At 42.9% G+C, this 56,994-nt stretch carries 62 protein-coding genes, 1 pseudogene and 2 riboswitches (2 of these 65 running past the window's edge); of the genes and pseudogenes, 19 read left to right on the forward strand and 44 right to left on the reverse strand.

Features of this window, described 5'->3' with window-relative positions:
• The 28 genes from yunB to AABM38_RS20920 form a co-directional block, all read right to left on the reverse strand.
• A protein-coding gene (yunB, locus tag AABM38_RS20785; protein WP_423408077.1) for a sporulation protein YunB crosses the window boundary here: on the reverse strand, positions 1-406 show its 5' portion. 353 nt of this gene lie to the left of the window's left edge; 406 of the gene's 759 nt are visible here — the first part of the coding sequence; it begins with the start codon at positions 404-406; the stop codon falls past the left edge of the window.
• 59 nt (positions 407-465) lie between these two features.
• A complete protein-coding gene (locus tag AABM38_RS20790; protein ID WP_423408078.1) occupies positions 466-1,575 on the reverse strand; it encodes an HD-GYP domain-containing protein in 1,110 nt (369 codons plus the stop codon).
• Positions 1,576-1,806: 231 nt separating this feature from the next.
• Positions 1,807-2,124, reverse strand: coding sequence for a YunC family protein (locus AABM38_RS20795; protein ID WP_423408079.1), 318 nt, complete (start codon positions 2,122-2,124; stop codon positions 1,807-1,809).
• A gap of 557 nt (positions 2,125-2,681) precedes the next feature.
• Entirely contained in the window at positions 2,682-2,906 is a 225-nt protein-coding gene (locus AABM38_RS20800) for a hypothetical protein (RefSeq protein ID WP_423408080.1), read from the reverse strand.
• Between the two features lie 15 nt (positions 2,907-2,921).
• Positions 2,922-4,298, reverse strand: a complete 1,377-nt coding sequence (locus AABM38_RS20805; protein ID WP_423408081.1) for a bifunctional metallophosphatase/5'-nucleotidase — start codon at positions 4,296-4,298, stop codon at positions 2,922-2,924.
• An 88-nt stretch (positions 4,299-4,386) separates the two neighbouring features.
• Entirely contained in the window at positions 4,387-5,235 is an 849-nt protein-coding gene (locus tag AABM38_RS20810) for a DUF72 domain-containing protein (RefSeq protein ID WP_423408082.1), read from the reverse strand.
• 115 nt (positions 5,236-5,350) lie between these two features.
• Positions 5,351-5,578, reverse strand: a complete 228-nt coding sequence (locus tag AABM38_RS20815) for a hypothetical protein (RefSeq protein ID WP_423408083.1) — start codon at positions 5,576-5,578, stop codon at positions 5,351-5,353.
• A 50-nt stretch (positions 5,579-5,628) separates the two neighbouring features.
• Positions 5,629-7,026, reverse strand: a complete 1,398-nt coding sequence (gene sufB / locus AABM38_RS20820; RefSeq protein WP_335374862.1) for a Fe-S cluster assembly protein SufB — start codon at positions 7,024-7,026, stop codon at positions 5,629-5,631.
• A 111-nt stretch (positions 7,027-7,137) separates the two neighbouring features.
• The gene (sufU, locus tag AABM38_RS20825) at positions 7,138-7,584 is read right to left on the reverse strand and encodes a Fe-S cluster assembly sulfur transfer protein SufU (protein WP_423408084.1); all 447 of its coding nucleotides are present in this window, start codon (positions 7,582-7,584) and stop codon (positions 7,138-7,140) included.
• Positions 7,574-8,803 carry a cysteine desulfurase gene (locus AABM38_RS20830; RefSeq protein ID WP_423408085.1) on the reverse strand — a complete coding sequence of 410 codons (1,230 nt, stop codon included), beginning with the start codon at positions 8,801-8,803 and terminating at the stop codon, positions 7,574-7,576. The genes sufU and AABM38_RS20830 overlap by 11 nt, the downstream gene beginning before the upstream one ends.
• The gene (gene sufD / locus AABM38_RS20835; RefSeq protein WP_423408086.1) at positions 8,803-10,110 is read right to left on the reverse strand and encodes a Fe-S cluster assembly protein SufD; all 1,308 of its coding nucleotides are present in this window, start codon (positions 10,108-10,110) and stop codon (positions 8,803-8,805) included. The genes AABM38_RS20830 and sufD overlap by 1 nt, the downstream gene beginning before the upstream one ends.
• An 18-nt stretch (positions 10,111-10,128) precedes the next feature.
• Positions 10,129-10,914, reverse strand: a complete 786-nt coding sequence (sufC, locus tag AABM38_RS20840; RefSeq protein WP_207502076.1) for a Fe-S cluster assembly ATPase SufC — start codon at positions 10,912-10,914, stop codon at positions 10,129-10,131.
• Positions 10,915-11,070: 156 nt separating this feature from the next.
• On the reverse strand, positions 11,071-11,262 hold the full coding sequence (locus tag AABM38_RS20845) for a hypothetical protein (RefSeq protein ID WP_423408087.1): 192 nt from the start codon (positions 11,260-11,262) through the stop codon (positions 11,071-11,073).
• A gap of 242 nt (positions 11,263-11,504) precedes the next feature.
• On the reverse strand, positions 11,505-11,657 hold the full coding sequence (locus tag AABM38_RS20850) for a hypothetical protein (protein WP_423408088.1): 153 nt from the start codon (positions 11,655-11,657) through the stop codon (positions 11,505-11,507).
• A 266-nt stretch (positions 11,658-11,923) separates the two neighbouring features.
• Entirely contained in the window at positions 11,924-12,295 is a 372-nt protein-coding gene (locus AABM38_RS20855) for a carboxymuconolactone decarboxylase family protein (RefSeq protein ID WP_423408089.1), read from the reverse strand.
• A 131-nt stretch (positions 12,296-12,426) separates the two neighbouring features.
• On the reverse strand, positions 12,427-13,260 hold the full coding sequence (locus AABM38_RS20860) for a MetQ/NlpA family ABC transporter substrate-binding protein (RefSeq protein ID WP_423408090.1): 834 nt from the start codon (positions 13,258-13,260) through the stop codon (positions 12,427-12,429).
• A gap of 14 nt (positions 13,261-13,274) precedes the next feature.
• Positions 13,275-13,943 carry a methionine ABC transporter permease gene (locus AABM38_RS20865; RefSeq protein WP_335374855.1) on the reverse strand — a complete coding sequence of 223 codons (669 nt, stop codon included), beginning with the start codon at positions 13,941-13,943 and terminating at the stop codon, positions 13,275-13,277.
• The gene (locus AABM38_RS20870) at positions 13,936-14,961 is read right to left on the reverse strand and encodes a methionine ABC transporter ATP-binding protein (RefSeq protein WP_423408091.1); all 1,026 of its coding nucleotides are present in this window, start codon (positions 14,959-14,961) and stop codon (positions 13,936-13,938) included. Before AABM38_RS20870 ends, AABM38_RS20865 begins: the two co-directional genes overlap by 8 nt.
• Positions 14,962-15,155: 194 nt before the next feature.
• Positions 15,156-15,269, reverse strand: a riboswitch (SAM riboswitch).
• A gap of 117 nt (positions 15,270-15,386) precedes the next feature.
• Positions 15,387-16,703, reverse strand: a complete 1,317-nt coding sequence (locus AABM38_RS20875; RefSeq protein WP_423408092.1) for an O-acetylhomoserine aminocarboxypropyltransferase/cysteine synthase family protein — start codon at positions 16,701-16,703, stop codon at positions 15,387-15,389.
• Positions 16,704-16,784: 81 nt separating this feature from the next.
• Positions 16,785-16,887: riboswitch (SAM riboswitch) on the reverse strand.
• Positions 16,888-16,980: 93 nt separating this feature from the next.
• Positions 16,981-17,334: a hypothetical protein gene (locus AABM38_RS20880; RefSeq protein WP_423408093.1), complete on the reverse strand. Its 354-nt coding sequence runs from the start codon at positions 17,332-17,334 to the stop codon at positions 16,981-16,983.
• Between the two features lie 347 nt (positions 17,335-17,681).
• Positions 17,682-18,008, reverse strand: a complete 327-nt coding sequence (locus AABM38_RS20885; RefSeq protein WP_423408094.1) for a thioredoxin family protein — start codon at positions 18,006-18,008, stop codon at positions 17,682-17,684.
• 6 nt (positions 18,009-18,014) lie between these two features.
• Positions 18,015-18,365, reverse strand: a complete 351-nt coding sequence (locus tag AABM38_RS20890) for a toprim domain-containing protein (protein ID WP_423408095.1) — start codon at positions 18,363-18,365, stop codon at positions 18,015-18,017.
• A 346-nt stretch (positions 18,366-18,711) separates the two neighbouring features.
• Positions 18,712-18,951: a YusG family protein gene (locus AABM38_RS20895; protein WP_335374849.1), complete on the reverse strand. Its 240-nt coding sequence runs from the start codon at positions 18,949-18,951 to the stop codon at positions 18,712-18,714.
• A 148-nt stretch (positions 18,952-19,099) separates the two neighbouring features.
• Positions 19,100-19,480: a glycine cleavage system protein GcvH gene (gene gcvH / locus AABM38_RS20900; RefSeq protein WP_423408096.1), complete on the reverse strand. Its 381-nt coding sequence runs from the start codon at positions 19,478-19,480 to the stop codon at positions 19,100-19,102.
• Between the two features lie 53 nt (positions 19,481-19,533).
• Positions 19,534-19,890, reverse strand: a complete 357-nt coding sequence (locus AABM38_RS20905; protein ID WP_423408097.1) for an arsenate reductase family protein — start codon at positions 19,888-19,890, stop codon at positions 19,534-19,536.
• A 362-nt stretch (positions 19,891-20,252) separates the two neighbouring features.
• Positions 20,253-22,037, reverse strand: coding sequence for an acyl-CoA dehydrogenase family protein (locus tag AABM38_RS20910; RefSeq protein ID WP_423408098.1), 1,785 nt, complete (start codon positions 22,035-22,037; stop codon positions 20,253-20,255).
• A 73-nt stretch (positions 22,038-22,110) separates the two neighbouring features.
• Positions 22,111-23,286, reverse strand: a complete 1,176-nt coding sequence (locus AABM38_RS20915) for an acetyl-CoA C-acetyltransferase (RefSeq protein ID WP_335428862.1) — start codon at positions 23,284-23,286, stop codon at positions 22,111-22,113.
• Between the two features lie 87 nt (positions 23,287-23,373).
• Positions 23,374-25,755, reverse strand: a complete 2,382-nt coding sequence (locus AABM38_RS20920; RefSeq protein WP_423410816.1) for a 3-hydroxyacyl-CoA dehydrogenase NAD-binding domain-containing protein — start codon at positions 25,753-25,755, stop codon at positions 23,374-23,376.
• A 295-nt stretch (positions 25,756-26,050) separates the two neighbouring features.
• Between AABM38_RS20920 and AABM38_RS20925 the strand changes: the two genes are divergently transcribed.
• The gene (locus AABM38_RS20925; protein ID WP_207502060.1) at positions 26,051-26,182 is read left to right on the forward strand and encodes a YuzL family protein; all 132 of its coding nucleotides are present in this window, start codon (positions 26,051-26,053) and stop codon (positions 26,180-26,182) included.
• A gap of 56 nt (positions 26,183-26,238) precedes the next feature.
• Here AABM38_RS20925 and AABM38_RS20930 read toward each other — a convergent pair whose 3' ends face one another.
• Positions 26,239-27,156 carry a proline dehydrogenase family protein gene (locus AABM38_RS20930; protein WP_423408099.1) on the reverse strand — a complete coding sequence of 306 codons (918 nt, stop codon included), beginning with the start codon at positions 27,154-27,156 and terminating at the stop codon, positions 26,239-26,241.
• A gap of 214 nt (positions 27,157-27,370) precedes the next feature.
• Between AABM38_RS20930 and AABM38_RS20935 the strand changes: the two genes are divergently transcribed.
• Positions 27,371-27,646, forward strand: a complete 276-nt coding sequence (locus AABM38_RS20935; protein ID WP_423408100.1) for a hypothetical protein — start codon at positions 27,371-27,373, stop codon at positions 27,644-27,646.
• A gap of 70 nt (positions 27,647-27,716) precedes the next feature.
• Positions 27,717-28,061, forward strand: coding sequence for a spore coat protein (locus tag AABM38_RS20940; RefSeq protein WP_335374842.1), 345 nt, complete (start codon positions 27,717-27,719; stop codon positions 28,059-28,061).
• Between the two features lie 91 nt (positions 28,062-28,152).
• On the opposite strand, the gene AABM38_RS20945 is transcribed toward AABM38_RS20940, so the two are convergent.
• The 5 genes from AABM38_RS20945 to AABM38_RS20965 are packed head-to-tail and all read right to left on the reverse strand — an operon-like array spanning position 28,153 to position 32,078.
• The gene (locus tag AABM38_RS20945) at positions 28,153-28,401 is read right to left on the reverse strand and encodes a YusU family protein (protein ID WP_423408101.1); all 249 of its coding nucleotides are present in this window, start codon (positions 28,399-28,401) and stop codon (positions 28,153-28,155) included.
• 12 nt (positions 28,402-28,413) lie between these two features.
• On the reverse strand, positions 28,414-29,178 hold the full coding sequence (gene fhuF / locus AABM38_RS20950; RefSeq protein WP_423408102.1) for a siderophore-iron reductase FhuF: 765 nt from the start codon (positions 29,176-29,178) through the stop codon (positions 28,414-28,416).
• Positions 29,168-30,001, reverse strand: a complete 834-nt coding sequence (locus AABM38_RS20955; protein ID WP_423408103.1) for an ABC transporter ATP-binding protein — start codon at positions 29,999-30,001, stop codon at positions 29,168-29,170. The genes fhuF and AABM38_RS20955 overlap by 11 nt, the downstream gene beginning before the upstream one ends.
• Before the next feature lie 20 nt (positions 30,002-30,021).
• Positions 30,022-31,077 carry a FecCD family ABC transporter permease gene (locus tag AABM38_RS20960; protein WP_423408104.1) on the reverse strand — a complete coding sequence of 352 codons (1,056 nt, stop codon included), beginning with the start codon at positions 31,075-31,077 and terminating at the stop codon, positions 30,022-30,024.
• Positions 31,074-32,078 carry a FecCD family ABC transporter permease gene (locus AABM38_RS20965; protein WP_423408105.1) on the reverse strand — a complete coding sequence of 335 codons (1,005 nt, stop codon included), beginning with the start codon at positions 32,076-32,078 and terminating at the stop codon, positions 31,074-31,076. Before AABM38_RS20965 ends, AABM38_RS20960 begins: the two co-directional genes overlap by 4 nt.
• Positions 32,079-32,493: 415 nt before the next feature.
• Here AABM38_RS20965 and AABM38_RS20970 point away from each other — a divergent pair, with 415 nt between their 5' ends.
• The 4 genes from AABM38_RS20970 to AABM38_RS20985 all read left to right on the forward strand — a co-directional run bounded on the left by AABM38_RS20970 (position 32,494) and on the right by AABM38_RS20985 (position 37,643).
• The gene (locus AABM38_RS20970; protein WP_423408106.1) at positions 32,494-33,456 is read left to right on the forward strand and encodes an ABC transporter substrate-binding protein; all 963 of its coding nucleotides are present in this window, start codon (positions 32,494-32,496) and stop codon (positions 33,454-33,456) included.
• A 452-nt stretch (positions 33,457-33,908) separates the two neighbouring features.
• Entirely contained in the window at positions 33,909-35,462 is a 1,554-nt protein-coding gene (locus tag AABM38_RS20975) for a spore germination protein (protein WP_423408107.1), read from the forward strand.
• A gap of 20 nt (positions 35,463-35,482) precedes the next feature.
• Positions 35,483-36,586, forward strand: coding sequence for a GerAB/ArcD/ProY family transporter (locus AABM38_RS20980; RefSeq protein WP_423408108.1), 1,104 nt, complete (start codon positions 35,483-35,485; stop codon positions 36,584-36,586).
• Entirely contained in the window at positions 36,576-37,643 is a 1,068-nt protein-coding gene (locus AABM38_RS20985; RefSeq protein WP_423408109.1) for a Ger(x)C family spore germination protein, read from the forward strand. The genes AABM38_RS20980 and AABM38_RS20985 overlap by 11 nt, the downstream gene beginning before the upstream one ends.
• Positions 37,644-37,867: 224 nt before the next feature.
• On the opposite strand, the gene AABM38_RS20990 is transcribed toward AABM38_RS20985, so the two are convergent.
• Together AABM38_RS20990 and AABM38_RS20995 are read right to left on the reverse strand one after the other, a co-directional pair.
• A complete protein-coding gene (locus AABM38_RS20990) occupies positions 37,868-39,043 on the reverse strand; it encodes an FtsW/RodA/SpoVE family cell cycle protein (protein WP_423408110.1) in 1,176 nt (391 codons plus the stop codon).
• Between the two features lie 222 nt (positions 39,044-39,265).
• Positions 39,266-40,051 carry a DUF4931 domain-containing protein gene (locus AABM38_RS20995; protein WP_423408111.1) on the reverse strand — a complete coding sequence of 262 codons (786 nt, stop codon included), beginning with the start codon at positions 40,049-40,051 and terminating at the stop codon, positions 39,266-39,268.
• Positions 40,052-40,443: 392 nt separating this feature from the next.
• On the opposite strand from AABM38_RS20995, the gene AABM38_RS21000 reads away from it, so the two are divergent.
• From AABM38_RS21000 to AABM38_RS21030, 7 genes are all read left to right on the forward strand, one after another.
• On the forward strand, positions 40,444-41,226 hold the full coding sequence (locus AABM38_RS21000) for an undecaprenyl-diphosphate phosphatase (protein ID WP_423408112.1): 783 nt from the start codon (positions 40,444-40,446) through the stop codon (positions 41,224-41,226).
• Between the two features lie 633 nt (positions 41,227-41,859).
• Positions 41,860-42,780 (forward strand): substrate-binding domain-containing protein, encoded by a 921-nt coding sequence (locus tag AABM38_RS21005; protein ID WP_423408113.1) that lies wholly within the window; start codon positions 41,860-41,862, stop codon positions 42,778-42,780.
• Between the two features lie 2 nt (positions 42,781-42,782).
• Positions 42,783-43,652: a substrate-binding domain-containing protein gene (locus tag AABM38_RS21010; RefSeq protein ID WP_423408114.1), complete on the forward strand. Its 870-nt coding sequence runs from the start codon at positions 42,783-42,785 to the stop codon at positions 43,650-43,652.
• Positions 43,653-43,677: 25 nt separating this feature from the next.
• Positions 43,678-44,376 (forward strand): ABC transporter permease, encoded by a 699-nt coding sequence (locus tag AABM38_RS21015; RefSeq protein WP_335374827.1) that lies wholly within the window; start codon positions 43,678-43,680, stop codon positions 44,374-44,376.
• Positions 44,373-45,104, forward strand: coding sequence for an ABC transporter ATP-binding protein (locus AABM38_RS21020; protein WP_423408115.1), 732 nt, complete (start codon positions 44,373-44,375; stop codon positions 45,102-45,104). Before AABM38_RS21015 ends, AABM38_RS21020 begins: the two co-directional genes overlap by 4 nt.
• Before the next feature lie 214 nt (positions 45,105-45,318).
• Positions 45,319-45,789: a hypothetical protein gene (locus AABM38_RS21025; RefSeq protein WP_423408116.1), complete on the forward strand. Its 471-nt coding sequence runs from the start codon at positions 45,319-45,321 to the stop codon at positions 45,787-45,789.
• An 18-nt stretch (positions 45,790-45,807) separates the two neighbouring features.
• Complete coding sequence (locus AABM38_RS21030; protein WP_423408117.1) at positions 45,808-46,560, forward strand: (S)-benzoin forming benzil reductase; 753 nt, start codon at positions 45,808-45,810, stop codon at positions 46,558-46,560.
• A 141-nt stretch (positions 46,561-46,701) separates the two neighbouring features.
• Here the strand turns inward: AABM38_RS21030 and AABM38_RS21035 are convergent, their stop codons facing one another.
• Positions 46,702-47,271 carry an STM3941 family protein gene (locus tag AABM38_RS21035; protein WP_423408118.1) on the reverse strand — a complete coding sequence of 190 codons (570 nt, stop codon included), beginning with the start codon at positions 47,269-47,271 and terminating at the stop codon, positions 46,702-46,704.
• Between the two features lie 270 nt (positions 47,272-47,541).
• Here AABM38_RS21035 and AABM38_RS21040 point away from each other — a divergent pair, with 270 nt between their 5' ends.
• The 3 genes from AABM38_RS21040 (at position 47,542) to AABM38_RS21050 (ending at position 49,620) form a co-directional block, all read left to right on the forward strand.
• Complete coding sequence (locus tag AABM38_RS21040; RefSeq protein WP_423408119.1) at positions 47,542-48,891, forward strand: sensor histidine kinase; 1,350 nt, start codon at positions 47,542-47,544, stop codon at positions 48,889-48,891.
• A gap of 111 nt (positions 48,892-49,002) precedes the next feature.
• Positions 49,003-49,323: a hypothetical protein gene (locus AABM38_RS21045; protein WP_423408120.1), complete on the forward strand. Its 321-nt coding sequence runs from the start codon at positions 49,003-49,005 to the stop codon at positions 49,321-49,323.
• Between the two features lie 141 nt (positions 49,324-49,464).
• Entirely contained in the window at positions 49,465-49,620 is a 156-nt protein-coding gene (locus AABM38_RS21050) for a hypothetical protein (RefSeq protein ID WP_335428764.1), read from the forward strand.
• A gap of 43 nt (positions 49,621-49,663) precedes the next feature.
• On the opposite strand, the gene AABM38_RS21055 is transcribed toward AABM38_RS21050, so the two are convergent.
• From AABM38_RS21055 to AABM38_RS21065, 3 genes are all read right to left on the reverse strand, one after another.
• Positions 49,664-49,855, reverse strand: a complete 192-nt coding sequence (locus AABM38_RS21055; protein WP_423408121.1) for a hypothetical protein — start codon at positions 49,853-49,855, stop codon at positions 49,664-49,666.
• Positions 49,856-49,888: 33 nt separating this feature from the next.
• On the reverse strand, positions 49,889-50,071 hold the full coding sequence (locus AABM38_RS21060; RefSeq protein WP_423408122.1) for a hypothetical protein: 183 nt from the start codon (positions 50,069-50,071) through the stop codon (positions 49,889-49,891).
• An 83-nt stretch (positions 50,072-50,154) separates the two neighbouring features.
• On the reverse strand, positions 50,155-51,072 hold the full coding sequence (locus AABM38_RS21065) for a haloacid dehalogenase-like hydrolase (RefSeq protein WP_423408123.1): 918 nt from the start codon (positions 51,070-51,072) through the stop codon (positions 50,155-50,157).
• Positions 51,073-51,116: 44 nt separating this feature from the next.
• Between AABM38_RS21065 and AABM38_RS21070 the strand changes: the two genes are divergently transcribed.
• Positions 51,117-51,278 carry a hypothetical protein gene (locus AABM38_RS21070; RefSeq protein WP_423408124.1) on the forward strand — a complete coding sequence of 54 codons (162 nt, stop codon included), beginning with the start codon at positions 51,117-51,119 and terminating at the stop codon, positions 51,276-51,278.
• A gap of 51 nt (positions 51,279-51,329) precedes the next feature.
• On the opposite strand, the gene nagE is transcribed toward AABM38_RS21070, so the two are convergent.
• Positions 51,330-52,706 carry an N-acetylglucosamine-specific PTS transporter subunit IIBC gene (gene nagE / locus AABM38_RS21075; protein ID WP_423408125.1) on the reverse strand — a complete coding sequence of 459 codons (1,377 nt, stop codon included), beginning with the start codon at positions 52,704-52,706 and terminating at the stop codon, positions 51,330-51,332.
• A 438-nt stretch (positions 52,707-53,144) separates the two neighbouring features.
• Here nagE and AABM38_RS21080 point away from each other — a divergent pair, with 438 nt between their 5' ends.
• The gene (locus tag AABM38_RS21080; RefSeq protein WP_423408126.1) at positions 53,145-54,164 is read left to right on the forward strand and encodes a YeiH family protein; all 1,020 of its coding nucleotides are present in this window, start codon (positions 53,145-53,147) and stop codon (positions 54,162-54,164) included.
• A gap of 53 nt (positions 54,165-54,217) precedes the next feature.
• Here the strand turns inward: AABM38_RS21080 and AABM38_RS21085 are convergent, their stop codons facing one another.
• From AABM38_RS21085 to AABM38_RS21095, 3 genes and pseudogenes are all read right to left on the reverse strand, one after another.
• Positions 54,218-54,481 carry a hypothetical protein gene (locus AABM38_RS21085; protein WP_423408127.1) on the reverse strand — a complete coding sequence of 88 codons (264 nt, stop codon included), beginning with the start codon at positions 54,479-54,481 and terminating at the stop codon, positions 54,218-54,220.
• Positions 54,482-54,544: 63 nt separating this feature from the next.
• Positions 54,545-56,104, reverse strand: a complete 1,560-nt coding sequence (locus AABM38_RS21090) for an alpha/beta fold hydrolase (protein WP_423408128.1) — start codon at positions 56,102-56,104, stop codon at positions 54,545-54,547.
• Positions 56,105-56,557: 453 nt separating this feature from the next.
• Positions 56,558-56,994 (reverse strand): annotated as a pseudogene (locus AABM38_RS21095) (FAD-binding oxidoreductase); it runs 938 nt beyond the window's last position.

Genomic DNA, 56,994 nt, shown 5'->3' on the forward strand with positions numbered 1-56,994 from the left:
TGACAATTTCAATATCCGAGAGCATTTCAAGCGATGCGAGATTCCCTCGTTCGGCTTCCTTCAAATTCATTTGCACAAGGTTAGTCGTTTCTGCTTTTACACGATTAATGATCTCAGTATTGAATTTCACTACTGTAGAAGACCCTCCATCTACCGGCACAAACTCTATCACCTTATCAATATCCATACCATTGGCGATTTTCTTATTGATCGCCTTATTAATTACAAGCGTGGCGATTTTTCTTGTTTGAGATTCGGCATAGCTCATCAGCGTAGGCTCGATCCCCTTATCTATAATCCACAGTCCCGCTGCTGTTGAAAAGGAAAAAAAGACGAATGTCAGCAGGAACACATACCTGAAAGGCAAAGGTCCTTTCCGAGGCAGCCGCCGGCCGAATTTTGGCAAAACAAATCCCCCCTCTAAAGCTATATGTATGCTTTAAAGGGGGGAACTAGCCTTAAAATCTAATAATTGTTGGCATACTCATACTTTAGGATTGTGTCACAGCTTACAATCATCAACGATAAATTCGTCTTCAAATTGATTTCGTAAGGCGCGACCCGCAAGCCGTTTTCCTCCAGGATCCTGACAACCGGCCGTTCGCTCAGCCCTGGATTCTGGGCAGCGACTACCCCTTTCCGTCCATCACTTAAAAGAACTGTCAAGCCAATAGGATAGATAGCTACAGCTCTGCGGAAAGCATCGACCACCTTCGGGTCAAAAAGGGTGCCTGAACCCGAATAAAGGATTTCCAGACCTTCATGCGGCAGCATAGCGGGCCTGTACACTCGGTTTGACGTGACAGCATCAAAGACATCCGCCACCCCAAGAATCCGTCCAAACAGGTGAATCTCATCGCCTTTTAAGCCGCGAGGATAACCTGAACCATTCATGCGCTCGTGATGCTGGAAGGCACAATGAGCAACAATTAATGGAACAGTTGGGATATTCCGCAGCAGCTGGAATCCATCCTCGGCATGTGCCTTGATAATCTGGAATTCTTCCCCTGTCAGCCGTCCAGGTTTTGTCAGCACTTCTTCAGGCACCTTCATTTTTCCTACATCATGCAAAATAGCTCCAAGTCCAAGCTGCTCCAGTTCCTTTGGAGTTAGTTTCATTTCAATTCCGATTGCCAGGGCATATAGCGTTACATTTAGCGAGTGCGAAAATATATAGTGATCGTGCATGAAAACATCTGAAAGCATATTGAGCAGTTCCCTGCTGCTTTGAAGTTCATCTAGCAAAATACTAATCAATTTTTTGAACTTTTTTGCCGATTTTTCAAGCACAAAGGAATGCGAAATCGTTGTATCATTTTGAATTTGCTTAAACGACTCTCCAATCGATTTGATGGCATTCACACGCAATTCATCAGAAATCGAATTTGAAAGGAGAAGATCGTCAGTATCAGGATCCTTTATATATAGAAAATCAATACCAAATTCCATTAACCGGTTAAGGATTTTCCTCTCAAGCCGCGCTCCCACGTTTAAAAGAATCTGCCCCTGGTCATTATAAATGGCTTTTCCAAGTAAAGCTCCTTCATTCACTGAAGTGGTGGCTACCAGTCTCATGTCAATTCCCACTTTATCGGTTTGTTTTTGGCTTTTTCGAAATAGGTGCTTTGCCACGAGGTTTACGAAAAAGACCTTAGCGTTCAGCAAGAAAATATTACATAATACGACAATTATTTCTTACATTTTAACACATCTATTTATCGATTGGTTATGGTATTATGAATATTTTTACATTGGGAAAATAATCGGAAGAATGGGATCTCCTTCAATTCAAAGCAAAAAGACAGCCTAATCAGGCTGTCTTTCATTCATAAGCAGCAAAGCTTCCTTGCCGACCATGCCCTTTATTGCCCCCGTGTTCTCAGCTTCGAATGTAACTGACTCTAATGGTGCTTCAAGCAACTCTTCAATTGTTTTAACACCAACGGCTCTGCCGGCAATGACTTTCCTGCTCTTAAGCTTTTCATTCAGAAGCGCGACATCAAGAGCGCCGCACATAATATAGCCGTGATCTCCTGTAACTACAAGCAGATTGGTTTTAGGCAATCTGACGGTTATGCATAAAAAAGTTCTGCCTTCTATTTCAATCGGTGACATTTCGATCATGAACACACTCTCCTTCCATCCATCCAATAACACTCTATGAAGGGAAGGGAAAAAGCGTGATATTTTGATTAAAGATTGATGTTCACATAAGGGATTTTCGTAAAATTTGTTGTTATTTATGCGATTCACTTTCTGAAATTACTTGTTAAAGTGCAATGATTCACCATTGGACCAACTGGGAGGGCGAAGTACCGTCATCCAGTAGTTCCAATAAGCCGGTTTGGAACATTGATGTGCGAAAAATCGTCAGCTGGTTGTTCCAATAGGCGACATTAGAACAGTGATGTGCGAAAAACCGTCTTCCCATTGTTCCAATAGGCGGCATTGGAACATTGAAGAGCGAAATATCGTCATCCGGTTGTTCCAATAAGCTGCATTGGAACATTGATGTGCGAAAAACCACTTCCCATTGTTCCAATAGGCGGCATTGGAACACTGAAGAGTGAAAAATCGTCATCTGGTTGTTCCAATAAGTTGCATTGGAACATTGATGTTCGAAAAACCGTCAGCTTGTTGTTCCAATAAGCCGCATTGGAACATTGATGTTCGAAAAATCCTCATCCGGTTGTTCCAATAAGCCGCATTGGAACATTGATGTGTGAAAAACCGTCTTCCCATTGTTCCAATAAGCAGCATTGGAACATTGAAGGGGAAAAAACCGTCAGCTGATTGTTCCAATAAGCCGCATTGGAACATTGATGTGTGAAAAACCGTCTTCCCATTGTTCCAATAGGCGGCATTGGAACATTGTAGAACCCAAAATCCTCATCTGGTTGTTCCAATAAGCCTCCAAAGCGTTATTTATATATAGATGAAAGTTTCCATTCGAGTAAATTCCGCAAGAACTCCGGAAGCCAGTACTTCTTATTTTCGGCTCGATAGATTTCCGAAAAAAACCTCCCAAACGTGAACATATCCGGTATCGCTAAAACATAGTGCTTTTTTGTTTCGAGTGGTACGCCATTTATCAAAATCTGCTGTACGTTACGTTCTTTTCGGAACTCGATACCATCGTACTCCATCACGCCCATAACCGTACCGCGGAAACCAAGCCCTTTTATTTGCATATGCGGCCACTTTTCATCAAGAGTTTGGAGGAGCACCTCCTTAAGCTCCGCTCCTGTTAGCTTGATGGTACATGGATTGATCGGATGCGGGCAAATTTCAAGCAAGTCGAATTGCGAAACTTCTCCTCTTTTTAACCCATGAAGCAGCATTCCCGCATTCATGAATGCACAATCTGCATCACACCATTCACGCAATGCTTGAGTCAGCATTTTTGAAAGTGCTGAGTGTTCCAGCGGGTCTGCCTTTAATTCCTCAGGAAGGAATGCCACGGTTTTAGCCATAAGCTTTTTACCCTCGGCGTAATACCTATCTGCCATCTGCTGCTCATTTTCAGTTTTTTCAGCCTCGTTCATATCATAAAGAATCGCTCTTTTATTAATGATTTGCTTGGAGTGTTCATGCATCTTCACTGTTACATGGCCGGTATAATAGCCATGCTTGCCTGCTCCTGCAAGCAAAGTTAAACCAATTTCTTTTCCCTCGTGTAAAATGTGGTGCGTATGTCCTCCAAGAATCACATCAATTTCCGGAAACATACCGGCAATAAGTTCATCATCATGAATGCCAAGATGGGATAAAAGGATAATCATATCCGTCTTCCCCTTAAGCTCAGCCAAGCATTTCTTAAGTTCATCAATCGGATCAGCCAGCTTCCAGCCCAGCTGCTCGTAAAAGCGCGCAAAGTTAACCGTCACGCCGATAACACCAATCCTTGTACCCTTTTTACTTATGTATACATAATACGGCTTTGCCCATGCAGGCCTGCTTCCATCAGGCTTATAAAGATTTGCCACGAGCAGTTCGAATGATTTTTCAAGATACATGGAATCCAGGTCCTCAAACGGAAGTGTGATTCCTTCATTATTCCCGATCGTAGCAGCGTCGTAGCCCGCTTCATTCAGCAACCGGCAATTCGCCTTCCCCCTGGTGGCGTCCGAGAGTGGATGCCAGCGGTCCATGTGATCGCCGATATCGAAAATCAGCACCTCATCACCGGCCTCTTCATGCCAGCGCCTCCGCTCAGTCAAGAGTTTATGGATACTTGGCCAATGCTCAAGATGGCTATGTAAATCATTCGTATGGTATATGTGAATTATTTCTTCCATCAAACCATCCATCCTCTTTTAAAATGAAGTGCCCCTGCCTATTTCCGGAAGGGGTCTAGTTATATTTTATGGAGTTTTAAAATTCGGTCTAAAATAAATCAAGCTGCCTTGGGTTCAGTCCTGCGTATTCAATATTTAATATGTCGAGCATCTGCTTAGCATTATCAGCAGCATCTCCGCCTGAATTGTTGTTGAATAGAGCATAGACTTGCTTTGTGCCTAAGTCAAGTTGCCTTAAATTTTCGGCCCATTCCTTCAATTCGCTCTCATTATATCGATAAAGATACCTGACTTCACGCCAGTCCTGGCCTTTCCCCTTCTTGTTCCAGCCATGAACATTCCTTCCATGGAACCGTACAAGCACTTTCTCCGTGCTGGTAGACGCCAGAACAGTTGGAATCGAACCAGTTCCTGCCTGGGGTTCGTCGCAAATGCTGTGGATCCAATTATCTTTTTTCATAAAATCCAGTGTCTTCTCCCGCATCTCGCCCTCAAACCACGATTGATTTCGGAACTCAAGCGCACATTCGATGTCACCCATCTGCTCCCTGCACCAACGCAAGTACTCCACATTCTCACGGCGGCAATCAAACCATGGCGGAAACTGAAATAATGTCATACCATGCTTGTCCGCTTCCAAATATGGCTTGAGCGAGTCTTTATAGGCATTGAACATCTCATTTTTATCTTTAAAAGGAATCTCACCGCGCTGATGGCCGGTCATTCCCTGATAAGCTTTTACAATGAATTGAAAATTGTCAGGTGTGTCCTCAACCCATCTCACCGCATTCTTTACAGGCTGCACAGCGTAAAAAGAGGCATCGACCTCGACTGCGGGAAAGTGGCCTGAGTATTCTTTGAGTTTATCGCGCGGAGCTACCTTGCCTTCATATAAACTGTCATGGTCTCCCCAACCTGTTAAGCCAATAATAATCATCTGTGCACCTCCATATACCTTCATGATAGCATATTGTTACCTTATGAATAAAAATTAAGACCTCATCTAACCTTAATTCCCCCTTATATAAAAGAAGAAACACCTTTAAAATCAATCATTTCCTTATTTTTACTATTTGTACCTTCCTTCTCATCGAGTATTGAAGATTTTCATCGTTAATCACTACGATTTTGCAGCTAATCGCTACAGTTTTGATGGTTTTCACTACGAATTTTGAAGGAATCGCTACAGTTTTGATGGTTTTCACTACGAATTTTGAAGGAATCGCTACGAGATTTGGCAAATTCGCTACGGAATACAGGATAATCGCTACTTTTTCCAAAAAAAGAAAAAAATCCACCTGCCGAGGCAGGTGGATTCCCGTAACTATTATTAACCGATTGAACCTTCCATCTCGAACTTGATCAGGCGGTTCATTTCAACTGCATATTCCATTGGCAATTCTTTTGTGAATGGCTCGATGAAGCCCATTACGATCATTTCTGTTGCTTCTTCTTGCGAGATTCCACGGCTCATCAGGTAGAATAGCTGCTCTTCTGATACCTTGGAAACCTTCGCTTCGTGCTCAAGAGAAATGTTGTCGTTCAGGATTTCGTTGTATGGAATTGTGTCTGATGTTGACTTGTTATCCATGATCAACGTATCGCACTCAATGTTAGAGCGGGCGCCGTCGGCTTTGCGTCCGAAGTGGACAATACCGCGGTATGTTACTTTTCCGCCGTGCTTGGAAATTGATTTTGATACGATTGTTGAAGATGTGTTTGGTGCAAGGTGAATCATTTTCGCACCTGCATCCTGGTGCTGGCCTTTACCTGCAATCGCAATTGACAATGTCATACCACGTGCGCCTTCACCCTTAAGGATGACAGCTGGGTACTTCATAGTCAGCTTTGAACCGATGTTGCCATCGATCCATTCCATTGTTGCGTTTGCTTCACAAACTGCACGCTTTGTAACAAGGTTAAAGACGTTGTTTGCCCAGTTCTGGATTGTTGTGTAACGGCAATATGCGTCCTTTTTGATGATGATTTCAACAACAGCACTGTGAAGTGAGTTTGTTGTGTACACAGGAGCTGTACATCCTTCTACATAGTGTACGTGCGCGCCTTCATCAACGATGATCAATGTACGCTCGAACTGACCCATGTTTTCAGAGTTGATACGGAAATACGCTTGTAAAGGCGTGTCAACTTTTACTCCCTTTGGAACATAGATGAAAGATCCACCAGACCAAACTGCAGAGTTCAGTGCTGAGAACTTATTGTCAGTTGGCGGAATCACTTTTCCGAAATGCTCACGGAAGATGTCTTCATTTTCTTTAAGGGCAGAATCAGTGTCCTTAAAGACGATTCCAAGATCCTCAAGCTCTTCCTTCATGTTGTGGTATACAACCTCTGATTCGTACTGAGCAGAAACACCTGCAAGGTATTTTTGCTCCGCTTCAGGGATACCAAGCTTATCGAATGTCGCCTTGATTTCTTCAGGAACTTCATCCCAAGATTTTTCAGAGCGCTCAGAAGGTTTTACATAATATGTGATTTCATCAAAGTTCAATGAAGCCATGTCCCCGCCCCACTGTGGCATTGGCATATTGTAAAAGTGCTCAAGAGACTTTAAACGGAAGTCCAGCATCCATTGCGGCTCTTCCTTAAGTTTTGAAATTTCTTCAACGATTTCACGCGTCAGACCGCGTTTAGACCGGAAGATGGAAACGTCTTTGTCGGCAAAACCGTATTTATAATCACCGATCTCTGGCATTTTTTTAGCCATCGTCGAATTCCTCCATTCTTAAAGCGTGAAACTTGTTCCCCGCTTTGAAGTTGTACTCGCTGCAGGCCAATCCCCTGCAGGCTTTCTTTGTAAAATCATCCATGATGACTTTTATTGGTTGTCTTCCTCTTCCTTCAGGCCCTTTTCCATCGCCTTCCAGGCAAGCGTCGCGCATTTGATCCTGGCCGGAAACTTCGCAACGCCTTGAAGAGCTTCAATATCTCCGAGGTCCAGGTCATCCTCATCATAGTCATTGCCCTGCATGATGTCAGAGAATATCTTCGAAAGCTTAAGAGCTTCCTCAACACTTCTTCCCTTGATCGCCTGCGTCATCATTGAAGCAGAGGACATGGAAATCGAACAGCCTTCCCCTTCAAACTTCGAATCCGCAACCTTTCCATCTTCAACTTTCATCGTAAGCTGGATGCGGTCTCCGCAAGTAGGGTTGTTCATGTTGACTGTCAAGCTGCCTTCATCCAAAACACCTTTATTGCGAGGGTTCTTATAGTGATCCATAATAACTTGCCGATAAAGGTTATCTAAATTATTAAAAGACATCGCTGAAATACTCCTTTGTTTTGACAAGGCCTGCAACCAGCTTGTCAATATCTTCTTCTGTATTATACAGGTAGAAGCTTGCACGTGCTGTCGCGGACGCCTTCAGCCATTTCATCAGCGGCTGTGCACAATGGTGGCCCGCGCGAACGGCGATTCCTTCAGCATCAAGTACAGTTGCCACATCGTGAGGATGCACATCTTCAAGATTGAAGGTTACAAGTCCAGCGCGCTTTCCAGCTTCCTTCGGCCCATAGATAGTCATTCCTTCAATCGCTGACATTTTATCCATTGCATAAGCTGCCAAAGCATGCTCATGTTTTTCGATATGATCAAGTCCAATATCATTTAGGAAGTCTATTGCTGCACCAAGGCCGATTGCTCCTGCAATAATCGGTGTGCCGCCTTCGAACTTCCAAGGCAGCTCTTTCCATGTTGATTCATAGAGTCCTACGAAATCAATCATTTCACCGCCAAATTCTACTGGCTCCATTTTTTCTAAAAGTGCCTTCTTGCCGTATAGTACACCGATACCAGTCGGGCCGCACATTTTATGTCCAGAAAATGCAAGGAAATCACAATTCAGGTCTTGAACATCAATCTTCATGTGCGGAGCGCTTTGAGCACCATCCACGACCATAATTGCCCCATGCTGATGGGCAATTTCGGCTATTTCCTTAATTGGGTTCATGACACCTAAAACATTTGATACCTGCATGATCGATACGATTTTTGTATTTTCTGTAATCGTTTCTCTTACAGTATCTAAAGAAATCGTGCCATCTGACTGAAGATCAAGATATTTTAAGGTAGCACCCGTTTGTTTCGCCACCTGCTGCCAAGGAATGATGTTGCTGTGATGCTCCATATATGAGATGACAATTTCGTCACCTTCTCTGAGATTATCACGGCCATAGCTTGCAGCTACTGTGTTCAGAGCGGTGGTAGTTCCACGGGTGAAAATAATTTCTTCTATAGACTTAGCATTAATGAACTTACGAACCTTTTCCCTTGCTCCTTCGTAACCATCCGTAGCTTTTGTTCCCAGTGTGTGGACGCCGCGGTGGACGTTGGAGTTGTATTCGCGATAATATTTGTCCAGTGCCTCAATAACTTGCACAGGCTTTTGTGATGTTGCCGCGCTGTCGAGATAGACAAGCGGGCTGCCATTGACTTCCTGATTTAGAATCGGAAATAATTCACGAATTTCGCGGGCGTTCATTATTTTACTTTCCTTTCGATGACTTCCACCAATTGCTTCTTAACTCCCTCGATAGGAAGTTCGTTTACAACTGGCGCAAGGAAGCCGTGAATGACAAGGCGTTCTGCCTCGTGCTTTGGAATACCACGGCTCATCAAGTAGTACAGCTGCAATGGATCAACGCGTCCAACTGATGCTGCGTGACCTGCAGTTACATCATCTTCATCAATTAGAAGGATTGGGTTAGCGTCCCCACGTGCTTTTTCGCTTAGCATCAATACGCGTGATTCTTGTTCAGCGTTTGATTTAGAAGCACCATGCTCGATCTTTCCGATCCCATTGAAGATAGAAGTCGCGCTATCCTTAACAACACCGTGCTTAAGGATATAGCCTTCTGAATTTTTGCCGAAGTGGATGATGCTTGTCGTGAAGTTCTGAGTCTGCTCCCCGCGTCCAACCATAACCATCTTCGTATCGCCGTACGAACCGTCACCAATAAGATTCGTAACGTTTTCAGAGATTGTGTTGCCATCGTTCATCAATCCAAGAGCCCACTCGATGCGAGCATCTCTTCCTGCTTTTCCGCGGCGGTTCACATAAGTTGTAAGTCCAGCAGCTAGCGTGTCAACTGCTCCATACTGGATTTTAGCGTTTTGGCCAGCAATTGCTTCTGTCACAATGTTAACTAAGCCGTTCACTTTTCCAGTAGTTGAGATATAGTTTTCAACGTATGTTACAGAACTATTGTCTTCAGCAACAACAAGAACGTGGTTGAACAGGTTTGCTTCTGCATCATCATGCAGGAAAATCGCCTGAATCGGGTTCTTGACCTGAACGTTTTTAGGAACATATAGGAATGCTCCACCGTTAACAAATGCTGCATGAAGGGCTGTCAATCGATTTTCATCAGACTTAACAGCAGACATGAAATATTTCTTCAGCAAATCGCTGTATTCACGAGCTGCTGTAAAGATATCAGTAAAAACTACGCCTTGCTCCTGCATTTCTTTTGAAAGCTGAAGATAAGCAGGCTTATTATTGCGCTGTACATACAAGCTGTTATCCTTCGCTTCCTGGTCAACTAGCGCTTTTACCTCTTCAGGAAGTTCGTCGATAGAAGAAAAAACATCACTCTTCACAAGGAGTTTTTCAAACTGTGTGAAATTCCATTTATCAATCTTTGTTTTATCCGGTTTTGGCATTGGAAGATCTTCAGCTTTTTCAAGAGACTGAACGCGAAGTTCTGTCAGCCATGCCGGTTCGCTCATTTCTTTTGAGAAGGAAGTGATGTACTCCTGGTCAAAAGGCCATTTCGTTTCCGTCGTCATTATAAATCCCCCCAACGCTTACGCTTCTTGCCCAACTGTTTCGTCTTCGATGCCTAGTTCTTTTTTAATCCAGTCGTATCCTTCTGCTTCTAAGCGCTGTGCAAGCTCAGGTCCGCCAGACTTAACGATGCGGCCCTGCATCATAACGTGCACAAAGTCAGGAGTGATATAGTCAAGTAGACGCTGGTAGTGAGTGATGATCAAGCAGCCGAAATCTTCGCCGCGCATTTCGTTGATTCCTTTAGAAACAACCTTCAATGCATCGATATCAAGACCTGAGTCGATTTCATCAAGAATCGCGATTTTTGGTTCAAGCATCATTAACTGAAGGATTTCGTTACGCTTTTTCTCTCCGCCTGAGAAACCTTCGTTAAGGTAACGCTGTGCCATATCTAAATCCATTTCAAGGAATTCCATTTGCTTATCCATTTTGCGGATGAATTTCATTAATGAAATTTCATTTCCTTCGCCAAGACGGCTGTTTAGTGCAGAACGCAAGAAGTCAGCATTTGTCACTCCACTGATTTCACTTGGGTATTGCATAGCAAGGAACAAACCCGCGCGTGCTCTTTCATCTACTTCCATATCAAGAACGTTCTCGTTATCAAGCGTAACTGAACCGCTTGTTACTTCATATTTAGGGTGTCCCATGATGGAAGAAGATAATGTAGATTTACCCGTACCATTCGGTCCCATGATCGCGTGAATTTCTCCACCCTTAACTTCAAGGTTCACACCTTTTAATATCTCTTTACCTTCAATCTCAACATGAAGGTCCTTAATTGATAATACAGATCCTGCCATAATAATACCTCCGTCAATATAGAAAAGATTTTAAGCCGACTATTGCGGTCTTTAGCTCTATTCTCATTTTATTCTCATTACAATCTTATAACAAATGAAAAGTGTTAGCAACTCTTTAAGAGTAGAAAGAAATTCTTAGAAAGCAGCAGAAATTTGTCACATACTGCAAGCTTTCCCATCAATGATTTTTGGCTCATGCCTCGTGGAGATGAAACGACCGAGCAAATTCATTTGCTCGCAGCGTTTCATCTCCACGAGGCAGCTTTTCAGCGCCAGCTGAAAAGCTTGTGAAGCGTCAGCTTCACAAAATGAGCCAAAAATCCCCGCTATCTTTATTTTTCTTTCCACTCCCCCATTGCCTGTCAGCATTCTGACAGGCGACGATTTCACTGTAACTGTTTTAGCCTTATTCTAACAGAACCAATTTCCATACGTGTTTAATAAGCTCGGCCATCTGCATCATTTTATTTTTACCGTACAAAAGAAAAAAATGTACTATCAAGCAGGGCTGCATTTCGGAAATAATAAAGAAACCAGTGCGATGATCACACTGGTCACAAAACATTTCTTTCTATTATATATAATCCATCTTACGAGTGGATTCTTCGATCAAGGTCTGCGATCATCCGTTGGCTCTGGATATAGTCTCTTTCACGCTTCTTCTCAACTTCCATCCTTGCATCATGGTTCGTGCTGTAAACCTCATAACTAATCCCATGGGCTCCATGCATCGCTTTTTCCATTTCACTTGTGTAGTTCAGCTTTAGCGTACTAATTTTGAATCATCCCTTCGGTTTTTCGCTTTGATCAGCGATTTTTTTGTTAGTGCAATGTTATCACCTTTTGTTTACCACTATCAAAGCGATTAAAACCGTTAATATATGGATGTGGTGGAATATGAAGGCTTATTAGGTTCTGAGCTCTTTCATTCTTACAATCCTTCAATAATCCTCCCGCTAAGAGCTTATCCTGAAATTCGCGTACTTTTTTTCGTTGATATCACTGTGATTTATTGTTTTAAAGTATTTAGTTCAGCCATTGCTTCCTGGACTAGAGTGACTGCCTGACTCATTGCCGCACCCCCGCCAAATGCTGCGGTTACACCAACTGTCTCTAAAATTTGCTCTTCACTCGCTCCCTGGTCAATGCAGCCTTTTAGATGATAGATAATGCAGTACTCATCTTGAGAATAAAGAGAGATCCCTAATGCGATCAGCTGCTTCTCTTTTTGTGAAAGAGTTCCCTCTTGAAAGCATACTTCTGTAAAAGCATTATAATGTTTCGCAAGCTCAGGCATTTTTTGTGTAAAAACGCCAAGACCTTGTTTATATTCATGCAAAGCAGCTTCTGTTGAGTTGCGTGGTTCATAATGATGTTCCATCGTATCCACTCCTATCTTATTTTTTCTCGGTTAGTATGTTAGATTTCGGAGTGGGTTATTCAAACGTTGAGTGCTTCATTTGGCAGCTAAAAATAAAAAGCAGGCTGGCCGCCTGCTTTTATCTACATTCATTATTCTTTTACCGGTACGACAGCACCTTTATACTTTTCTAGAATGAAATCCTGGATTTCTTTTGAATGAAGGACTTCGACAAGAGCTTTGATTGCCGGTTTGTCTTTATCGCCTTCACGGACTGCAATTACGTTTACATAAGGTGAATCACTTTCTTCAATTGCGATAGAATCTTTAATTGGATTCAAACCAGCATCGATCGCGTAGTTAGAGTTGATTAGAACTGCATCGCCTTCGCCATTGTTAAAGATTTGCGGAAGCAAGGCTGCTTCGTACTCAGTGTCAAACTTTAGCTTCTTAGGGTTCTCTGCAATATCATCAGTTGTCGCTTTTACTTTTTCAACGCCTTCTTTAAGAGTGATCAAGCCTTCTTTTTCAAGCATTGTCAAAATACGTCCATGGTCAGCAACTGAGCTGCTCATAATAATGTGAGCTCCCTTTGGAAGGTCATCAAGGCTATTGTACTTCTTAGAGTATACGCCGATAGGTTCGATGTGAATACCGCCTGCAACTTCAAACTTATAGTTATTTTCAGCCATTTGAGATTCAAGGTACGGAATGTGCTGGAAGTAGTTTGCATCAAGTTCTTTTGAATCTAAAGCCTGGTTAGGAACGATATAATCGTTGAATGTTTTGATTTCAAGCTCGTAGCCTTTTTCTTTTAAAAGCGGTTTTGCTTCTTCAAGGATTTCTGCGTGAGGCACATTTGATGCGCCGACAACAATCTTTTTGCTTTCTTCCTTGCCGCCTTCTGTTTTGTCATCGGAAGTACCGCAAGCAGCCAACGTAATAGATAGTGCTAGTGTTATGAATACAATAAGCCATTTTTTCATGTGTTTTTCTCCCCTTATCTTTTGTCTAATTTTCTTGTGACGATATCACCAATGAATTGAATCAAAAATACAATGACTAAAATAATAATCGTTGCCATCAAAGTGACATCATTTCTGCTTCGCTGGAAACCTTCCATATAAGCCAGGTTTCCTAATCCTCCCGCTCCGATTACCCCTGCCATCGCTGTGTAGCTGACTAACGCTATCGCAGTTACTGTAATACCGGAAACTAGCGCGGGCATTGATTCAGGGAGGAGAACTTTCCAAATGATTGTTGTCGTCTTTGCTCCCATCGATTTTGCTGCCTCGATTACCCCTTTATCAATCTCGCGCAAGCCGATTTCAACCATCCTTGCATAGAAAGGAGCAGATCCGATGATCAATGCCGGCAATGCGGCATTTTCTCCAATCATGGTATTCAAGATGAATTTTGTAAAAGGGATCAGCAATACGATTAAGATGATAAATGGAATTGATCGGAAAATATTAACGAAGGCGCTTAAGACTACATTAACTGGTTTGTTCTCCCAGATATTCCCCTTCGATGTGAGAAACAGCAGTAAACCAAGGATTGCTCCCAGAATGAATGTGGCAGCGACAGAGATGGCACTCATATAAAGTGTTTCTCCAGTGGCCTCCCACATTCGGTCCCAATTCACGTTAGGAAAGAAATTTTCAGCCATTCGAAACCACCTCCACGCCAACTTCCTGCTTTCCGATAAATTCGATGGCACGCTGCAAATCGCTTTCTTCACCATCTAAATGGATAAACAGAGTTCCGTATGAACCATTTTGCGTCTGCGATATTTTCCCTTGCAAGATATTGACCATGATCGGGAACTCACGAACGAGGTTAGTGATAAGCGGCTGTTCAGCTCCCTCACCGACAAACGTCAATTGGACAACACGGCCATGTGGATAGAGTGATAGCAAATGGTCAACTGTTTCCTTTGTCTCTTCCGGTTCCGTTACCTGCTGGACGAATCTTTTCGTGATCGGCTGCTGCGGATTTTTAAACACTTCAAGCACCGGGCCTGTTTCGACTATTTTTCCGCCTTCCATTACCGCTACTCTGTGACATATTTTCCGGATTACATGCATTTCGTGTGTGATCAGGACAATCGTAAGTCCCAGCCTTTTATTGATATCAACAAGCAAATCCAGGATTTGATCTGTTGTTTCCGGGTCCAATGCAGAAGTTGCTTCATCTCCTAACAGCACCTTTGGATTATTTGCGAGAGCCCTTGCAATTCCGACCCGTTGTTTTTGTCCGCCGCTAAGCTGGGATGGATAAGCATCTCCCCTGCCGTCAAGGCCAACCAGTGAAATGAGCTCTTTAACCCGTTTGTCTCTTTCCGATTTGGAAACACCGGCAATTTCGAGCGGGAAAGCAATATTTTCCGCCACTGTCCTTGACCAGAGCAAGTTGAAATGCTGAAAAATCATGCTTATTTCCTGGCGAGCTTTTCTGAGTTGAGCCCCTTTAATACTGGATACTTCCCTGCCGGCCACGACCACCGAACCTGATGTAGGGATTTCAAGACCATTCAACATGCGGATCAATGTGCTTTTACCGGCCCCGCTATATCCGATGATCCCGTAAATCTCACCTTCTTTGACTTCAAGATTTACATCATCAACGGCTTTTACTTCTCCCTTTTTCGAAGCATAAATCTTTTTCGCCTTTTTTATTGTGATCAATCGACTCACCCTCTTTACAACCGAATATCTTTTTTTAAAACCGTTAAATTGTCCAACTTTATCAGTCTAGTTTCCCATTCCCTGAGTAAATTAATTCAAACAACTCACAGGGTCTACAGACCAATTATGTTCGTAAAATAATAAAAGCCTTTCTGCTAATGAGCAGAAAGGCATAATTGTAGGCTGTATCCTTTCTCTCATCTATCAAAGCAAAACGCTTTGAGTGAATTGGCACCATTTCAATAAGCAAGCTTATTGACGGTTGCCGGGTTTCATAGGGCACTTCCCTCCACCTCTCTTGATAAGAGCACGCTATTCATTTTTCAATCGGTTTTAAGTTACGAGTGTGATTTTATCACGGAATAAAAAAGGGTGTCAATAAAATTATTCTCAAATATCAAATGGAATGTACTGGAAAATACGTTTTATACTTTTGCTGCAGCAGATGGAACACCAGTCGCTTTTTCGATCGCCTGCTCCAAATCTTCTAAGATATCGTCAATGTTTTCAATGCCGACCGAGAGTCTGATCAGGTCCTCGGGTACGCCGGCTGCCTTAAGTCCTTCGGCATCAAGCTGTTGATGTGTTGTGCTTGCCGGATGGATAATCAGGCTTTTCGCATCTCCCACGTTGGCAACATGCGACCATAATTTGACTGAATTGATCAGCTTGGCTCCAGCGTCCCTTCCTCCTTCGATGCCAAAAACGACAACTGCTCCTGCACCCTTTGGAAGATATTGATCAGCAAGCTTTTTATCTGGATGGTCTTCATGGCCCGGATAAGCAACCCAGGTGACGGCTGGATGTGACTCAAGGAATTCAACGACCCTTAAAGTATTCGCCACATGTTCTTTCATCCTGACATGCAAAGTTTCAATTCCGAGATTGAATTGGAAAGCACTCTGGGGGCTGATTGATGGCCCCAGGTCTCGAAGGAGCTGCACCCGTGCTTTTACAATAAAAGCGGCAGCACCGATTGCTTCGCTGTAGACCAAGTGATGATAGCTAGAATCTGGCTCATTAAATCCAGGGAATTTAGCAGATTTCCAGTCAAAATTTCCGCCGTCAACGATGATGCCGCCGAGAACTGTTCCATTTCCCAAAAGCCATTTTGTAGCTGAGTGGACGACTATGTCTGCTCCATGCTCGATCGGCCGGCACAAATAAGGAGTGGCGAACGTATTGTCAATAATCAGTGGAACTCCTGCCTCATGGGCAATGTCTGCTACTTCAGCAATATCTAAAACCCGCAGACTTGGGTTTCCAATCGTCTCAGCAAAAACAGCCTTTGTTTTCGGCGTGATCACTTTTCTGAAATTCTCAGTGTTTTCAGGATCGACAAAATGAACCTTGATCCCATACTTGGGCAAAGTGACGGCAAAAAGATTATAAGTTCCTCCATAGAGATTGGAAGCCGCCACTATTTCATCCCCAGCCTGAGCAATATTCAAGATTGACATTGTAATTGCTGCCATTCCGCTGGATACTGCCAGCGCGCCGATGCCACCCTCAAGCAAGGCAACTTTTTCCTCGAGAGCCGTTACCGTCGGGTTATGGATCCGGGAATAGATATAGCCCGACTCTTTAAGTGCAAAAAGATCAGCCGCATGGCCCGTATTTTCAAATTGAAAAGCATTGCTAGAATAGATTGGCAACGCCCTGGCCCCTGTAACCGAATCTGGTGATTGCCCTCCATGTACTCCTAAAGTTTCAATTTTGTAGTTCCGCTGTTTTTCCGCCATTTCCATCTCTCCATTCTTTTAATTTTAGGAAAGAAGATACGAAAAAACCCTCTTCCTAAGAAGAGGGTCGTATATCGTCTCTCCTTATCTTTTCAGAGCCATTACTCTGATGGAATTAGCACCGTGTTTATTAACCGGTTGCCGGGCTTCATTGGGCCAGTCCCTCCGCCTCTCTTGATAAGAATATTAAGTTATAAATTTTTGCATCAAAATGGTCTTGCAAGTTAACGTGATAATATCATGCAGTAGAGCAGCCGGTCAAATATTTTTTAATTTTTCAGATAAAAACTTTTAGAGTCATCGGCCTGGCTAGGTAAAAGATTGATTCAAGCACCAGTAAAGTCCTAAATGGGCATACAAGATTAAAATAGCCAATGCTAATTCCTTCACGCAGCTTTATGTGTCCATCAAGCAAATGAATTAATAGATCTTCCCTTCCAGAAAGCTTCGCATATTGAGCAGCCGGAAATGCACGCTCCTTGCTGAATTCAACCTTCTTCTTTTTGAACGACAAATAATAAGTTTGCTTTTCTGCTTCAATCGAGAGACATAAATCCAGATTAGTAACTAATAGCATAATATGATTTTTCTTCTGAATTTCATTCATAAAGCTTTCGATTCTTTCTTCCATTCCGTTCAGCCCCCTGTTATTACATATTCCTTGTGTTATGGAAAAAACCTGTAATAATCCTTCGACAAATATTACGGGGCCCCTCAATAAATAGGTTCACAGGGGTAAGAAAGTCGATTGATGCTGCATCCCTGCAAATAATTGATACCTGATTCTTGCTTTTGTGCGAACTCAACTAAAAAAAGACAATGCCTAGGTGGAGTTTCGGCATTGTCCATCATTTCCCGAGAAATATGTCTAAACATCCTGCAATGTAGTTAAGCTCTTCACGATTCTTTCAGGGGCAGATAATATATCACATGCTCAGATAAGCTTTGAAAACTGCTGAGCAAAAAAAAAAAAACGGCTTAGCCGTTTGTTTGTACATTCTCTATTATTTTCAATTTTCCATATAAATAGGGGACGGATTGAAAGGCATATATTTTCTCCTGAATCTCTCCCTCGTTTAAGATAATCAGGCAGGGAACGCTTTCGATTTCGAATCGCTCGGCCATTGCCAGCAAGTAATTCAAATCTGCTTTGCCGCCAGAAATATCAGGCAGCAATTGTTCTATTACTGCTAGCATTTTTCCTGCTACCTGGCAAGTTCCGCACATAGGCGTATAAAAATACAGGAAACCTGTCTGCTTTTCTTTCAAAAAGGCTTCCATCTCTTCCTTTGTCCACTCTTTCATCTACAGTCATCCTTTTTCTAAATACTCTGCATGAACGTCGATATTTGCTCCAATCAAAACTGTAGCTAGATGGTACTCTGGTGCCGTGGCCACTTCCCTGTACATCTTATCAATGTACAAATGATTCGCTTCGGGAAACTCCCGTTTAAATTGCTTTCGAAGCTTCTCCCCGGAGGCATCCGCATCCACAAGAATATATACATCCTTATCAAAAAGTGAATCAATCAGCTCATCAAGCTTAGACACACCAATCGTTCCATTTGTACAAATAATTTCTACCGGTTCTTTTAGCACGGTCTGTACCTTTCTTTTGTCTGACGAGCCCTCCACTATGATCACCTTGTGATTTTCGTCCATCGCCATAACCACCTATGCACCAGAAAATAATTACTTTACAACATTATAAACATTATTAATTGAATTGTGCGGGTTAGTACATATTTCTATTGTCACTGTTTTTGTTTTTTTTTGCAAAAATTTGAACTAGCTCCTTAAAAGATAGGCTGTGTTAAACTTGTCTGTTGATTTCAGTTCCAGGCGCTTCGCTTTCCGGGGGGGGCGGCAGGTGAGCCCCCAGGAGTCTTCGCGCCTTCCGCTCCAATCAACAGGTGCTAAATATCAACATGTACTTTAACACAGCCAAAACATAAAGGTTTAGGAATAGTATACAAAAAAACAGCGGCTCATTGGCCGCTGTTTTATGCTAACACCAGCCGCCTTCATCACAATCAGTATACCGTGGTTCTGATTGGTCCGGCACTGATACATGCTGGTAAATTCTATTCTGTTCGGATTCATAGTGATGCCCGAGCTCAAGGTGGTCACCTTCAGGAAGTTTGATCTTTCCAATTGGTTCACTTTCTAAATAAAGCTGGATTGCTCCATTTTCTAATTTGCCTGTCACACGATCGGTAATGTCTATTTTTTGCTGTTTTAATGTCATCGTTGTTCACCCTTTACTAATATCTTCACTGCTATTATTTTGTCCGAATTCCGTAAATGAAGTGATGGGAAAATGCAGGAGATTATTAGCTGAAGTCGATTCAATGAATGTAAAAACGCCTTGAATAGATCAAGGCGTCAGGAGAATATTATTCTTTTGTCATTTCTTCGTATTGTTCAGCTGTCATAAGCTTGTCTACTTCACTGTTGTCAGATGGTTCAACAACAATCATCCAAGCCTTTTCATATGGAGATTCGTTAACGAATTCAGGGCTGTCATTTAGGTCTTCGTTAACTTCTACTACTTTACCGCTTACTGGTGCGTAAAGTTCCGAAACCGTTTTAACAGATTCAACACTTCCGAAAGGCTGATCAGCAGAGATTTCGTCTCCTACTTCAGGTAGTTCGACGAATACGATGTCTCCCAGTTCAGATTGAGCGAAATCAGTAATACCTACGCGAACCTTTTCTCCTTCAACTTTTACCCACTCATGTTCTTCAGAATAACGCAACTCTTTTGGTGTATTCATTTACTATCCCTCCATTTGTATATCTCTATCGATAAATATCGATGGGACCAAAATTAAAGCCATGCTTTTTCATAATCTTCTTCTTTAAAACCTACTGTTACTCTTTCCCCGTCTGTCATCAGCGGACGCTTGATCAGCATTCCGTCTGATGCGAGCACTTCCAATAACTCGTCCTGGGACGCTGTCTTCACCTTTTCTTTTAGCCCTAGCTCGCGATACTTCTGACCGCTCGTATTAAAGAACTTTTTTATATCGAGGCCGCTTTTATTAAGTATTTCCTCTAGCTCAGAGCGTGAAGGAGGGTTTTCGACAATATGTACTTCATTATAAGCTACTTCATGCTGATCCAACCATTTTTTAGCATTTCTGCAGGTGCCGCATTTAGGGTACCAATAAAACGTTTTTGCCATTTATTCACCACCCTTTGCTAGTATCCCATTAAATAATCCCTCTAAACGGATAGTAACATATAAGGGTGACAAAATTCTAACATTCAGTGTTTAATTTTCTCCATTTTTTTCGGCATCCATTAATTATTTCAACAAAACTCGCAATAATCCTTCCCCAACAAAAATTTTAGTCACTAATCAACCTCTTTTTAATCAATGGCTGGTGATTTCTACTACAGCCACTCGCTTTCCCCTACATTCAACAGAGTAAAAATCAAGTGTGAAAATGCATCGTTTAAGTATAAAGCCAATTGATTATAGTTAGAAGCGATGAAAAGTAAAAAACTCCTCCCCGAAATGGAGAGGAGCTTTATAGTCGGTTATTACACTAGGAATCGTTCAGCTTCAATCAGCTTTTCAGAAGCTTCTCGCTTCTTAGCGATTACGTTAATTGGAGTGTGTCTTGTGAACTTGCGCAGTGCGGAAGTCAGCATGCGAAGTGCATCGCCTTCTTCAGTTGCAACAAGAGTTTCTTTTGCATCGCGTTCGATTTCATTGAATGCTTCCTGACAAAAAATTTGAGTGTAAAGAAGCTTTTGCTTGCTCTTATCAAGTCCATCCTTAGCGATTGCTTTTTCAGTACGCAGAACTGCTGATTCCATAGAATAAGCATTTGAGATGATATCTGCTATGTTAACAAGGATTTCTTGTTCTCTTTCTAACGCCTTGCCAAATTTTTGAGCAGCCAATCCAGCTGCAAGCAATCCGATCTTCTTTGCGTTCTTAACAAGGTATTTTTCCTGTGCAAGCGGCTCATCGCCTGGCTCTTCAGGCATCAACATCATAAGCTCTTCCTGAAGCTGCTGAGCTTTTTGCAATAATGGAAGCTCACCCTTCATAGCTTTGCGCAGGAACGTTCCTGGAACGAGAAGACGGTTGATTTCGTTTGTACCTTCAAAAATACGGTTGATCCTTGAGTCACGGTATGCTCTCTCAATTTCATATTCCTGCATGAATCCGTATCCGCCATGAATCTGAACGCCTTCATCTACAACATAATCAAGTGTTTCTGTAGCAAAAACTTTATTCATGGAACATTCAATTGCATACTCAGCAATAGAATCAGCTACTGCTTTACCGTTATTGATTTCTTCGTCTGATAGCTTGCTCATGCGATCCTCAAATAGACCTACTGTACGATACACAGAGCTTTCAGACGCGTAAATCTTGGAAGCCATTGTAGCAAGCTTTTCTTTTGTCAGGTTGAACTGGGAAATAGGAGTCTTGAACTGCTGGCGCTGGTTAGCATACTTCACTGTAATGCCGAAAGCATGCTTTGCTCCGCCTGTAGCACCAACACCCAATTTATAACGACCGATATTAAGGATATTGAAGGCAATGATATGGCCTTTACCAGCTTCCCCAAGCAGGTTTTCAACCGGAACCATAGCATCTTCAAGAATCAATGTACGTGTAGAGGAGCTCTTGATCCCCATCTTCTTTTCTTCAGCACCCACTGAAACGCCTGGGTATTCTCTTTCAACGATGAATGCAGAGAATTGTTCGCCGTCGATTTTAGCGTAAACAACGAATACATCTGCAAAGCCTGCGTTTGTAATCCATTGCTTTTCACCATTTAGAACGTAGTGAGTTCCTTCTGCATTCAGCTTAGCTGTCGTTCTTGCACCTAAAGCATCTGAACCAGAACCTGGCTCTGTAAGTGCGTACGCTGCAAGCTTTTCACCAGTTGCCAACACTGGCAGGTACTTTTGCTTCTGCTCTTCGTTACCGAAAAGAACGATTGGCAGGGAACCGATTCCTACGTGCGCTCCGTGGGAGATCGAGAACCCCCCTGCAATTGACATTTTTTCAGCTATTAAAGCTGAGCTTACTTTATCAAGGCTCAAACCGCCATATTCTTCCGGTACGTCTGCACCAAGAAGGCCAAGCTCCCCTGCTTCCTTCAAAAGCTTAACCGTACGGTCGAATTCATGCTGTTCGATATATTCAACCTGAGGCAATACTTCATTCACGACGAAGTCCTCAGCTGTTTTTGCGATCATTTTTTGCTCATCTGTATAATCCTCAGGAGTAAAAACCTGATCATATGTTACATCATCAATTAAAAAGCCTCCGCCTTTTACGAGCTTTTCTGTTTGGTTTTCCATTTATTCTTCCTCCTATCTATTTTTGGGAGGAGCAAATGCCCCTCCGGTTTATTTCAAAGGTTGGTTTATGGCTTTATAAAAGTTCAAATACTCCAGCAGCGCCCATACCGCCGCCGATACACATTGTCACGACACCGAATTGTTCATTGCGGCGCTTCATCTCATGGATAATGGATAAAGTCAGCTTTGCACCTGTCGTTCCGAGTGGATGCCCAAGGGCGATCGCTCCGCCGTTCACATTGACCTTATCCTCATCAAGCCCAAGCTCTCTGATTACCTGGATGGATTGGGAAGCGAATGCCTCATTCAGTTCGAACACGCCGATATCAGAAACTTGCAATCCAGCTAGTTTCAATGCTTTAGGGATCGCAACGACTGGACCGATTCCCATGATTTCAGGCGGTACTCCACCTAAAGCGAACGACCTGAATTTTGCCAGAGGCTTCAGTCCAAGTGATTCCGCCTTTTCACGGTCCATCACCATGACAGCTGCTGCACCATCACTTGTCTGTGATGAGTTCCCTGCTGTTACCGTTCCATTGATTGAAAAAGCAGGGCGCAGCTTGGCAAGTGTTTCAATGCTGGTGTCTGGACGGACTCCTTCATCCTGTTTAAATTGAATAGTCTTTTCTACAAGTTTGTTATCTTTTCCTACGGTACGTAGAGTCACATCAACCGGTACGATTTCTTCCTCAAACTTCCCTTCAGCGATTGCTTTTGCAGCGCGCTGATGGCTTCTGACAGCAAATGCGTCCTGGTCCTCACGGGAAATTCCGTACTTTTTCGCCACTTCCTCCGCTGTATGTCCCATACCCATATAATATTGCGGAGCAGTTTCAGCCAGTTTCGCATTCGGACGTACAACATGCCCCATCATCGGCACAAGGCTCATAGATTCTGCGCCTCCGGCGATGATAGTGTCTGCATGGCCGATCATGATTCTTTCAGATGCATTGGCAATTGCCTGCAGGCCTGAAGAACAGTAGCGATTGATTGTAATGCCAGGTACTTCATGTGAAAGCCCTGCAAGCGCACCGATATTCCGGGCCATATTCAGCCCCTGTTCTGCTTCCGGCATGGCACAGCCAATGATTAGATCATCGATATTCCCTTCATAATTGCCTGCACGCTTCAGCGTCTCCCTAACTACGAGAGCACCTAGATCATCTGGACGTACATTTGCAAGAGTTCCCTTTTTTGCTTTCCCAATTGGTGTCCGGGCTCCAGCGACGATTACCGCTTCTCTCATCTCATTCCCTCTCTTTCCTTGGATACTCACTTCTATTTTCCATCGCTATTAGTTGGATGAATCTTAAGCTAGGTGATTATCAATCTATTAATTGCGCAATGGCTTTCCTTTTACGAGCATATGCTGCATGCGCTGCTGTGATTTCGGTTCAGCCACAAGGCTTAGGAACGCTTCCCTTTCGAGGTCAAGCAAGTATTGCTCATCTACTTCAGTTCCGTATGGAAGCTTACCGCCTGCAATGACATAGGCAAGCTTCTTCGCAATCTTCAAGTCGTGTTCAGAAATATAGCCTGAAAGATGCATAGTCTGTGCACCAAGCAGCAATGTCGCATATCCTGGTTCGCCTGTTACAGGCACTTTCTTTCTGACTGGAGCCTTATAACCGCTTTCAAAAAGGTTTAAAGCAGCTTGTTTTGCATCATATAGAAGATGGTCGCTGTTCACGCTGATTCCATCAGCTTCGTTCAGGAAGTTATTTTCGCGTGCTTCCTCGCCTGAAGTTGATACTTTCGCCATGGCAATTGTTTCGAATACTTTGTTGGCAACCTTTTGTAGGTCGAATTCAACTCCTTTAGGCAGGCCTTCAAGATGCTTGATATAAAGCTCTTTGTTTCCGCCTCCGCCAGGAATCAAGCCCACTCCTGCTTCAACAAGTCCCATGTAAGTTTCCATTGAAGCCTGGATATGTGCAGCAGGTAAGCACATCTCTGCTCCTCCGCCAAGTGTCATTCCAAATGGAGCCACGACCACAGGTTTTGAGCAATATTTGATTTTCATTGTCGTCTGCTGGAACTGACGTACGACCATATCAAGATCCCAGATGTTGTCATCCTGCGCTTCCATCAGGATCATCGCCAGGTTAGCACCTACAGAGAAGTTTTTGCCCTGGTTTCCGATGACGAGGCCTTTATAATTCTTCTCGACTTCATCAATTGCAAAGTTGATCATCTGGAGGATATCCGGACCGATCGAGTTGCTGTGTGAATGGAATTCAAGGAGTGCAATGCCATCTCCAAGGTCGATCAAGCTTGCTCCGCCATTCTTTTTAATGACGCCTTTTTGCTTTTTCAAAAGCTTGAGGTTAATGACCTTTAGATTCTCTTCCACTGCAACGTATTCGCCATTGTGATAATAGCTAAGTTTGCCGTCTTCTTCTTTATAGAAGGAAGTGAAGCCCTTCTCGGTCATTTCTTTAACCCATGCAGGAACTGTTTTGCCTTCAGCTTCCATTTTGCTGATTGCTTTTTCAACACCTAATGCATCCCATGCTTCGAATGGTCCCATTTCCCAGCCGAATCCCCACTTCATTGCGCGGTCAATAGCAACAATATCATCGGCAATTGTTCCAAGCAGGTCAGCTGAGTAAATCAGGACTGGGCTGAAGATATTCCAAAGCAGCTCACCTGCTCGGTCCTTTGCGTACACAAGCGCTTTCATTTTATTAGAAAGACCCTTTTCCTGCTTGCTCATTTCAGTTGATGCAGTTTTTAATTTTTTACGAGGTCCGTATTCAAGAGTTTCCGGATCCAGCTCAAGGATTTCCTTGCCTTGCTTAAGGAAGAATCCCTGGCCAGATTTGCTTCCAAGCCACCCGTTCTCAAGCATTTTCTTCATGAATTCAGGTACTTCAAAGACTTCTTTCTCTTCTCCTTCTACCTGGTCATATACGTTTTTCGCAACATGTGCAAATGTATCCAGTCCTACTACATCAAGTGTGCGGAAAGTTGCACTCTTCGGGCGTCCGATCATTGGGCCCGTTACGGAATCAACCTCACCTACACTGTAGCCGCCTTTAAGCATTTCACGTACAGTGACCAGTAATCCGTATGTTCCGATTCTGTTAGCAATGAAGTTCGGTGTATCCTTCGCTTCGACTACTCCTTTGCCGAGCTTATCTTCACCAAAGTTTTTCATGAAGGACAAGACTTCAGGATCCGTATCCTTTGTAGGAATTACTTCAAGGAGCTTCAGGTAGCGCGGCGGGTTAAAGAAGTGAGTTCCAAGGAAGTGCTTCCTGAAGTCCTCTGAACGCCCTTCAGCCATTGCTTCAACAGAAATTCCGGAAGTATTCGAGCTGATAATGCTGCCCTGCTTGCGGTATTTATCTACATCAGTAAAAACTTTCTTCTTTATATCAAGGTTTTCGACAACTACTTCGATTACCCAGTCAACGTCCTTCAGTCTTTCCATATCATCTTCAAAGTTACCCGCTTCAATCAATGCAAGATTCTTTTTGGAGGCCAAAGGTGCTGGTTTTTGCTTTAACAACTTTTGAACTGCACCTGCACTGATTCGGTTGCGTACCTGCTTGTCTTCAAGCGTCAGGCCCTTCGCTTTTTCTTCTCCCGTTAATTCCCGAGGTACTATGTCCAGCAGCAATGTTGGGATGCCGATGTTTGCAAGATGAGCTGCAATCCCCGATCCCATGACACCTGATCCAAGAACCGCTGCCTTTTGAATTTGTCGCATCAAATTTGTCTCCCCCTTTGACTCTTTTTGAATGAATACTCATTCATTTTTGCACCAAAAAAAATATGCATATAAATGAGTTCTGTTAATAACTACTATAAAATATTTAAAAAATTTACGCAATAATAAGGTGCGGAAAAAAGAAAATTTTTTGAATTTTTTAACCAAAATTTTATTTCTCCAGTTTGGACAACCTAAAAAAGCGATCACCTGCTGACCGCAACGCTTTAACGCTTTACTCTATTGGGGGTCTGACCCCCAGTGCATTAACGCTTTAATATATGGAGGTATGATGATGGCTAGGATGAAGAAGCATCCGTCGAAGGCGGGAGTCAGTGCTGCGAGTGTTAAGGGGAATGCTGGTCCTTCTATGGGGCAGGGCGGCGAGGGCAAGGTTAATAGCCAGAACAGCCAGTATAAAAAATAGCACTGAAAAGAAAACAGGCTGACATAATCATATGTCAGCCTGCAGTTTATTCTCGATTATTTCTTGAACATTCCCTTTAAGACAAACGCTACGTTAGCAGGACGTTCAGCTAGACGGCGCATGAAGTAACCGTACCAGTCTGTTCCGTATGGTACGTAAACGCGCATTGTGTACCCCTCGTTTGCCAGCTGAAGCTGCCTTTCCGGCATAATTCCATAGAGCATCTGGAATTCGAATTGGCTGTTAGGGATATTATTGGCTTTGGTGAATTCCTTAGTAAAGTTGATGATTGCATCGTCATGAGAGGCAATCGCCGTATAGTTGCCGTTCATCAAATGCATTTTAATGATTTTCTTGAAGTTTTCATCCACATCTTTTTTCTCTGGGAACGCTACTTCAGGAGACTCTTTATATGCTCCCTTTACGAGACGCAGATTTGGTGAATATTGATTTAGATCTTCAATGTCTTTTTCAGTACGGTAAAGATAAGCCTGGATGACCGTTCCGATATTGTCGTATTCAGACTTCAACTGTTTGAAGATATCCAATGTTTTTTGGCAGCGCGCATAATCTTCCATATCAATGGTGACAAAGACATTATTTTCTTTTGCTGCATCCATGATTCTGCGCATATTATTCATGACGACCTGTTCCGAAATATCGAATCCTAAGGATGTCATTTTCACACTCAATTGAGCATTCAATTTTTCCCGGCCAATTGCTTTAATGGCTTGAATGGAATTGTCTGCCCTTTCATTGGCTTCCCTCTCGTTATCAACGAATTCGCCTAAGAAATCAACTGTGACAGCTAATTTCTTCTGATTCAAACCTTTTATGACCTGGACAGCCTGCTCGATTTGCTCACCAGCTACGAAGCGGGATGCACCGAAACGAAGACCATATTTCTTAGCCATTTCAGTGAAAAATTTATTTTTTGATAAAAAAAGAAAAAAGTCTCTCATTAATTGTTCCATTGTTTTCCTCCCCTTAGTGAAACCGATTACATTACCCCTTAAAAAAATTGCTTCATCTATCTATTTTGCAAAATCATTTTATCATTTTTTTAGATTTTTGAATATTACTTTTGTAATAAAATGTTCTTTTTTGCCGAATCATGTCCCGCATACTTTATTTTACCGTGGGAAGGATAATATTCGATGATAAAAACATTATTCAGGAGGTTCAGTTATGCAGCAGCAGAATATGAATTTTCAAGGCCAGCAGCAAGGAATCATGCAACAGCCGCCTTCAGTCGTTTCTTTAAAGGATTCTTTATATTTGACCGATATGCTTTCATGGAATCTTCTTGCAATGAAAAAGGCACATTTCTTTGCCCAGCAGTGCCAGGATCCAGAATTGAAAGCCGAAATTGAAAAGTGCTGCCATATGCACGAAAAGCATTATCAAACGATCCTATCACACCTTAACAGCCCGCAAAACCAGGCATATACAGGAATGCAATAATTATTAGGAACACTTGCTTTTGGACTTTAGTCAAATGAATGGCAATTGAAACTAACAGGAGGAAAAGCGGATGAACCAAAATCAGAATCAGCAAAAAATCCAGAATCCAGAAACACAGATTCAAAAGACACCGCAAATGAACGACCGTGATTTTATCAACGATATTTTAACAACTGAAAAGTATATGACAACTTCATATACTCAGGCACTGCATGAAGCCAGTCATGACCAGCTGTACCAAGACTTATTAGGCATCTACAACGAAACCTCGAATGCACAGCGCAGTCTATACAACCTGATGTTCAAAAAGGGCTGGTATGCCATCGAGGCAACCGATCCGCAAAAGCTTCAGCAATCGCATCAGCAGTTCCAAGGCTATATGAACCAATTCCCGCACGGCGGTCAGCTTCAATAACTCTGCCTTAAAGGGGTTGAAGACCACGCCAAAAAGAACCATCCCGCCACGGGTTGGTTCTTTCTTAATGCCATTAGCTTAATGAGCCGTATTACTTCTGGTTCTGGCGTTTGCTTTCGTTCAGTTCCTTTACTTCTGCAATGACATTCTTCATTTGTTCCTTTGCCTCAGGATATTCCGCGTTCCAATGCTTGGCAAGCGGAGGCATTGACTTCGCGATGTGGCTATAAAGAATCCACGCTTTCACTTTTTCTTTATTTTCAGCGGAACCTTCTCCTACTAACAGTTCTGTGTATTTCTCCAGCAATCCGTCGATTTGGTCTGCAAACGTCTTGTTCATTTCCAACACTCCTTATTTCTTTGGTCCGCAAATTTTCGGGCAAGTTTTGCAATAACCTTTGGCATTTAGCTTGTAGGTAAAACAGCAAGTTTTTCTGACTCTGACGGATGAATTTGCATCTTCCTGGCAGTCCGGCTCTGCGTGATACCTCGCCAGCGGGTTTTGGTGATAATTGCCGAACAACGAGCCTGGTGCGAGCCGAATGACATAGTCGAAATCCTCTGCTGCGCGTGCTTTAATTGCCTCATCAACATGTTCAGCTACTACTTTTTCATACAGCCAATAAATATAAACTGCTACGTTTTCCCATAAAATCAACTTCGAAATTTTAGCAGCTTTTCCGAGTGCCTCCATCACAGGAAAGATATTATCCTTAAACAGGTGGCGAACCGCTTCCCTTCTCCATTCATTACGAACCTCATCAGAACAAAGAAGCGCTGATTTACTTTTAAAATAAAAATCCGGCAGCCATAGTCCATCTTTCTTCATTTCTACTAAAAGCAAGGAATCCGGCGCTGCATTAAGCTGCTTATTAAAGACGCTCATCGCATATAAATATATGACTGCCAAAAAGGCATGTCTCTTCATCCATACCGAAGCAGTAGTCTTTAAATCTGGGGCAGACATTTCCGCTTCAAGCTTCTTTAGAAGACTGTTCATGCTCGATTCTTCAAGCAAGCTGGTAAACGCAATCGGAGTGACTCCATCTGGAAGCTCTGCGGCAAAGCGGAACTTACTTAACTCCTTTATTTCGGAAGCAGATAGCTCAGCTTTCATGTACTTTTACCGGACGGTTCTTCAGAATACAGCGTCCCTTTCCATAAGGGATGCATAAAGGTGTGCCGAACAGAGGGTCAACCGTTACCTCACACTCCATGCCAAACACATTTTTCACAAGGCCGCAGTTGATGACCACCTCTGGTTTTCCCTGTGCAAAGATTTTCTGGTCTTTGATCGCCACAATATTATGGGCATATCTGCATGCAAGATTCAAATCATGCAGAACCATCAAAATGGTCCTTCCTTCTTTTTCATTCAATTCATAAAGAAGGTCAAGAATTTCAATCTGATGCGTCATATCCAAATAGGTTGTTGGTTCGTCCAGGAGTATAATATCAGTGTCCTGTGCCAGAGTCATGGCAATCCAGGCACGCTGTCTTTGTCCGCCTGACAAGGAGTCGACTGTCCGGTCCTTCAAATGTTCTATTCCTGTTGCAGAAAGGGCATTTGTAACTTTTTCCTCATCTTCTTCTGACCATTGCTTCAGCCACGATTGATAAGGATACCTGCCTTGTTTTACAAGCTGTAAAACTGTCAAGCCTTCCGGAGCAGCAGGCGATTGTGGAAGGATGGCCATCTTCCTTGCAATCTCTTTCGTTGAAAGCTTAGAAATCGCCTCACCTTCAAGCAAGATGGAGCCTGCCTGCGGTTTAAGAAGCCTGGCAATGGAGCGGAGCAATGTTGATTTCCCGCAGCCATTGCCTCCGATGAAGACGGTAATCTCACCCTTCGGAATCTCGATATCCAATTCTTTTATAATGATAGAGTCTCCATATGATAATGTCAGTTTTTCTGCCGCAATTGCCTGGGCCATATCCATTCCCCTTTCCACATCGAAGCTTATGAATTTCGTGTCTTAAAAAGCAGGTAAATAAAATAAGGTGCTCCAATACTCGCTGTAAAAACGCCAGCTGGAACTTCCAATGGGGAGAACATTGTCCGCCCGATCAGGTCCGCCAGCATGACAAGAATTCCGCCAATTAATGCGGAAACCGGCAGCAGCGCCCCAAAAGCAGAGCCAACAAGCCTCCTTGCCATATGCGGAGCCATTAATCCGACAAAGCCGATTCCCCCGGCAAAAGCAACAGAGCTTGCTACTAAACCAGTGCTGACAAGCAATAGGACAAAGCGCTGACGCTGAACATGGCCGCCGACACCCGTCGCAATTTCCTCGCCTAGCTCCTGGACGTTCACATTTCTTGAAAGGATAAAAGCAATTGAAACCAAAATCAAAGTCCACGGAACGAGTACCCAAACATTACCCCATGTAGAACCGTGTACCGTACCTGTAATCCAAATATTCGCCTGGCTGGCCCGGTAAATTGGCCCCATGAGCATCATGAGTGTTGTCAGTGCCTGCATCATCGCAGAAATACCTATACCGATCAAAACCAGCCGGACAGGCGATACACCATTTTTCCAGGAAAGGAAGTAGACTAGAAAGGCAATGAATGTCGCACCGATAAACGCCGATACGGGCATCCATTTTATACTTACTGTCAAAGCATTGTTCTCATCACTGAAATACGCCAAAAATCCGACGACAGCTACGGATGCTCCTCCAGTTATTCCGATAATATCAGGTGAAGCGAGAGGATTCCTGATCATCCCCTGCAATAGTCCGCCAGCCACAGCAAGGCCGACTCCCACCATTAAAGCGACAATTATTCTTGGAAGACGGAATGATTGAACCACTAATCTTTCCATATCACTTCCCCCGCCAAAGAATACTTGAATAACATGTAAAGGGCTTATTGCCATATCCCCCAGGCCAGTACTTATGATAAAAACTCCAAATGACAACGCCAGTAATCCCAGGAAGATCGCCGCAGCTTTTTTATCAATCAAAAAAGATACTTTCCCTTTTAACAGTCTCAAACTTTTATATTGACTCATTTGCCATTGAACCCCTTTCTCGCAATGTAAATGAAAAATGGAGTTCCAATCATTGCCGTCATGACCCCCACCGGAATTTCCTGGGGCATTAAAATATAACGTGCTGCTATGTCAGCTGCCAGAAGGAGCATTCCGCCGAAAATCCCTGCAAAAGGAATGACCCAGCGGTGATCAATACCAACGACGGCTCTTGTCAGATGCGGAATGACAATCCCGATAAAACCAATTGGACCAGCCACAGCGACGGCACCGCCAGATAAAAGAACGATGATGACACCGGCAGCTATTTTAACGAGACCTGTATTCAGTCCAAGGCCTTTAGCCACATCATCTCCCATGGACAATACATTCATTTTAGAAGAGATCAAAATGGATGCCGCCCAGCCAATCCCTAAATAAGGCATGACACCTGACAGGGTCTCCAGCTTTCGGCCCTGTACTGAGCCTGCCAGCCAGTAAAGCACTTGCTCAAGAGCAGCCTCGTTAAGAACTAACAGCCCTTGTGTAAAAGAAGAAAACATGGCTGTCATTGCCGCTCCGGCCAGTGTCAATTTCATCGGTGTCAGGCCTTCGCGGCCAGCTGAGCCGATGACATAAACACTAACGGCAGCAACCGCAGCTCCAAGAAATGAGATCCAGGCAAAAGCCTGCAAGCTGCCAACTGAAAAAATTGTTACGGCAACAACCACCCCAAACCCTGCTCCCGCATTCACACCAAAGATTCCTGGTGAGGCAAGCGGATTTTTGGTCAGGGTTTGCATCAACACTCCCGCTATCGCCAGGCTTGCCCCAACAGCAGCGGCAATTAAGGCTCTCGGAAGGCGAACCGACTGAATAATGATGTGTTCGTTTGATCCATTGTAGTTAGTAAACGCTTTAATGGCTGTTCCCCATGAGGTTTCGGTATATCCATACACGATGCTCGCGCATATTAGAAAAAGAATAAATAGGATTGCAATGAATAGGCCAGCACTTCTTTGACCATTGGTTTTAAGCAGCATTGTTCTATTACCTTTCTATATAAAAAAGTTTATAACCTGTTAATATGTTTAACTTTGGCTCTGTTAAACAAGGCTGTTGATTTTCGTTCCAGGCGCTTCGCTTTCCGCTGGGCTGGCGCTGAGCCTCCTCGTCGCTTCGCTCCTGCGGGGTCTCATCTGTCCAGCTGCGCCCGCAGGAGTCTTCGCGCCTTCCACTACAATCAACAGGGTTTAAAATCAACATTCAGCTTTAACAGAGCCTTAACTATAAATGATATTCAAGGCCATTTCATTATAATGGCAGCGAGTTTCACAAATTCGTCATTGATTATGAAAATCATTATCATTTAGGTATTGACACATATGACATAATCATTTTATCATAAAGGAGCGCTAATTGAAAACGATTATCATTAACATTTAGGAGGAAATACATATGAAGTTGTCTAAAATTATGCTGTCCCTTATCACTGTCTTCACCGTTCTGCTGCTGGCAGCCTGCGGCGGTACTGAGGATAAAGAAAAGGATACAGCTGAAAAACCAAATGAAAAAGAAGAAAGTTACACAGTCGAACACGCAATGGGCACCACCACTTTAAAGAAAACGCCAGAAAAGGTCGTGATCCTTACGAATGAAGGAACAGAAGCTCTTCTTGCGCTTGGCGTAACGCCAGATGGTGCCGTACAATCCTGGACTGGCGACCCTTGGTATAACCACATCGCTGAAGAAATGAAGGATGTAAAAGTTGTTGGAGTTGAAAGCCAGGTGAACGTCGAAGCAATCGCTGCGTTGAAACCAGACCTGATCATCGGCAATAAAATGCGTCAGGAAGATATTTACGAACAATTAAGTGCGATCGCACCAACTGTTTTTGCTGAGGACCTGCGCGGCAACTGGAAGAATAACTTTGAACTTTATGCAAAAGCGGTCAATAAGGAAGAAAAGGGCAAGGAAGTGATTGCAGCCTATGATCAGAGAATTGAAGACCTGAAAGCTAAGTTAGGAGACAAAGTGAATATGGAGGTTTCCATGGTCCGCTTCATGGCTGGGGATGTCCGTATTTATCATAAAGATTCATTCTCTGGAGTCATCCTTGAGCAAATCGGATTTGCCCGTCCTGAAAGCCAGAACATGGATGACTTTGCCGAAAAAGGTGTAACACAAGAACGAATTCCAGCAATGGACGGAGATATCCTCTTCTACTTCACGTACGACGAAGGAGACGGCAAAGCAACAGATGTTGAAAAAGAATGGATTGAAAACCCATTATTCAAAAACCTTGAGGCAGCCAAAAAAGGTGAAGTACACAAGGTAGATGACGCAATCTGGAACACAGCTGGAGGCGTTAAAGCAGCCAACTTGATGCTGGATGATATTGAGAAGTATTTCTTGAAGTAACTGCATTTCTTCTTATTTATACAATAAAAACCCGCCTAATCTTGAGGGTTTCAGTTTATCGACAAAGATACAATTCACCAATCAGTTATTAAACCCTGTTGACCTTCGTTCCAGGCGCGTAGACTCCTCCGAAAATGCTAACGCATTTTCATCGTGCGTGGGCATATTCAAGGAAGCTTTTCAGTGTCCTGCGGGATTAGCTGGACAGATGAGACCCCGCAGGAGCAAAGCGACGAGGAGGCTCAGCGCCAGCCCCGCTGAAAGCGAAGCGCCTGGAACGGAAATCAACAGACCTATTTTACTTTCCAACCAATATAAACTGTAGACAAGCTCCCCTTCATCGAGTTTGTCTACAGTCTAAAACCCGCAAATTCTTGCGGGTTTTTTCTTTTTTTCATAAACATCCCATTTTCGGAAAGAATAAGTGTAAATCCAGAATGGCGGAGATTTCAATGAGACAGTTATTTCGAAAAAATCGCATGAAGGAACTTGAGAAAGAAGCAAGTAAACAAGATACCCATGGCGATAATGGTCAAGAACAAGACAATTACCTGAACGATCATGGATGGGAGCTCTTGTTTAAAAAGTCTCATGACTTCAAGAAAACGTTTTACGTGAACCAAAAGAGTGGAAAAAAGTTTTGTTTTTCCTTTATGACTACTTTAGTAGATGAAAGTCTTCTGCAAAACAACGCCCTTCCCTATCTTTTACAAGGGGATTTTAGAGATATTGAGGATGTTAAGAAGCTGATTCCGATTGCCGATGTACAGGTTTCCGATAAAAATGAGGATATTGAGAAGAAGCTTTTTAATGGGTATGTTCTCCTTACTCTGGAAAATGAAGAAAAGCAATTTGCTTTCATTGCGGCACAAAAAGAAATTGTAAGAGCCGTTGCACAGCCTGAGGTTGAGTTCAGTGTAATTGGACCAAAGGAGTCCTTTGTTGAATCGATCGATCAAAATCTCAACCTCATTCGTAAGAGGGTACCGGTAAAAGAGCTGATAATTGAAAACTATACAGTTGGGACTCTATCTCATAGCGGTGTCGCCATTCTTTATATAGACGGCATCACTAATACCGATAATGTAGACACCGTTAGGCAAAGGATTAAAGAGATAGAATTTGATGAAATCACCGATAGCTCGTATATCGTCCAATTAATATCGGATAATGAAAATTCTCCGTTTCCACAATTGCTGGATACAGAGAGGCCAGACCGTGTTGCTGCAATTCTCGCAGAAGGTAAGGTTGCCATCCTTGTGGATGGCTCACCTCATGCCTTGATTGGTCCGACTACACTTGTAGAATTCTTCGGTTCGTTTGAAGATTATTTTTTAAACTATCTGCTTTCTTCCTTTTTCCGTTTGGTCCGTTTATTTGCGGTTGCCTTCTCGATTTTAATAACACCTATTTACGTAGCGACGCTTTCCTACCACTATGAGCTGATTCCAAAGGATCTGCTCAGTACATTGATCACATCAAGGAGAGAAATTCCCCTCCCTCCTATTTTGGAAGCTTTGTTCCTTGAGTTAACGATTGAGCTTTTGCGTGAGGCGGGAGCCCGACTTCCTACCAAGGTCGGCCAGACGATCGGTATCGTAGGCGGTATCGTTATTGGAACAGCCTCCGTAGAAGCAGGCTTGACAAGTAATGTACTGCTGATCATCGTTGCATTGGCTGCGCTCGCATCCTTTACAACGCCTGTATACCGTATGGGCAATACGATCAGGCTCTTGCGTTTTCCTTTTCTGTTCTTTGCGGAACTATGGGGCTTGTTGGGAATTGTCGTTTCATTTTCGTTTTTATTGACACACTTAATTCGGCTTACTTCACTAGGCCGGCCGTTCCTTGAACCTTTATATCCCCCTCGGATTACAGATTTCAAGGATGCGATCATTCGACTGCCTTTTAAAAAACAGTCAAAGCGTCCACAATATCTAAGAACAGAAAACCCTGTACGTTTCAGTGAGAAAAAAGCCAAAGAAAAGAAAGACATCGATGAATGAGCATTGGAGGTATTTGAAGTATGACGACGCAGCAGCCAGTCCCTGAAAGATTGCAAGTATCGCCTTTTCTTGTTCTCTATTTGATTATGTCCATGCAAATTGGAATTGGAGTATTAGGCTACCAGCGTATCATTGCCAAGGCTGCTGGCTATGATGCCTGGATTTCGGTTCTAGGAGCCGGACTTAGTATTCATATCATCATTTGGATGATTTATAAAATATGCGGAACGGTGGATGGTGACATTGTAGCAGCCAATGCATATGTCTTTGGTAAAAAAATAGGCAATATCGTCAGTGTGCTTTTCGTTGTCTATTTGCTGGTTTTTGCCTTGGCCGTTCTCAGGACCTATATTGAAGTCATCCAAGTATGGATGTTTCCGGAACTGAACATCTTTTGGTATAGTTTTTGTTTTTTACTCCTCTCTGTTTACATCGTCTTTGGGGGCTTTAGGACTGTCACTGGAGTCGCTTTTTTCTGCATTGTGCTTCCAAGCTATCTATTGCTGACTTTTGCCTTTGCACTTAAATTTGCTGAGTTCAGAAACCTTCTGCCAATTTTTGATCACTCACTAAAGGAAATGGCCACCGGCGCATTTAACATGTCGCTTACCTATATTGGGTTTGAAATACCAATCTTTTTCTACCCCTTTATTAAGGACCCGCAAAAGTCACATAAGTGGGCACATTTCGGTGTCTTTCTTACTACCATGATCTATACAATATTAGCGATCATTACTTTCGCCTATTTTTCCGAAGAACAACTGGCTAAGTCAATTTGGGCTACCCTGGAGATGTGGAAAATCGTAAGCATGCCATTTGTGGAGAGGTTTGAATACATAGGCATTGCCAACTGGAACTTGATCATCCTTCCTAATGTATGCATCGCACTTTGGTCTTCTAGCATCATTCTGAAAAGAGGCTTTAAGCTCAAACAAAGAAAAGGAGTAATTATCCTGGCGATCATTTGTTTAATAGCCATTAACTTTTTCGATACACGGGCAAAAATAAACTTTTTGAATGACTGGACAGGAAGAATCGGCTTCGTAGTCACTTATCTCTACATCCCTTTTTTGTTCATAGCAACCAAGATTGCCAAGAAGGTGAAAAACAAAAATGAGAGTTAAAAAACTGATTCCTTTCTTTGCTCTTTCCCTCCTATTGACAGGATGTGTAGAAAAAGAAATTATCGATGATGTCAATATTGAAACGGGTATTGGATATGATTTGGCAGAAGACAATAATATCGAAGGCACCGTCATGGTCCCAGTTTTCAAGCCCGATAAAAACATTGGCAATTTCACATTTTCAGCTAAGGCAAAAGCCAACAGGGATTTGATGCAAGAAATCCAACGGAAATCTGCTCAGCCGGTAGCAACGGGATCACTGGAAATCGCTGTCTTTGGAGAAGAAATGGCCAAGAAAGGAATAATCGAATTAATGGATTCATTTGAAAGAGATCCAAGCATCGGTGCGAGGATTTATCTTGCGGTCGCTGATGGGAAGGCCAAGGATATATTGTCAGGCACTTATGGCAATAGGGGAAATGCTATCCATCTATCGGAGTTAATTAAACATAATACAAAGGATCGAAATTTGCCTGAGACAAACCTCCACTTGTTTTTTTTCAATCATTATCAAAAAGGGAGTGATCCCTACTTGCCCATACTTAAGAAAGTGGAGACTGATATCATTGATATTGTCGGGGTCGCGGTATTTAAAAATGGGCACATGGTTCATACCATTCCCGCTGACAGAATGTTCTTTTTCAAATTGCTTACAGATAAATTCAGCATGGGAAACTTCCAAGTAAAGGTCGGTAAAGATCTGGCTGCCATCAAAGACCTTGGTTCCAAACATAAATTTAAACTTGATAAGAGAAACCCCTATACCGTCACAATTGAAATTAACATCGAAGGAATCATTCGTGAATATACTGGAAAAATGTTGACGCCGCCTATTATCAAAAAAATTCAGAAAGAACTTGAAGAAGAAGTAAATGAACAATGTTCTGCCATGATTGCAGACTTTCAGGAGCATGAAGTCGACCCTCTTAGTTTAGGAAATTTTATCAAAAGCAAAACAAGAGGCTTTGATTATAAAAAATGGGAAGATGACTATAAAAATATTACGGTACATGTTAAAACCCACGTAAAAATAACAGAGGTAGGCGTAGTTGAGTAATAAGAAAAGCGCAAGCGCCTTGGTCAGCCCCGACAAGCGCTGGAGGGCCTGCCAGTGAAGTCGTTCTTTGACTTCATTGGCAGGACCGAAGCGACTCGAGGGGCTAGGCGCTGGAGCTGAACATTTCTCGAAGTGAATTTTATACTTTCTTATCTTTTAAGAAAGAGGGTGCCCAAAAGGTATAAACTTTTGGGCACCCTCTTTTTTTAGGTCGGCTGAAAAATTTAAGTGTTTGTTGAGAACATATATTTTTTATAGTGATAGCGGATCGAAAAGATCAGACTGACTGCCAGCATATTTCCCATTAACGAGCTGCCCCCGTAGCTGATGAAAGGCAGCGGGATACCCGTAATCGGAAGCAGGCCGATGGTCATGCCAATGTTCTGGAATACGTGGAACGTAATCATGCTGATTACGCCTACACAAATGTAGGTGTAAAAGTCATTTTTCGTTTCCATGCCAATCTTTGTGATCTGGTAGATCAGCAAGAAGAAAAGGCTGACTAAAATACTTGCACCTACAAAGCCAAACTCTTCGCCAATGATACTGAAAATAAAGTCAGTATGACTTTCCGGCAGGTAGACCTCTCTTGTCCCATACCCCTTGCCTACTGTTTCACCAGAGCCGATTGCCAAAAGTGATCTTGTCAGCTGGAATCCTGTTGAGCTCTGATAATTATAAGGATCAATCCAGGAATAGATCCGGCCAAACTGATATTCCTTTACACCCAGATACTTTTCCAGGATCTCTGGCTTCCAGATGACAAAGTAAAAAATGATGGATATAAGCGTCATGCCTGTACCAAAAATCGGGACAAGCAGCTTCCATGTAATTCCAGAGATAAATATCATGCCAAGCATGATGGCAATGTATACGAGTGACGTCCCAAGATCGGGCTGCTGCATAACGAGCATAAGCGGAATCATTGTCACAAAACCAATTTTAAGCAACAAGAAAAAGTCTGTTTGAATCGTTTTAATGCGATATTTTTGATGGTGGTCGAAAATTACCCTGGCAAGCGCAAGGACGATGAACACTTTCACTAATTCCGACGGCTGGAGTGTTCCCATACCCGGGACCTTATACCAGCTTTTCGCTCCATTGATTACCGGGGCGATGCTTGCCGGAGCAACAATCAAGCCTGATAGCAGAACTAACCCAAAGCCATACGCATACCAGCTAAGCTTCTGCAGCTGATCGGAATCGAGCGTGATGACAGCAGCGATGATGCCAGCACCAATCACATACCAGACAATTTGTTTTAAAAGGAAATTTTCAGAACCATACTGCCCTGTCGTCTGGGCACTGTATATGGCAATACAACTCGACAGAAATAGTAAGATTAATATCGTGACCAGCCCGTAATCGAGCCTGGAATTATTTTTTTGGTTAGAAGTCATGGTTATTCCCCTTTAATGAAGGACTGTACAATACTTCATTATATTTTTTTCGACAATAAATCACAACTTCTTCGCATTAATTGGTTATTATTACACATGCCATGAGAAAGCTGAAATTCCTTTGCAGGCGATACAATTCCTTGTTTTTGCGCGTTCTTGATGGCAGTTGTCCCTGCTATAATGCAAAAATCTAGATCGGGTCTATTTTCACAGAGAATTTGATTATGCTTCCTTTTCCATCGTCCCTTGGAAATACCGGTTTTGGATATCATTTTTCATCCATTCCAAATTATTCGGAACCTGTGGCAGCTGGTAGCCAATGAAAAGCGGTGTTGTCACAAATCTCGGAACAACCTTGCAGATGATTTTTCCATTCATGCTGTAAAAGAACAGATTGTAGCTGCTGCATTTATATGGGTAAGAGTTCATGATGTAATGAACCACATTCTGGATAAAGGATGCGAATGTGGCGGAAGGCCTGCCGTGATCCATAATGATGTTAAATTCATAAAAACCAACTTTTGGCCTGTCAGATAGATTCAGCTGCACTCCCTCGTCTTCATGGATCACAGGACCCCTGAAATCTGCTTCGCCAATTTTTTCATGGTAATCCAGGTCATAGAGACCGACGATTTGCATATGAGAGTGCGCAATCGTCCCTCCTGAAAGAGGTCCATGGTTTTTAAAAAGAATGACCGAACGAAAATCCCCTGATGCTTCCATCCTCATCCAATGCCGAATCGCAAAGTCCAAAAGCCTATTTAAATGATCTGCTGAATACTGCGAAAACTCTTCATCACAGACATCGGTTTCAACCAATACCGTCTGGAAAGCATTCTCCAGGACAGGAAACTTATTTTTCAGCAACAGTATCGGCCCTTCCTCATCGATGATCCCTGTCAGTTCATCTCTGGCACAAAATGGGCAGCTTTGGGTTTTATTGCGAATATTCTCCGGCTTCTGCACGCCGATCGATGTATTGAAAAACAAATGCGTATTATTGTTCAATTCCCCCACCTGCTTATCATATCGTTTTCTACTATTGTATTAGAAAGTACAGTAAATATCGATTTTTTTCACCGCATCAAAATTTGGGGGCATAGCCACGGAGTATGACTCATAGCCTTGTAGTGGACAAGGTAATTACTCTTTTGTGAGCAGAAGTAAAATTTATGACCATTTAAATAAAGGCTTTGTTAAACTAGGCTGTTGATTTTCGTTCCAGGCGCTTCGCTTTCCGCGGGGCTGACGCTGAGCCTCCTCGTCGCTTCGCTCCTGCGGGGTCTCACCTGTCCAGCTGCGCCCGCAGGAGTCTACGCGCCTTCCACTACAATCAACAGGGTTTAATATTCAACATTTAGCTATAACAGAGCCTAAATTGAAAAAGTGAGGATTTCAATATGCTATCAAAACTTGAAGCGTTTATACTAGGGCTGATTCAGGGGCTGACCGAGTTTTTGCCGATCAGCAGCACTGGGCATCTATATCTTGGCAGGAACCTGTTTGGACTGGAGGAGGCCGGTCTCCTTCTCGACACGATGCTCCATGTAGGAACGCTGCTGGCTGTTTTTGTTTTTTACAAAAGTGAATTCATCAAGATTCTTAAAAATCCATTCGGGAAAATGACCTTCCTTCTTGTCGTTGGGACGCTTCCTGCAGTAGTGGTAGGATTATTGTTTGAGGATTACTTTGATGAAATATCGAAAACAGGCGTAACAATCGGATGGGAATTCCTCATTACGGGTGCTTTCTTATGGTTAGCCGATTCGATTAAAAATGGCCGTAAGAAGATGGCAGACATTAGCTATACGGATGCTTTAATTATCGGGACCTTCCAGGCTGCCGCAATTTTCCCAGCGATTTCCCGTTCAGGCTTTACGATTGTGGCTGCGTTATGGAGGAAACTAGACCGGGAAACCGCTGCTTATTTCTCCTTCCTGCTGTCTACACCAGCTATAGTAGGAGCCATTGTCCTCCAGTCAAAAGATCTATTCAGCGGTGGCAGTGAGACCATCTCCCTCCAGGCTTTACTCATCGGAATTCTTTCCTCCGCTATTTTTGGATATATAGCGGTGAAATGGATGATCGGCTATCTGAAAAGCCATTCATTGAAGCCTTTTGCTGTATACGTATGGCTGATGGGAATTGTCGTGTTGTATTTTCAATTCACAGGACAGTTTTAGTGAATGAAAAATCAGCAATCATCAGAAAAGGATGAAATAGAAAAATGCACACCTCAATGGGTGTGCATTTTTTCTTGAAGTCTTTAGCAGCCGCCTTCGTTCCCCATCAGGACTAATCCTTCTCGGTACTCATCGTATTCCAGCGATAAACCTTCTGTATAGTCGACGATATGGGATTCAATCGCAACTTGTATCTCATTAATAACTGCTACATGATCATCTTCTTCCGGCTCTTCCAGAGCCAGACCAATCTGCGGGCCTCCTCAGCCATAGCCGCCGAAGTAGACGCGAATACCATTAGCTTTACGCTCTGCGAGAATATCTTTAAGAATGTCGCGAGCCTTATCTGAAATTTGCATTCTCCCGTTTCCTTTCTTCATTAAATCTGTCTATTGCTTAGTTTACCATGGTATGAATCAGAAATACATTATACTGCCCAGAGTATTTTGTGAAGGTTGAATTTGGAAAATACGAGGATTTCGCCAAAAATTTTCAATATTCCACCTAAATTGTGAACAGATTATGATAAACTGATGATAAAACTAAACAAAACTTAACAAAACCAAACAATTGTTACATCTATCTACTAAATATTCTATTATATTTAGATTATGAAAGAAAGGAGGGAAACTTTTGCAAATATACACTCCTGATGAAATCGCTTCCATGTTAAAAATCTCCAAACATACCGTTTACGAAATGATTAAGCGTGGCGATCTTGCTGCTTTTAAAGTCGGCAATAAAATGCGAATCGAAGAAAGCGAGTTTACCAGATTTAAAGAAAGCATGACAACTCCAAATAAGCGGCAGACAGAGCCACAAAATACTGTCCAGCAGACAATTCAGCTTGCTGGGAGCCATGATTTTCTTGTGGAGCACCTTGTAAAATATACAGCTTCCGAAGGAACAGGCCTGTCGATTACACCCTCATACATAGGCAGTCTTGAAGGATTGATGATGCTATACAGGGGGAGCGCTGACATCGCGGCGATCCACTTGCTCGACCCTGTATCACAGCAATACAACCTTCCCTTTATCCGGCAGTTGTTTGTCCACGAGCCGATTACAGTCATGAGATTAGCATCCAGGGAACAGGGCTTGATTGTAGCAAAGGGAAACCCAAAGAAAATCAGCGGGATTAAAGATCTCACCCGGAAAGACGTCACCATTGTCAACCGGCAAAAAGGTGCAGGTACTCGCTTCCTGCTCGACTCCTTTTTAGCAGAAGAGAACCTGCAGCCCTCTGATGTGAAGGGCTATGATGATGAGGAATGGAACCATCTTGGAGCGGCTGCCCATATTAGCAGGGGAACAGCAGATGTTGCCTTTGGCATTAAGTGCGCGGCAAGCCAGCTCGGATTGGATTTCATTCCATTGACTAAGGAACAGTTTGACCTTGTTTTCCGCTGGACGCCGGATAACAAAAAGGCTTTGCAGCACTTGATCGATCTTATTCATTTTACTAATTTCAAAGAGAGCATCTTTGAGCTTGATGGCTATGATGCTGAAGATTTCGGAAAAATCATTTATGGAAACCAATTGACGGAGGCATGAAAATGAAGTTCAAACATCTTATCTCACTTTTACTTGTACTTATGTTCGCTTTTATTACTGGCTGTTCTTCTGCAAAAGAAACAGAACAAAAGTCAGCTGCTGCACCTGAGAAATCAGAAAAAGCTGCAGACTTGATTCTTGCAACAACAACTAGCACGCAAGACAGCGGATTGCTTGATGTCTTGATTCCAGAATTCGAAAAGAAAAACCATTACAATGTGAAAACCATTGCGGTAGGAACAGGACAGGCTCTGGAAATGGGAACACGCGGTGAAGCCGATGTCCTGCTTGTCCACGCTCCAGAAGCAGAACAAAAAATCGTTGACAGCGGCGACGCGATCAACCGCCAAAAAGTCATGTATAACGATTTTATCCTTGTTGGACCTGCTGAGGATCCAGCTAAAGTGAAAGGCCTGACAGTTCCGGAAGCTCTAAAGAAAATGATTGAATCAAAAGCAACATTCGTTTCTCGCGCCGATGATTCCGGTACACATAAAAAAGAGCTTGAGCTATGGAAGAAATCGTCGCTAGATCCTAAAAGCCTAGAAGATTCCTATGTTGAAGCTGGACAAGGAATGGGCGCTACACTTCAAATCGCATCAGAGAAAAAAGGGTACACTTTGACAGACCGTGCCACCTTCCTTGCTCAACAAAAAAACATGCCTGATACAGAGATTTTGGTAGAAGGCGACGAAAGCCTTCTTAATATTTATCACGTCATGCAGGTTAACAATGAAAAACATGATAAAGTAAATGCAGAAGGTGCAAAAGCATTTGTAGAGTTCATGATCAATGATGACACTAAAAATCTAATTAAGGAATTCGGCGTGGACAAGTACGGCGAACCACTCTTCTTCCTTTTTGAAGATTAATAACTAGATAGAAAGCGGATTGCAGATGGAACTATTATTAGAAGGATTAAAAAAAGCGATAGAGATGCTACTGTCCGGTGACCTTGAGATTCTTGAAATCACGCTGCTTACTCTCAGGGTTTCGATAACGGCAGTCCTGATCAGCACACTGATCGGCCTGCCAGCTGGCATGTTGCTTGGACTTGCCAGGTTTCCTGGCAGGAGGTTTGTCCTTGCCTTGATCAATATAGGCATGGGCCTCCCTCCTGTCGTTGCAGGTCTTTGGATTACGCTTTTCCTGTGGCGGTCAGGCCCGCTTGGAGATTTTGCCTGGCTTTACACTCCTACTGCCATCATCATGGCTCAAATATTAGTTTCTCTGCCGATTGTCACCGCGCTGACAAGTACGGCTTTTCAACAGATCAATCCAAAGATGATTTTACAGGTAAAAGCATTAGGGGCGACCAGGCTTCAGCTTTATTGGATTTTAATGAAGGAAGTTAAGCTCGCGATTCTTGCGGCGATCATCGCTGGTTTCGGCAGGGTAATCGCCGAGGTCGGTGCCGCCATGATGGTCGGCGGCAACATTAGCGGTGAAACAAGGATTCTAACCACCTCTATTGTTATGGAGGTTTCAAAGGGTAATTTTGATATCGCACTCGCCCTATCATTCATCCTGATGACATTGGCATTCATCATTACATTTTGCTTAACCTATCTTCAGCAAAGGAAGCGAAGCCTATGATCCCTCTTATCACTGTTAAAAACCTAGAGGCGAGAGCCGGAAAAAAAGTGCTTCTTTCGATCCCTCATTTTGCGATTCAAGAGGGTGAAGTTCTGGGAATCATGGGCCCTAATGGTGCCGGGAAAAGTACATTCATCAAAGCCCTTTCCCTTTTGGAGCATCCTGCACAGGGTGAGATTTTTTTAAAAGACAAAGATATTACGAATGACCTGACAATCGAGATGAGGAGAAAGTTCGCAGTCGCGATGCAGCAGCCGCTCCTGCTTGATACAACAGTCTTTCACAATGTTGCGGCAGGGCTGAAGCTGCGGAGACTTCCCCGCCTGGAAATCAAAAACAAGGTTTCGTACTGGCTCGAAAAATTCCAAATCGGCCACCTTGCAAAAAAACATGCTTACCATTTATCAGGAGGAGAGGCACAGCGCGTCAACCTAGCGAGAGCAATGGTGCTGGAACCTGAGGTCCTATTCCTGGACGAACCCTTCTCTGCCCTTGATTTTCCCACCAAGGTGCAATTATTGAAAGATATTAAAACCATCATCAATCAGACAAAAACGACAACCGTCTTTGTCAGTCATGATCTTATGGAGCTAAAATACTTAGCTGATACACTGGCGATCTTGATGGATGGAGAACTTAAACAAAGCGGTCCGACAGAAGAAGTGCTTTCATCCCCGAATGCTTCTGCAGCACCGTTTATAAATGAATGGAAAAGCCTTCTCAAATAGATGTTTTTTGCAGTATGGTTTCGGGAACCATGCTGTTTTTATTTGTTTTAGGATTTTTTTTAATTTTAGCAAGAGACACACCTGAGTCCCCAGGGAAAGCGAGTACCTGGAGCAAAACCGACAGTCTAATTTAACAAAGCCATTTTTAAAAAAGGAGATTCCATTGTTTTGTCAAATTGTTACTTTATAAAACTTTTTAAAGGAGTCATCAACGATGGAACTGGATATGGATTTTACAACACATAAAAAAATGGCGATCGACCTCTTTAACCTTACTTGGGATTTGATTGAAAAACAGGATCGGACGGAAGCCGAGGATGACACAATGCTTTATGCAGCGAACGCTTCTCGATACCATTGGGGAATTGTTGGGTCCCCATTGAATTTTGCGCGAGGAGAATGGCAGATTTCCAGAGTTTATGCGATTCTAGATAGAGCGGAACCAGCACTGCATCATGCAAATAAATCATTGAAGCATTGCCTTGAGCACGATTTGGGCGACTTTGACCTTGGATTTGCTTATGAAGCACTCGCACGCGCGAACGCAGTGAAAGGCAATCTGGCTGAACAGGAACGGAATCTCGAATTGGCGCTTCAGACAGCTGCGAGGATTGATAAAGAAGAAAATAAAAACTGGTTATTGAAGAATATCGACGGTGTCCGCACCGGTGTAATACCAGTTTAGATAATGAGGGGTGTTAAGATGAAATATGCTGTCATAACCGGTGCTTCGAGAGGACTTGGAGCAACCGTGGCCCAGCAATTATTCGCTGAAGGCTTTCAGGTCATTTCAGTTGCAAGAAATGAAAACATTGAATTAAAGCAAGCTGCAGCTGAGGCTGGTAAAGGATATAGTCATTATACTTGCAATCTTGGTTCTGAAGAGCAGGTCCAGAAGGTTTTTTCGGCGATTACTGAGACCATCTTCATGGATGCAGAGCAGGTTTTTGTAATCAACAATGCAGGTGTGATCGAGCCGATTGAGGTAGCTGGAGAACTCGATTCCTCACTGGTAATGAACAATGTTCAAGTCAATTTAACGGCACCGATCCTGATTTGCAATCTAATATTACAAAAGGCTAAGAAAACTGCGGTTGAAACCGTCATTGCCAATGTAACCTCAGGTGCTGCCGAGCGGCCGATCCATGGATGGAGCATCTATTGCAGCACGAAAGCTGCGATCAATATGTTTACGATGACAGCAGGAATCGAACTCGAAAAGGCCGAAAGCAACAGTAAAATCATTGCCTTCAGCCCGGGAATCATGGACACAGATATGCAGGCAACGATCCGTTCATCCTCAGAGGAAGCATTCGCCGACCTGGAAACCTTCAAGAATTATAAAGAAAGCGGCAGTCTCCGCAGCCCTGAAACCGTGGCAGGAGCACTGGTAAAGCTGCTGCTTGGCAGTCAGCTTGAAAACGGAAAAGTATATAAGGTAAATGACCTACTATAAAAAATAGGAAAAGCGAATGATGAAAATCCTTCGCTTTTTCCATGAAAACAACACTTTATCACGTCACCGCGCCGGGGGTCAGACCCCCGGCGGTTTAACGCTTCACCGTATTGGGGGTCTGACCCCCAGTGGGTTAATGCGTTAACTTGGTAAATTCTTGTCTTTTGGCGGGTTGGATTTTTCTGGGGTTTCTTTATTGTTTGTCGGGATGTAGAAAGGGATTTGCATTTCAACTAAAAGGTTGACTAGCTCCTTTTTCTCTTTTAAATTGCTGAGCCCTATATTGAAGGCTGGGAATCCTGTTTTCAGATTTATTTTTGCCAGTCGCCTTTTGTTTTTAGGCAAGGATTCTATATAGTCTGCTTCATTTTTTAATAGGATACCAAGAAATTCATTATTATGGACTTCATATGGGAGCATCCCTTCTATGTCCTCCCAGGGTATAAAGCCTGGTCCTGCTGTCCCCCTCACTGTCAGGCCATCTTCACTGACCGTTACATTCGCCTCTTTTTCCATAAAATTTTTTCCAAGTAAAAACAAGGACCAGATCAGCAATAAAATCACAGCACTGAAAAATACGATGACAGCAACATTTTCACCCGGGTCTGCCAGCATATAAACTTCCGCCACAATAAAACCAATAATCAGCAAGACCAGTAAAGCTGTAAGCCCCAAAATCTTCGCCTTGGATAAATAGAAATCTCTTTTCATAGTTCCCCTCCTTCTTATCACCCAATTTGTTAAATAAAATTCCACTATCCATTACAATAAATCAATTTGTTAAAATATTCAATTTTCTTACATCTGCTCTGTTTCTGGATACTTTTTTGATATGCTCTTTTCGCAAACTCCTTTTTAGAAGAATTACGCAGGAAATTCACCTAACATTACCAGAAAGAATAATGCTGAAGGCAATAAGAAATTTATTCAAAAACAGTTTTTTAGTATGATAATTATAAGATTATTTGAGGAGTGGCTGTAATGGATCGTATTTCGATGAAAATTGGTGCAGTTTTCTTCATAACGATATTGTTAGTGGAAGGGATTTCACTTTATTTCCTTCATTCTTCCATCATCCACTCCCGGATCGATGAGGAGCTTGCATCTTTGCAAACCCGCGGGAATAATCACCGTGATATCCTTGAGACCTCCTATCTCGAAGAAACCATTCACCATATCACTTCGATGGAATCGCGCACAGATACTCATGTAGTGATTACAGATAAAAACGGTGGGATTGTTTCATCTTCGATTCCAGTTGACCGCACCATAACGGATATCATCGAAAAATCACCGATGGATATTGCGCGAGACGGGTTGATCCTTGAAGATGATTGGCAGGACAAGAAATATATCGCCTCAGTTAGCCCGCTTGATAATAATGGCGCTGTATATATGTTTAAGAACACACAGCGGGTCCAGGGGCTGATTGCCAGGCTGAACAAGCATTTCTGGCTTGCCGGAATTTTGCTTCTTAGTTCGATGGCCATCATCACCCTCTTCCTCTCCCGTTTCATCACAAAGCCGGTAATTAAAATGAATGAAGCGACTCTTAAAATCCGCAAGGGTGATTACTCTGTCACCCTTCCCCGGCTTGGAAATGATGAATTGGGCGAGCTCGGCGAATCGATTCAGGTGCTCGCAGATGATTTGAACCATATCAAAAAGCAGCGGAACGAATTTTTGGCGAGTATTTCCCATGAGCTTAGAACTCCGCTCACCTATATTAAGGGATATGCCGATATCGCAGGAAAACACGGGACAGCTCCAGAAGAAAGAATCAGGTACCTGCAGATCATCCATGAAGAGGCTGCAAAGCTTTCCGGGTTAATAAAAGGCTTATTTGACCTTGCCAAAATGGATGAAAACTCTTTTACAATCAATAAAGAAAAATTGGAGCTTTGCGTTTTTTTAAGAGGAATATATACGAAAATCCAACCTTCTTATATCGAAAAAAAAATCACGCTTAATTTCATCTGCGATGGGGAAGTATATATCGAGGCTGACCCTGTCCGCCTTGAACAAATCATTCTTAACCTGCTTGATAATGCCAGAAAATACTCCGAGGCAGGGTCCACTACGACTATTGAGGTATTTAAAAAGAGTGGGAAGACTCATCTACTCGTAAAAGATGAAGGAAAAGGTATCCCAAAAGAAGACATTCCCTGGATATTTGACCGTTTTTACCGCGTTGATAAATCAAGGTCCAAGGCACTAGGCGGATCAGGACTGGGGCTTGCTATTGTAAAGGAACTTATTGAAGCGCACGGAGGAAAAATCACGTGCACAAGCCAACTGCATGCAGGATCAACATTCGAAATCATTCTTTGAGATCCATTTCGCAAAGCTTCGCAGCTATTTCGCGAAAATCTTCACACGATTGTCCTTCCACTGGTTTTAAAACCTGGAAACATGGAATACATAATTAAAGGGGTGATGTAATTGAGACAAGTTGATTCTTTACAGGAAATAGTTGAAGCTGTGAAAAAAGAAAACGAAGGCAATAAAATCCTGGTCAGCCAGCACGAAACCAATCGATCCGCCGTTACATTGGGGGATGAGGATACCGAATCCGGAACAAGGCTTCGCGTCAAAGTTATGTTAAACAATACCCTTTACTACTCAGAGGAATTCCAGGACGATACGCTGTACGAAGAAGCCAGTGACATGATCAAGGAAATGAAGAAGTACGCCCGGGTAGAGCTTGTTGGTGAAGATGAGATGAATGAAAAGGCCCAGGTGAAAGAAGGGACAAAATATTGAGTGTAGACAAGGCGGCTGGATTTCAGCTGTCTTTTTTCATTGGAGACAGTCTTGTGAAAAAACGTTTTGAATAAAATTTCGTACATAACTGCCTGTCTATATCGGGAAAACTAACCTGTACAATTAAAAGGAGGGCTAACCATGACTAAAAAGTTCAATAAAGGCAGCAATAATCAAAATTCACCTAGAAACGGGAACCAGATGGCTGAGTTTTCTGGAGAATTGACTAGCGGGGACAACAGCAAGGGCAATAAACGCAACAAGGACCAAAGTGATAAGACGGACCGTCATCAATAAGATAAGAATACAAATAGAAAAGCCGGCGTTGATTAGCCGGCTTTTAATCCATATCAGTAAGAATGGCAGACTGGTTATTCAGGTTTGCCGGGTCCACTCCATTGCTTTCGTTTTCATCATAAAATGCTTCCTGAAGCTTCATGTTCGCTTCGGTCGTTTCAATTTGTTCCTGCTTGGAATCTGACGATATGGGTTTAGCATTTGGGTCTAAATTGACGAATTTGTCTTTTTTCATCTCTTATCCCTCCTGATGATGTTAAGCAGTATTTTAGTCAATATCCCCCATGATGGAATATTGGTTATTCATGATTGATATGTCTTCCGCATTGCCTTCCTTTTCATCGTCCTTTGGCTTCATAGCGCATTCTGCTGTTTTTATTCGTTCTTTCTCGAGACTAGATGATACTGGCTTAAAATTTGGGTCTATGTTGACAAACTTGTCTTTACTCATATGATATCCCTCCTTAACTTAGTATCAGCATTATGTTCTTCTTTTACCCGTTTTCCCGACGCTGCGAACTTACAATAATTGGACTATCTTAATACAGAAGCCGCCATTCTTATATAGGTGTGCCTTTTACCGCGTACGACGATTGAATACGCCATAATATTTTCCGGAGAAGCAATTCCAGCTGCTCCTGCATCACCGATATGAAATATATCAGCACCTGCCATTTTACTGTTCAAGGCGATTTGCTTGATTGTAGCCTCATCGGCTCCTTCCTGGCTTGTACCAGTTGTCAGGATGGCGAGAGCTCCCTTTTGATGTACCAAATCCACAAGCTTAGCTGTCTTCTCAACCGTAAAGCCAGGTACGGTGCCTGGGGAAGGAATCAAGATAATGTCTGCGCCTGCCTCGACAAATGAATGAAGGGTTTCTTCCGTCATCATCGAACTGCCAGTCTCTCCTGCAACCCCTGCCCCATGCATTTTTCCGGCAATGATCAATCCCTCTGGGCCAAATGCTGCACGTGCTTTTTCGATCGCCTTAGTAATCTCCGTGTTGGTCACGCCGGTTTTAGGATTTCCAGTCAAACAGACAAAGTCAAAACCAAGCTCCTTCGCCTTTTGAAGTGATGCTTCAGTCGCAATCCTCCCTTGTGGCAGCTGCTGAAGCGCCTCTAGCTTATCCGCCTGAAGGTCAACCGGCTCAAGGTTCAAACCGACTGGGCGGCCAACCAGCTCCTTCAATTTACGGACTACATTGTCTGGCTCTGTTTCACTTAGACTCGCGATCCCTGGATTCATGACATCGAAAAAGTTCAAAAGAATAAGGTCTGCCCCAAAGGAAGCAGCCATCTCAGCATTTGTTACCGCAGGGTAAAGCGGCGAAAACGCACCAATCACTTCTGATAAAATCGTTCTTCCTTCCGAGGCTATGATCGCTTTTTTCAAATCCTGCCCTGTCATTTTTTCGAAATCTGATGCTGTGCAATCCAATAAGCGTTTCATTGTTAAATTCCTCCCTATTTAATGTAAAAAATACTGCATGACCGATGCAGCAATGGGACTTGACTCTTGAATTCTCAACTGGTGAAATATTTACTTCAACTGGTGAAAAAACTTTTCCAACCGGTGAATTCTTTAATCCAACTGGTGAAAAAGATTGTTTAACTGGTGAAAAAATAAAAATTAATGAATTATTTGATGGACGCTAATAAAAATAAAAACCTGGCGGTAAAAACCGCCAAGTCCCTTGAGCACAATGCTTATTTCCGCTTCATTTCATTAGCTACAAACTCAACATCGGTACCAACAATAACTTGAAGGTCTGTTTTATTAAGTTTCAAAACACCTTTTGCGCCAAGCCTTTTTAGCTCTGCTTCATTTACTTTATCCATATCAGCCACTTTTAATCGAAGGCGGGTAACGCAGTTGTCGAGCTCCTTCAGGTTGCTTTTTCCTCCAAGCGCTGCAAGATACTGGTCTGCAAGCTCAGAGTAATTTCCTTTTGAAGAACCGCTTTCCGTGAACTCTCCTTCAATCTCGTCTTCACGTCCAGGCGTTTTAAGATCAAGCTTGATGATCAGGAAGTAGAATATTACGAAATAAAGTACTCCATATACCAAACCGACTCCCAATAATAACAATGGTTTTTGGGCAATACCGTAGTTTAAGACGAAATCAATCGCACCGGCAGAGAACCCGAAACCGTGGTGGATATCCAGCAAGTATGTGATCGACATCGCCAAACCAGTCAACACGGCATGAATTCCATATAAGAATGGAGATAAGAACATGAATAAGAATTCGATTGGCTCAGTGATCCCTGTTAGGAAAGATGTGAAGGCTACACCTACAAGGGCACCTGTAACAGCTTTTTTACGCTCTTTTTTCGCGGCAGCAATCATCGCGAAAGCGGCTGCAGGAAGACCAAACATCATGACTGGGAAGAAACCATTCATGAAGATTCCAGCGTTGGGATCGCCGGCGAAAAAGCGTTTCAAGTCGCCTTTTGCTACTTCTCCAGCTGCATCCGTAAATGAACCAAATTCAAACCAAACAAGTGTATTAAGGACATGGTGAAGACCCATCGGAATCAAAAGACGATTCAAGAATCCGAATACGCCTACTCCTAGTGCTCCAGCTCCGACTATCCATTCACCGACATTGTTGATACCAGCCTGAACTGGCGGCCATACATAGCCAAAAATTCCTGCAAGGACAATCATGACCAAAGAAGTGATGATTGGCACAAATCGCTTGCCTCCGAAGAAACCAAGCCAGTCAGGCAATTTAATATCATGGTAGCGGTTGTAAAGCAAACCGGCAATTACACCGGAAAGGATACCGCCAAGGACCGCCATATTGATGCTTTCATCAATAGCGCCTGCTCCTTTAGTCAATACGAAGTAGCCAATCGCACCGGCAAGTCCGGCCGCTCCGTTCCCATCCTTTGCAATTCCGACGGCAACCCCAATGGCGAACAATAGCGCCAGGTTAGCGAAGATTGCGTCACCTGCTGCGGAGATAAAAGAAATATTCAATAAGTCCGGCTGCCCGAGGCGCAGCAATAGCGCAGCTGCAGGTAGAACAGCGATCGGCAGCATTAATGCCTTCCCGATCCTTTGTAAAAATCCTAGCATACTCAACACCTCTTTCTGTAAAATTGTAAATGCTTACATTTTTCGATAAAGAAACAGAACCCCACTGTAGAAATTTGTAAACACAAGCATAGTTTAACACTTCGATCTCCTAAAGAACACCCTATAAAAAGACTATTTTTAATATTTTGACTTCAGAAGATTCAGCGCTCCCTTCATGAGTTCATCACCCATATTTTTTCGGGACATGGGCTTATACCTATAGCTTATTCGATTATTATCGGAAAATTCCTTAGCGTGCTGAGGAAAAGAGCTTGAATGAGCTGCACCCTAAATTTTAGAAGCAGAATCTCTGATCACGGTATTTTTCCATTTTATGAATATTGCCAATTCAGCTCAGAATACTTACCAGGGCTTTGCTATTTTCCTTTCATTCGTTAAAGTGATAGATAGGTAGATCGATATAAAGGAAGTGCACAAATGAAAACAACAGATTTTCTGCCCCGATTCACTGTACCGGTGATGAAAGGGATATTATTAACATTAGCTTTGGCGCTGGCCGCGAGATTGCTAGCAGAACTGCCATTCTTTTCAATCATGGGGCAGCTCGTCATTGCCATCATGTTCGGAATGGTTTGGCGCGCAACATCAGGAGTGAATAGCGGTCTTATGGAGGGGGCTTCTTATTCAAGCAAAAAACTCCTCCGTCTTGGCATCATTCTGCTTGGATTCAGGCTGAACCTCTCCGATATTTACAATGCCGGAGCGACAGTATTTATGATTGCCTTTGCTAACCTCGTGTTTGCGCTTTTGGCCGTATATGGATTGAGCAGGCTTTTTAAGGTTGAAAAGCGTCTTGGCATTCTGACTGCGTGCGGTACAGCTATTTGTGGAGCAGCTGCCGTTGTCGCCATCGCACCGGTTATTAAGGCAAATGAGAAGGAAACTGCAGTTGGAGCCGCAAATGTCGCGGTGCTGGGGACGATTTTCACCATCATCTATACGCTATTATTCTCCTATCTTGGTTTGAATGCCCTCGATTATGGAGTATTCACGGGTGGCACATTGCATGAAATCGCACATGTGGTAGCCGCTGCTGATCCGGCTGGACAACAGGCCTCGGACCTTGCCATCATTGTAAAATTGACCCGAGTGGCATTGCTCGTTCCGGTAGCGATCCTGATTGGTTTTATCATCCGGCGAAAAGAAAACCAGAGTGCCGGCCAAAAAATGACATTAGCAGCTCTGCCGATTCCCTGGTTCATCCTTGGCTTTCTTGCTGTCAGTGCCTTGAATACAACCGGGATGGTCAGTGAAGATGCCGCCGCTGCAATCGTCAGCTTTGCCTACTTGCTGATTGGGATGGCGATGGCCGGACTCGGTCTCAGTGTGGACTTCAAGTCGTTCAGGCAGATGGGCGGAAAGGCACTGTCCGCTGGCCTTGCGGGATCAGTGCTTTTATCTTTATTCGGTTATTTGCTGGTAAAAGTTTTTCTATAACCAAAAATAAAAGCAGCCAATTTCAGATTTCCGAATTTGACTGCTTTTCTATTTTAATGCTGAGAATAAAACATTCCATTTACGATATCCAACAGATCATTTGTCAGGCGTTCTTCCCGCTCAATTGAATATAAATACTGCACTAGCTCGCATAATTTTTTCGTTTGTACCAGATCCATTTTGTCAGCATGCCTTTTTAGTAATCCGAGCAATAGAATAAAATCCTGATCAGTGTAGGTATCATTCATGATTTTATTTTGGACGGATCGGAATTGCCTTTGTTCTGCTAAATCGTGCAAGATCAATTCGTCATTCATTTCACATGCTCCTCGCTAAAATTTCATTCTCATAACTATAGCATCAAGAGCATTACAGAATCATTACATAAATGACGATTCACTTTTATTTCTGAAATATCTTGCTTCTTTTTGTCTATTTGTTTTTTGAAGCAAAGCTACAAGCTGTTCCTGATATCGATCATCCCCAGGATTGAACTTCATCAAAACTTTTAACAGTTCAATTGCCATTTCCTTTTCAGGGGCTGCATTCAGTAAGTCCTCACCTATCCTGATGATCCTGCTTTCCAGCCCCGTCCTGATTTTAAGAAACCAATCATCATAAAAAAGCGGAAACAGAGTGTCGGGAAGCTCTGAAAACCTTTTGACAGCAAGATTCTCCTTCACCTCATAATCACAGGTATGCTCTATTTCATCGATGCAATTAGATAACTCATTCAAATCCAGTTTGCACTGTATCTTCATTTGGATTGAATCTCGATCAATCGCTACATAGTTTTCAATCGGTTCTCCTGTGTGCTCTTCAATGATCGACTTAATATGGTTTAAAGATACGCGCAGTAAATTCCTTGCCTTATTAAGCTCAAGCTCTGGCCAGAACAAATCGTAAATTTGCTCTCTCGTGACAGAGCCATGGTAAGCGATAAAGGTCATGAGCTCTTTTGCTTTGCGCTGATTCCATTTTCCCAGAACTTCGCTGCCATTCAACCAGACCGAAAACTGGCTGATGAAGTTAATTTCCAGGAGATTTTGCGAATCGAGCTTCTCTACTCCCGAACGGACAATGGAGTTTACTTCTTTTTTCAGCGCTTGGGTATACGTAAAGCCAGCACTTTCCGACTCTGCCTGTTTTTTGATGAACATCCTTGAAAACTGAGTGAATATCATAGGCTGATCCATCATTGGAACATAACCGCTGTCAGGTATGATGAAAAATCGCATTTTCTTTAAATAAGGAATGTTCATCACCTGAAGTTCCAGAGGCATCAATGGGTCATACTCACCTTGAAGCATCATCATCGGCACGTTTAACCTCTGGATTTCATCTACTAAATATTCAAGTGCTGTTTCGATAACAAGCCGGAAGAAGCCAATGTAATCAGATGGTGTGACTCTTCGGTAAATCGAAGTCAGTTTAGTGAGCCTGCATTCGGGTGCTTTATAGCTAATCGTATTTACAAGAGCTGTAATCATCTCCTCAAAACGGACACAATCGCTCACTGTTTCAATCCTGTTATTCAATTCCTGCTTGCTGAATTCTTTCGGGATAAAAATGGGCGTGTCCGCAAGGGTTAAAGTTTTTATAAGCTCTTTCTCACTTCTGGCAAGTTCAATGCCCAGTACACCACCGCCCCCGTGGCCAATATAGTGCAATGATGAAATAGTAAGTTTTTCAAGGAGAGCTTTAATGCTATTAATTAGAAGCTCCCATGTAAATGCAGCTTCATTGGCAGAACCACTGTACCCATGCCCAGGCAAGTCACAGCGAATGACATTGAAATCCTTTTGGAACAAAGGAATGACATCATCCCAAATCGACATATCCATGCCCACACCGTGCACAAATAAAACCGTTTCTGCCCCCGGTTTCACACATTTTAAATATTCATAATGAAGGCTGATTTGCTTGGTTTTCTTTGACACCAGTCTTTCCCTCTCTTTTCCGAACGAAATATTGATTTCATTATACCCTTTTGTTTTCAAAATGAATAAAGATATCCTTTTATGTGGGGTTAGTGCTGGACGGTTCGAAGAGTGTATCCAAATTATGTTGAAATTGTGCTGGAACCGTTGCCATAGTGCTTTACAACTTCCATCTGCTGGTAAACGTAGAGATTAGTGCTTATTTTGTAGAGATTACTGCTTATTTCGTAGAGATTATTGCTTATTTCGTAGAGAATTTTAGTTATTTCGTAGAAATTATCGTTTAGTTCGTAGAGATATAATATGCCATCGGACTGCTTATGGCTTAATACTTTCATATTAGCTTCTAAAACGCAGTGATTCATTACGAAATCTAATTGTTTATTAAATATTGAAAGCTGCCAGTCTGGCTAAAAAGCAAAAAAGCGGCTTTATGGCCGCTTTTACCGTCTATTAATCTGTAAAAATCTTTCCGGGATTTAGGATTCCGTTTGGATCGAGTGTTTTTTTGAACATTTTCATGACATCGTATGCTTGACCATGCTCAAGACGCTGATATTTTATCTTCCCAAGACCTACTCCATGTTCTCCGGTACAGGTGCCGCCCCTTTTCAAGGCATAATGAACAATCGCACTATTGATTCGTTCACCGTCTTTTACCTCTTCAGATTTCTCTTTGTCAATTAAGAGCAGGACATGATAGTTCCCATCGCCGACATGGCCGACAATCGCTCCCTCGACGGATGATTCGTCAATCAATTCACGCGTATGGAGGATTGCGCCGGTCAATTCCGAAACGGGAACACAGACATCTGTGAGCATGATTTTTTTGCTGCCGGCATTATGCTTGTATGCGTATAGGAGATTATGTCTTGCGTCCCAAAGCTTGT

Source organism: Heyndrickxia sp. MSNUG (genome assembly GCF_049532715.1).
GTDB lineage: Bacteria > Bacillota > Bacilli > Bacillales > Cytobacillaceae > Mesobacillus.

Coding starts and splice junctions, on each gene's coding strand:
- AABM38_RS20790 (WP_423408078.1), bottom strand. CDS start 1,575: ATGAGACTGGTAGCCACCACTTCAGTGAATGAAGGAGCTTTACTTGGA.
- AABM38_RS20795 (WP_423408079.1), bottom strand. CDS start 2,124: ATGATCGAAATGTCACCGATTGAAATAGAAGGCAGAACTTTTTTATGC.
- AABM38_RS20805 (WP_423408081.1), bottom strand. CDS start 4,298: ATGGAAGAAATAATTCACATATACCATACGAATGATTTACATAGCCAT.
- AABM38_RS20810 (WP_423408082.1), bottom strand. CDS start 5,235: ATGATTATTATTGGCTTAACAGGTTGGGGAGACCATGACAGTTTATAT.
- sufB (WP_335374862.1), bottom strand. CDS start 7,026: ATGGCTAAAAAAATGCCAGAGATCGGTGATTATAAATACGGTTTTGCC.
- sufU (WP_423408084.1), bottom strand. CDS start 7,584: ATGTCTTTTAATAATTTAGATAACCTTTATCGGCAAGTTATTATGGAT.
- AABM38_RS20830 (WP_423408085.1), bottom strand. CDS start 8,803: ATGAACGCCCGCGAAATTCGTGAATTATTTCCGATTCTAAATCAGGAA.
- sufD (WP_423408086.1), bottom strand. CDS start 10,110: ATGACGACGGAAACGAAATGGCCTTTTGACCAGGAGTACATCACTTCC.
- sufC (WP_207502076.1), bottom strand. CDS start 10,914: ATGGCAGGATCTGTATTATCAATTAAGGACCTTCATGTTGAGATTGAA.
- AABM38_RS20850 (WP_423408088.1), bottom strand. CDS start 11,657: ATGGAAAAAGCGATGCATGGAGCCCATGGGATTAGTTATGAGGTTTAC.
- AABM38_RS20855 (WP_423408089.1), bottom strand. CDS start 12,295: ATGGAACATCATTATGAACCACGCAACTCAACAGAAGCTGCTTTGCAT.
- AABM38_RS20860 (WP_423408090.1), bottom strand. CDS start 13,260: ATGAAAAAATGGCTTATTGTATTCATAACACTAGCACTATCTATTACG.
- AABM38_RS20865 (WP_335374855.1), bottom strand. CDS start 13,943: ATGGCTGAAAATTTCTTTCCTAACGTGAATTGGGACCGAATGTGGGAG.
- AABM38_RS20875 (WP_423408092.1), bottom strand. CDS start 16,703: ATGGCGGAAAAACAGCGGAACTACAAAATTGAAACTTTAGGAGTACAT.
- AABM38_RS20880 (WP_423408093.1), bottom strand. CDS start 17,334: ATGGAAGAAAGAATCGAAAGCTTTATGAATGAAATTCAGAAGAAAAAT.
- AABM38_RS20885 (WP_423408094.1), bottom strand. CDS start 18,008: ATGAAAGAGTGGACAAAGGAAGAGATGGAAGCCTTTTTGAAAGAAAAG.
- AABM38_RS20890 (WP_423408095.1), bottom strand. CDS start 18,365: ATGGACGAAAATCACAAGGTGATCATAGTGGAGGGCTCGTCAGACAAA.
- AABM38_RS20895 (WP_335374849.1), bottom strand. CDS start 18,951: ATGACATTAAAACAGCAAAAAATAGACATTACCGATCGTGTGACAGGC.
- gcvH (WP_423408096.1), bottom strand. CDS start 19,480: ATGAATACACCAAAAGAGTTGCGTTATTCTGAAGAACATGAGTGGGTA.
- AABM38_RS20905 (WP_423408097.1), bottom strand. CDS start 19,890: ATGGCAAAAACGTTTTATTGGTACCCTAAATGCGGCACCTGCAGAAAT.
- AABM38_RS20910 (WP_423408098.1), bottom strand. CDS start 22,037: ATGGAAAACCAAACAGAAAAGCTCGTAAAAGGCGGAGGCTTTTTAATT.
- AABM38_RS20915 (WP_335428862.1), bottom strand. CDS start 23,286: ATGAGAGAAGCGGTAATCGTCGCTGGAGCCCGGACACCAATTGGGAAA.
- AABM38_RS20920 (WP_423410816.1), bottom strand. CDS start 25,755: ATGCGACAAATTCAAAAGGCAGCGGTTCTTGGATCAGGTGTCATGGGA.
- AABM38_RS20925 (WP_207502060.1), top strand. CDS start 26,051: ATGGCTAGGATGAAGAAGCATCCGTCGAAGGCGGGAGTCAGTGCTGCG.
- AABM38_RS20930 (WP_423408099.1), bottom strand. CDS start 27,156: ATGGAACAATTAATGAGAGACTTTTTTCTTTTTTTATCAAAAAATAAA.
- AABM38_RS20935 (WP_423408100.1), top strand. CDS start 27,371: ATGCAGCAGCAGAATATGAATTTTCAAGGCCAGCAGCAAGGAATCATG.
- AABM38_RS20940 (WP_335374842.1), top strand. CDS start 27,717: ATGAACCAAAATCAGAATCAGCAAAAAATCCAGAATCCAGAAACACAG.
- AABM38_RS20945 (WP_423408101.1), bottom strand. CDS start 28,401: ATGAACAAGACGTTTGCAGACCAAATCGACGGATTGCTGGAGAAATAC.
- fhuF (WP_423408102.1), bottom strand. CDS start 29,178: ATGAAAGCTGAGCTATCTGCTTCCGAAATAAAGGAGTTAAGTAAGTTC.
- AABM38_RS20955 (WP_423408103.1), bottom strand. CDS start 30,001: ATGGATATGGCCCAGGCAATTGCGGCAGAAAAACTGACATTATCATAT.
- AABM38_RS20960 (WP_423408104.1), bottom strand. CDS start 31,077: ATGAGTCAATATAAAAGTTTGAGACTGTTAAAAGGGAAAGTATCTTTT.
- AABM38_RS20965 (WP_423408105.1), bottom strand. CDS start 32,078: ATGCTGCTTAAAACCAATGGTCAAAGAAGTGCTGGCCTATTCATTGCA.
- AABM38_RS20970 (WP_423408106.1), top strand. CDS start 32,494: ATGAAGTTGTCTAAAATTATGCTGTCCCTTATCACTGTCTTCACCGTT.
- AABM38_RS20975 (WP_423408107.1), top strand. CDS start 33,909: ATGAGACAGTTATTTCGAAAAAATCGCATGAAGGAACTTGAGAAAGAA.
- AABM38_RS20980 (WP_423408108.1), top strand. CDS start 35,483: ATGACGACGCAGCAGCCAGTCCCTGAAAGATTGCAAGTATCGCCTTTT.
- AABM38_RS20985 (WP_423408109.1), top strand. CDS start 36,576: ATGAGAGTTAAAAAACTGATTCCTTTCTTTGCTCTTTCCCTCCTATTG.
- AABM38_RS20990 (WP_423408110.1), bottom strand. CDS start 39,043: ATGACTTCTAACCAAAAAAATAATTCCAGGCTCGATTACGGGCTGGTC.
- AABM38_RS21000 (WP_423408112.1), top strand. CDS start 40,444: ATGCTATCAAAACTTGAAGCGTTTATACTAGGGCTGATTCAGGGGCTG.
- AABM38_RS21010 (WP_423408114.1), top strand. CDS start 42,783: ATGAAGTTCAAACATCTTATCTCACTTTTACTTGTACTTATGTTCGCT.
- AABM38_RS21015 (WP_335374827.1), top strand. CDS start 43,678: ATGGAACTATTATTAGAAGGATTAAAAAAAGCGATAGAGATGCTACTG.
- AABM38_RS21020 (WP_423408115.1), top strand. CDS start 44,373: ATGATCCCTCTTATCACTGTTAAAAACCTAGAGGCGAGAGCCGGAAAA.
- AABM38_RS21025 (WP_423408116.1), top strand. CDS start 45,319: ATGGAACTGGATATGGATTTTACAACACATAAAAAAATGGCGATCGAC.
- AABM38_RS21030 (WP_423408117.1), top strand. CDS start 45,808: ATGAAATATGCTGTCATAACCGGTGCTTCGAGAGGACTTGGAGCAACC.
- AABM38_RS21035 (WP_423408118.1), bottom strand. CDS start 47,271: ATGAAAAGAGATTTCTATTTATCCAAGGCGAAGATTTTGGGGCTTACA.
- AABM38_RS21040 (WP_423408119.1), top strand. CDS start 47,542: ATGGATCGTATTTCGATGAAAATTGGTGCAGTTTTCTTCATAACGATA.
- AABM38_RS21050 (WP_335428764.1), top strand. CDS start 49,465: ATGACTAAAAAGTTCAATAAAGGCAGCAATAATCAAAATTCACCTAGA.
- AABM38_RS21055 (WP_423408121.1), bottom strand. CDS start 49,855: ATGAAAAAAGACAAATTCGTCAATTTAGACCCAAATGCTAAACCCATA.
- AABM38_RS21060 (WP_423408122.1), bottom strand. CDS start 50,071: ATGAGTAAAGACAAGTTTGTCAACATAGACCCAAATTTTAAGCCAGTA.
- AABM38_RS21065 (WP_423408123.1), bottom strand. CDS start 51,072: ATGAAACGCTTATTGGATTGCACAGCATCAGATTTCGAAAAAATGACA.
- AABM38_RS21070 (WP_423408124.1), top strand. CDS start 51,117: ATGCAGCAATGGGACTTGACTCTTGAATTCTCAACTGGTGAAATATTT.
- nagE (WP_423408125.1), bottom strand. CDS start 52,706: ATGCTAGGATTTTTACAAAGGATCGGGAAGGCATTAATGCTGCCGATC.
- AABM38_RS21080 (WP_423408126.1), top strand. CDS start 53,145: ATGAAAACAACAGATTTTCTGCCCCGATTCACTGTACCGGTGATGAAA.
- AABM38_RS21085 (WP_423408127.1), bottom strand. CDS start 54,481: ATGAATGACGAATTGATCTTGCACGATTTAGCAGAACAAAGGCAATTC.